This window comes from Corynebacterium sp. HMSC072G08, from assembly GCF_001809185.1.
GTDB classification, from domain to species: domain Bacteria; phylum Actinomycetota; class Actinomycetes; order Mycobacteriales; family Mycobacteriaceae; genus Corynebacterium; species Corynebacterium phoceense.
In genome coordinates, this window is sequence record NZ_KV796458.1 from 1 (window position 1) to 55,209 (window position 55,209).

The 55,209-nt window shown below is 62.8% G+C and carries 55 protein-coding genes, 4 tRNA genes and 2 pseudogenes (1 of these 61 only partly in view); 33 read left to right on the plus strand and 28 right to left on the minus strand.

Annotated features, from left to right (window positions below):
• Nucleotides 1–325 precede the first annotated feature (325 nt).
• The 3 genes from HMPREF2559_RS13520 to HMPREF2559_RS10290 all read right to left on the minus strand — a co-directional run bounded on the left by HMPREF2559_RS13520 (nt 326) and on the right by HMPREF2559_RS10290 (nt 1,494).
• A complete protein-coding gene (locus HMPREF2559_RS13520) occupies nt 326–550 on the minus strand; it encodes a type IIL restriction-modification enzyme MmeI (RefSeq protein WP_309473684.1) in 225 nt (74 codons plus the stop codon).
• Between the two features lie 6 nt (nt 551–556).
• Nucleotides 557–1,114, minus strand: coding sequence for a type IIL restriction-modification enzyme MmeI (locus HMPREF2559_RS13320; RefSeq protein ID WP_309473681.1), 558 nt, complete (start codon nt 1,112–1,114; stop codon nt 557–559).
• Nucleotides 1,115–1,409: 295 nt separating this feature from the next.
• Nucleotides 1,410–1,494: transfer RNA gene (locus HMPREF2559_RS10290), tRNA-Leu, on the minus strand.
• Between the two features lie 194 nt (nt 1,495–1,688).
• Here HMPREF2559_RS10290 and HMPREF2559_RS10295 point away from each other — a divergent pair.
• The 8 genes from HMPREF2559_RS10295 (at nt 1,689) to crgA (ending at nt 11,008) form a co-directional block, all read left to right on the plus strand.
• Nucleotides 1,689–2,519, plus strand: a complete 831-nt coding sequence (locus HMPREF2559_RS10295; protein WP_066511203.1) for a DUF3662 and FHA domain-containing protein — start codon at nt 1,689–1,691, stop codon at nt 2,517–2,519.
• Nucleotides 2,520–2,551: 32 nt separating this feature from the next.
• Nucleotides 2,552–3,001 (plus strand): FHA domain-containing protein FhaB/FipA, encoded by a 450-nt coding sequence (locus tag HMPREF2559_RS10300; RefSeq protein ID WP_066492831.1) that lies wholly within the window; start codon nt 2,552–2,554, stop codon nt 2,999–3,001.
• A complete protein-coding gene (locus HMPREF2559_RS10305) occupies nt 2,998–4,449 on the plus strand; it encodes a PP2C family protein-serine/threonine phosphatase (RefSeq protein WP_066492828.1) in 1,452 nt (483 codons plus the stop codon). Before HMPREF2559_RS10300 ends, HMPREF2559_RS10305 begins: the two co-directional genes overlap by 4 nt.
• Entirely contained in the window at nt 4,450–5,799 is a 1,350-nt protein-coding gene (locus tag HMPREF2559_RS10310; RefSeq protein ID WP_070540632.1) for an FtsW/RodA/SpoVE family cell cycle protein, read from the plus strand.
• Complete coding sequence (locus tag HMPREF2559_RS10315; RefSeq protein ID WP_070540634.1) at nt 5,796–7,232, plus strand: peptidoglycan D,D-transpeptidase FtsI family protein; 1,437 nt, start codon at nt 5,796–5,798, stop codon at nt 7,230–7,232. The genes HMPREF2559_RS10310 and HMPREF2559_RS10315 overlap by 4 nt, the downstream gene beginning before the upstream one ends.
• Nucleotides 7,233–7,238: 6 nt before the next feature.
• Entirely contained in the window at nt 7,239–8,669 is a 1,431-nt protein-coding gene (locus HMPREF2559_RS10320; RefSeq protein ID WP_066511188.1) for a serine/threonine-protein kinase, read from the plus strand.
• Between the two features lie 48 nt (nt 8,670–8,717).
• Nucleotides 8,718–10,661: a Stk1 family PASTA domain-containing Ser/Thr kinase gene (pknB, locus tag HMPREF2559_RS10325; RefSeq protein ID WP_066492814.1), complete on the plus strand. Its 1,944-nt coding sequence runs from the start codon at nt 8,718–8,720 to the stop codon at nt 10,659–10,661.
• Between the two features lie 77 nt (nt 10,662–10,738).
• On the plus strand, nt 10,739–11,008 hold the full coding sequence (crgA, locus tag HMPREF2559_RS10330; RefSeq protein WP_066492811.1) for a cell division protein CrgA: 270 nt from the start codon (nt 10,739–10,741) through the stop codon (nt 11,006–11,008).
• A gap of 230 nt (nt 11,009–11,238) precedes the next feature.
• Here the strand turns inward: crgA and HMPREF2559_RS12535 are convergent, their stop codons facing one another.
• Nucleotides 11,239–11,631: a hypothetical protein gene (locus HMPREF2559_RS12535; RefSeq protein WP_077210025.1), complete on the minus strand. Its 393-nt coding sequence runs from the start codon at nt 11,629–11,631 to the stop codon at nt 11,239–11,241.
• A gap of 3 nt (nt 11,632–11,634) precedes the next feature.
• Entirely contained in the window at nt 11,635–11,829 is a 195-nt protein-coding gene (locus HMPREF2559_RS10340) for a toxin HicA (RefSeq protein ID WP_066492808.1), read from the minus strand.
• 440 nt (nt 11,830–12,269) lie between these two features.
• Between HMPREF2559_RS10340 and HMPREF2559_RS13525 the strand changes: the two genes are divergently transcribed.
• Nucleotides 12,270–12,617 carry an integrase core domain-containing protein gene (locus HMPREF2559_RS13525; protein ID WP_070540637.1) on the plus strand — a complete coding sequence of 116 codons (348 nt, stop codon included), beginning with the start codon at nt 12,270–12,272 and terminating at the stop codon, nt 12,615–12,617.
• A 377-nt stretch (nt 12,618–12,994) separates the two neighbouring features.
• Here the strand turns inward: HMPREF2559_RS13525 and HMPREF2559_RS10350 are convergent, their stop codons facing one another.
• Together HMPREF2559_RS10350 and HMPREF2559_RS10355 are read right to left on the minus strand one after the other, a co-directional pair.
• Nucleotides 12,995–13,666, minus strand: coding sequence for a rhomboid family intramembrane serine protease (locus HMPREF2559_RS10350; protein ID WP_070540640.1), 672 nt, complete (start codon nt 13,664–13,666; stop codon nt 12,995–12,997).
• Between the two features lie 131 nt (nt 13,667–13,797).
• Nucleotides 13,798–14,328, minus strand: coding sequence for a peptidylprolyl isomerase (locus HMPREF2559_RS10355; protein ID WP_066492859.1), 531 nt, complete (start codon nt 14,326–14,328; stop codon nt 13,798–13,800).
• 80 nt (nt 14,329–14,408) lie between these two features.
• On the opposite strand from HMPREF2559_RS10355, the gene HMPREF2559_RS10360 reads away from it, so the two are divergent.
• On the plus strand, nt 14,409–15,050 hold the full coding sequence (locus tag HMPREF2559_RS10360) for an HAD family hydrolase (RefSeq protein WP_066492803.1): 642 nt from the start codon (nt 14,409–14,411) through the stop codon (nt 15,048–15,050).
• Between the two features lie 12 nt (nt 15,051–15,062).
• Here HMPREF2559_RS10360 and HMPREF2559_RS13530 read toward each other — a convergent pair.
• From HMPREF2559_RS13530 to HMPREF2559_RS10370, 3 genes and pseudogenes are all read right to left on the minus strand, one after another.
• A pseudogene (locus HMPREF2559_RS13530) lies at nt 15,063–15,161 on the minus strand (DUF4143 domain-containing protein); the annotation flags it as partial.
• 187 nt (nt 15,162–15,348) lie between these two features.
• On the minus strand, nt 15,349–17,655 hold the full coding sequence (metE, locus tag HMPREF2559_RS10365) for a 5-methyltetrahydropteroyltriglutamate--homocysteine S-methyltransferase (protein WP_070540642.1): 2,307 nt from the start codon (nt 17,653–17,655) through the stop codon (nt 15,349–15,351).
• Nucleotides 17,652–18,563 carry a methylenetetrahydrofolate reductase gene (locus HMPREF2559_RS10370; RefSeq protein WP_070540645.1) on the minus strand — a complete coding sequence of 304 codons (912 nt, stop codon included), beginning with the start codon at nt 18,561–18,563 and terminating at the stop codon, nt 17,652–17,654. The genes metE and HMPREF2559_RS10370 overlap by 4 nt, the downstream gene beginning before the upstream one ends.
• Before the next feature lie 237 nt (nt 18,564–18,800).
• Between HMPREF2559_RS10370 and HMPREF2559_RS10375 the strand changes: the two genes are divergently transcribed.
• From HMPREF2559_RS10375 to HMPREF2559_RS10405, 7 genes are all read left to right on the plus strand, one after another.
• Nucleotides 18,801–19,682: a hypothetical protein gene (locus HMPREF2559_RS10375; RefSeq protein ID WP_070540648.1), complete on the plus strand. Its 882-nt coding sequence runs from the start codon at nt 18,801–18,803 to the stop codon at nt 19,680–19,682.
• 162 nt (nt 19,683–19,844) lie between these two features.
• On the plus strand, nt 19,845–20,048 hold the full coding sequence (locus tag HMPREF2559_RS10380) for a hypothetical protein (protein ID WP_066492794.1): 204 nt from the start codon (nt 19,845–19,847) through the stop codon (nt 20,046–20,048).
• Between the two features lie 63 nt (nt 20,049–20,111).
• Complete coding sequence (locus tag HMPREF2559_RS13440; RefSeq protein WP_066492791.1) at nt 20,112–21,689, plus strand: ABC transporter transmembrane domain-containing protein; 1,578 nt, start codon at nt 20,112–20,114, stop codon at nt 21,687–21,689.
• On the plus strand, nt 21,686–23,491 hold the full coding sequence (locus tag HMPREF2559_RS10390; protein WP_066492789.1) for an ABC transporter ATP-binding protein: 1,806 nt from the start codon (nt 21,686–21,688) through the stop codon (nt 23,489–23,491). Before HMPREF2559_RS13440 ends, HMPREF2559_RS10390 begins: the two co-directional genes overlap by 4 nt.
• 16 nt (nt 23,492–23,507) lie before the next feature.
• Nucleotides 23,508–24,035, plus strand: a complete 528-nt coding sequence (locus tag HMPREF2559_RS10395; RefSeq protein WP_066492788.1) for a GNAT family N-acetyltransferase — start codon at nt 23,508–23,510, stop codon at nt 24,033–24,035.
• Nucleotides 24,036–24,422: 387 nt separating this feature from the next.
• Nucleotides 24,423–25,271, plus strand: a complete 849-nt coding sequence (locus HMPREF2559_RS10400) for a polysaccharide deacetylase family protein (protein ID WP_066492787.1) — start codon at nt 24,423–24,425, stop codon at nt 25,269–25,271.
• Nucleotides 25,272–25,274: 3 nt separating this feature from the next.
• Nucleotides 25,275–25,820 carry a DNA-3-methyladenine glycosylase gene (locus tag HMPREF2559_RS10405; RefSeq protein WP_066492782.1) on the plus strand — a complete coding sequence of 182 codons (546 nt, stop codon included), beginning with the start codon at nt 25,275–25,277 and terminating at the stop codon, nt 25,818–25,820.
• Here HMPREF2559_RS10405 and HMPREF2559_RS10410 read toward each other — a convergent pair.
• The gene (locus HMPREF2559_RS10410; protein ID WP_066492778.1) at nt 25,817–26,293 is read right to left on the minus strand and encodes a MarR family winged helix-turn-helix transcriptional regulator; all 477 of its coding nucleotides are present in this window, start codon (nt 26,291–26,293) and stop codon (nt 25,817–25,819) included. The genes HMPREF2559_RS10405 and HMPREF2559_RS10410 overlap by 4 nt on opposite strands.
• Before the next feature lie 116 nt (nt 26,294–26,409).
• Between HMPREF2559_RS10410 and HMPREF2559_RS10415 the strand changes: the two genes are divergently transcribed.
• The 3 genes from HMPREF2559_RS10415 to HMPREF2559_RS10425 all read left to right on the plus strand — a co-directional run bounded on the left by HMPREF2559_RS10415 (nt 26,410) and on the right by HMPREF2559_RS10425 (nt 29,306).
• On the plus strand, nt 26,410–27,282 hold the full coding sequence (locus HMPREF2559_RS10415; RefSeq protein ID WP_066492774.1) for a DODA-type extradiol aromatic ring-opening family dioxygenase: 873 nt from the start codon (nt 26,410–26,412) through the stop codon (nt 27,280–27,282).
• A 166-nt stretch (nt 27,283–27,448) separates the two neighbouring features.
• Nucleotides 27,449–28,249, plus strand: a complete 801-nt coding sequence (locus HMPREF2559_RS10420; RefSeq protein ID WP_066511161.1) for a hypothetical protein — start codon at nt 27,449–27,451, stop codon at nt 28,247–28,249.
• Between the two features lie 619 nt (nt 28,250–28,868).
• Complete coding sequence (locus tag HMPREF2559_RS10425; RefSeq protein ID WP_148138815.1) at nt 28,869–29,306, plus strand: hypothetical protein; 438 nt, start codon at nt 28,869–28,871, stop codon at nt 29,304–29,306.
• A 241-nt stretch (nt 29,307–29,547) separates the two neighbouring features.
• Here HMPREF2559_RS10425 and HMPREF2559_RS10430 read toward each other — a convergent pair.
• The 7 genes and pseudogenes from HMPREF2559_RS10430 to gyrA all read right to left on the minus strand — a co-directional run bounded on the left by HMPREF2559_RS10430 (nt 29,548) and on the right by gyrA (nt 34,596).
• A tRNA-Ala gene (locus HMPREF2559_RS10430) sits at nt 29,548–29,623 on the minus strand.
• Between the two features lie 57 nt (nt 29,624–29,680).
• Nucleotides 29,681–30,846: pseudogene (locus HMPREF2559_RS10435) on the minus strand (Fic family protein).
• A 64-nt stretch (nt 30,847–30,910) separates the two neighbouring features.
• Complete coding sequence (locus tag HMPREF2559_RS10440; RefSeq protein ID WP_070540651.1) at nt 30,911–31,360, minus strand: hypothetical protein; 450 nt, start codon at nt 31,358–31,360, stop codon at nt 30,911–30,913.
• A 34-nt stretch (nt 31,361–31,394) separates the two neighbouring features.
• Nucleotides 31,395–31,467 (minus strand) — tRNA-Ala (locus tag HMPREF2559_RS10445).
• Nucleotides 31,468–31,474: 7 nt separating this feature from the next.
• Nucleotides 31,475–31,551, minus strand: a tRNA-Ile gene (locus HMPREF2559_RS10450).
• A 108-nt stretch (nt 31,552–31,659) separates the two neighbouring features.
• A complete protein-coding gene (locus HMPREF2559_RS10455; RefSeq protein WP_066512601.1) occupies nt 31,660–31,998 on the minus strand; it encodes a DUF3566 domain-containing protein in 339 nt (112 codons plus the stop codon).
• Between the two features lie 3 nt (nt 31,999–32,001).
• Nucleotides 32,002–34,596 (minus strand): DNA gyrase subunit A, encoded by a 2,595-nt coding sequence (gyrA, locus tag HMPREF2559_RS10460; protein WP_070540654.1) that lies wholly within the window; start codon nt 34,594–34,596, stop codon nt 32,002–32,004.
• Between the two features lie 79 nt (nt 34,597–34,675).
• On the opposite strand from gyrA, the gene HMPREF2559_RS10465 reads away from it, so the two are divergent.
• From HMPREF2559_RS10465 to HMPREF2559_RS10485, 5 genes are read left to right on the plus strand one after another with little or no spacing between them, the layout of a single operon-like run.
• Nucleotides 34,676–34,888 carry a CopG family transcriptional regulator gene (locus HMPREF2559_RS10465; RefSeq protein WP_066492756.1) on the plus strand — a complete coding sequence of 71 codons (213 nt, stop codon included), beginning with the start codon at nt 34,676–34,678 and terminating at the stop codon, nt 34,886–34,888.
• The gene (locus HMPREF2559_RS10470; protein ID WP_066492754.1) at nt 34,885–35,145 is read left to right on the plus strand and encodes a cell filamentation protein Fic; all 261 of its coding nucleotides are present in this window, start codon (nt 34,885–34,887) and stop codon (nt 35,143–35,145) included. Before HMPREF2559_RS10465 ends, HMPREF2559_RS10470 begins: the two co-directional genes overlap by 4 nt.
• A gap of 11 nt (nt 35,146–35,156) precedes the next feature.
• Nucleotides 35,157–35,537, plus strand: a complete 381-nt coding sequence (locus HMPREF2559_RS10475) for a hypothetical protein (RefSeq protein WP_066492752.1) — start codon at nt 35,157–35,159, stop codon at nt 35,535–35,537.
• Between the two features lie 8 nt (nt 35,538–35,545).
• Nucleotides 35,546–35,983, plus strand: a complete 438-nt coding sequence (locus HMPREF2559_RS10480) for a DUF6918 family protein (protein ID WP_066492751.1) — start codon at nt 35,546–35,548, stop codon at nt 35,981–35,983.
• A 59-nt stretch (nt 35,984–36,042) separates the two neighbouring features.
• A complete protein-coding gene (locus HMPREF2559_RS10485; RefSeq protein ID WP_066492749.1) occupies nt 36,043–36,246 on the plus strand; it encodes a nitroreductase family protein in 204 nt (67 codons plus the stop codon).
• A 130-nt stretch (nt 36,247–36,376) separates the two neighbouring features.
• Here HMPREF2559_RS10485 and gyrB read toward each other — a convergent pair whose 3' ends face one another.
• The 5 genes from gyrB to dnaA form a co-directional block, all read right to left on the minus strand.
• The gene (gene gyrB / locus HMPREF2559_RS10490; RefSeq protein WP_066492747.1) at nt 36,377–38,413 is read right to left on the minus strand and encodes a DNA topoisomerase (ATP-hydrolyzing) subunit B; all 2,037 of its coding nucleotides are present in this window, start codon (nt 38,411–38,413) and stop codon (nt 36,377–36,379) included.
• A gap of 135 nt (nt 38,414–38,548) precedes the next feature.
• The gene (locus tag HMPREF2559_RS10495) at nt 38,549–39,100 is read right to left on the minus strand and encodes a DciA family protein (RefSeq protein WP_070540657.1); all 552 of its coding nucleotides are present in this window, start codon (nt 39,098–39,100) and stop codon (nt 38,549–38,551) included.
• Nucleotides 39,100–40,278, minus strand: coding sequence for a DNA replication/repair protein RecF (gene recF, locus HMPREF2559_RS10500; RefSeq protein ID WP_066492740.1), 1,179 nt, complete (start codon nt 40,276–40,278; stop codon nt 39,100–39,102). Before recF ends, HMPREF2559_RS10495 begins: the two co-directional genes overlap by 1 nt.
• Before the next feature lie 12 nt (nt 40,279–40,290).
• On the minus strand, nt 40,291–41,481 hold the full coding sequence (gene dnaN / locus HMPREF2559_RS10505) for a DNA polymerase III subunit beta (protein WP_066492738.1): 1,191 nt from the start codon (nt 41,479–41,481) through the stop codon (nt 40,291–40,293).
• 697 nt (nt 41,482–42,178) lie between these two features.
• Nucleotides 42,179–43,822 carry a chromosomal replication initiator protein DnaA gene (gene dnaA / locus HMPREF2559_RS10510; protein WP_066492734.1) on the minus strand — a complete coding sequence of 548 codons (1,644 nt, stop codon included), beginning with the start codon at nt 43,820–43,822 and terminating at the stop codon, nt 42,179–42,181.
• A gap of 671 nt (nt 43,823–44,493) precedes the next feature.
• Between dnaA and rpmH the strand changes: the two genes are divergently transcribed.
• From rpmH to HMPREF2559_RS10545, 8 genes are all read left to right on the plus strand, one after another.
• A complete protein-coding gene (rpmH, locus tag HMPREF2559_RS10515) occupies nt 44,494–44,637 on the plus strand; it encodes a 50S ribosomal protein L34 (RefSeq protein WP_003847033.1) in 144 nt (47 codons plus the stop codon).
• Nucleotides 44,638–44,639: 2 nt separating this feature from the next.
• A complete protein-coding gene (rnpA, locus tag HMPREF2559_RS10520) occupies nt 44,640–44,987 on the plus strand; it encodes a ribonuclease P protein component (RefSeq protein ID WP_066492732.1) in 348 nt (115 codons plus the stop codon).
• A complete protein-coding gene (gene yidD / locus HMPREF2559_RS12540; RefSeq protein ID WP_231725161.1) occupies nt 44,984–45,274 on the plus strand; it encodes a membrane protein insertion efficiency factor YidD in 291 nt (96 codons plus the stop codon). The genes rnpA and yidD overlap by 4 nt, the downstream gene beginning before the upstream one ends.
• Before the next feature lie 16 nt (nt 45,275–45,290).
• Complete coding sequence (gene yidC / locus HMPREF2559_RS10525) at nt 45,291–46,268, plus strand: membrane protein insertase YidC (RefSeq protein ID WP_066492730.1); 978 nt, start codon at nt 45,291–45,293, stop codon at nt 46,266–46,268.
• Nucleotides 46,269–46,359: 91 nt separating this feature from the next.
• Nucleotides 46,360–47,004: a 16S rRNA (guanine(527)-N(7))-methyltransferase RsmG gene (rsmG, locus tag HMPREF2559_RS10530; RefSeq protein ID WP_066492726.1), complete on the plus strand. Its 645-nt coding sequence runs from the start codon at nt 46,360–46,362 to the stop codon at nt 47,002–47,004.
• A gap of 10 nt (nt 47,005–47,014) precedes the next feature.
• The gene (locus HMPREF2559_RS10535) at nt 47,015–47,863 is read left to right on the plus strand and encodes a ParA family protein (RefSeq protein WP_066492724.1); all 849 of its coding nucleotides are present in this window, start codon (nt 47,015–47,017) and stop codon (nt 47,861–47,863) included.
• 3 nt (nt 47,864–47,866) lie between these two features.
• Nucleotides 47,867–48,934 carry a ParB/RepB/Spo0J family partition protein gene (locus HMPREF2559_RS10540; RefSeq protein WP_066492722.1) on the plus strand — a complete coding sequence of 356 codons (1,068 nt, stop codon included), beginning with the start codon at nt 47,867–47,869 and terminating at the stop codon, nt 48,932–48,934.
• Nucleotides 48,935–48,943: 9 nt separating this feature from the next.
• Nucleotides 48,944–49,519: a hypothetical protein gene (locus HMPREF2559_RS10545; RefSeq protein ID WP_066512582.1), complete on the plus strand. Its 576-nt coding sequence runs from the start codon at nt 48,944–48,946 to the stop codon at nt 49,517–49,519.
• Between the two features lie 114 nt (nt 49,520–49,633).
• Here HMPREF2559_RS10545 and HMPREF2559_RS10550 read toward each other — a convergent pair whose 3' ends face one another.
• The 5 genes from HMPREF2559_RS10550 to pepN form a co-directional block, all read right to left on the minus strand.
• Nucleotides 49,634–50,815 carry an N-acetylmuramoyl-L-alanine amidase gene (locus HMPREF2559_RS10550; protein ID WP_066492717.1) on the minus strand — a complete coding sequence of 394 codons (1,182 nt, stop codon included), beginning with the start codon at nt 50,813–50,815 and terminating at the stop codon, nt 49,634–49,636.
• Between the two features lie 52 nt (nt 50,816–50,867).
• Nucleotides 50,868–51,197 (minus strand): thioredoxin, encoded by a 330-nt coding sequence (trxA, locus tag HMPREF2559_RS10555; RefSeq protein ID WP_070540660.1) that lies wholly within the window; start codon nt 51,195–51,197, stop codon nt 50,868–50,870.
• A gap of 30 nt (nt 51,198–51,227) precedes the next feature.
• A complete protein-coding gene (gene trxB / locus HMPREF2559_RS10560; RefSeq protein ID WP_066512612.1) occupies nt 51,228–52,148 on the minus strand; it encodes a thioredoxin-disulfide reductase in 921 nt (306 codons plus the stop codon).
• Nucleotides 52,149–52,389: 241 nt separating this feature from the next.
• On the minus strand, nt 52,390–52,944 hold the full coding sequence (locus HMPREF2559_RS10565; RefSeq protein WP_070540662.1) for an RNA polymerase sigma factor: 555 nt from the start codon (nt 52,942–52,944) through the stop codon (nt 52,390–52,392).
• A 128-nt stretch (nt 52,945–53,072) separates the two neighbouring features.
• On the minus strand, nt 53,073–55,209 hold the 3' portion of the coding sequence (pepN, locus tag HMPREF2559_RS10570; RefSeq protein ID WP_070540664.1) for an aminopeptidase N. The gene runs 344 nt beyond the window's last position; 2,137 of the gene's 2,481 nt are visible here — the last part of the coding sequence; the start codon falls outside the window, past its right edge; it ends in the stop codon at nt 53,073–53,075.

The window sequence follows — 55,209 nt, forward strand, 5'->3', positions numbered from 1 at the left end:
TCTTCCTACTGCCCCAACTTTGCAACAGCACCCTACCGAGCTTCCGAACACCTGATCCAGTCATGCAACACAGGTTTATTCACCCACCCGACATGTACAAACCGATGTTCGAAAACACGCTCAGCGCCATACGGTTCCCTGTTCCTCTGAAGCGTCCTGGGTTTAGTTCCGCTTCTTCTACTACCCCGTATTGACGGGCTGGGTGCGATGGTACTCGATTTCTACTGAAGACAAGTGTAGAAGGACCTTCAATCACCGTATTGCCTATCGCTATCTATGTATAAACCCCCAAGCGTCTCATTTAAATCCCCGTCAAACTAGATAATTAACCTCTTATAAGCCGCGCATAGTTGGCGAACAGAATCTCTAGGCGTTGGCGCTCCGAAGTGAGCTTGCGAGGCGCTCCCATTGCTTTATCCACTTTCCGGTCGAGCACGTCATGCGCCTTCACCAGTTGTGGTGCCATGGCCAGCGGGTTATAGTGCTCAGCTAGCGAGCGCTCTGGATGTAATGCCCGCGCATCGAGGACTTTCTGCCCAGCCTTGATGATGCGCTTCTAAGTAGCTTCATCGAGTTCTGGGACAGGGAATGTATTCCACGTCAGGGTGCTGGAGAAACGATAATCCGATTTGATTCTTCCGCCTACAGTTCTTTGCCAAATGATGAACATCGATGAAGAAATGAAGCCGAATTGAAGCCCGTCTGGGTCAGATACCAGCATGTTGGCATCGCCGCAGATTACTGAGGGAGGGTTGATTTGAGCAGTCCAGTATTTGCGGGTTTCACTAACGTGGCGAGGAATAGCTACATAATCTGTGGCAGGTTGGCGTATCTCGCCGAACAAGTGTGGCGTATCAGCAAGCTTCTTTGCCGCTGCGCGAGTGCTCCTATTTCTATGCTGTTGGACTGCTGTGACGGCTTCTTTGAGGGTCACTGATTTGGATATGTCGGAAGGGGAAAAGTCGTCCCCCGCCATCCAAAAACACCAACGGTTTGCTTTCCGGATTAGCTCTTGAGCGCCTATAAAACGACGCACGTATTCCATAGCAATAGGATCATTGTCTGGGCGCGCTGTCCCTGCTTTGGGGACGAGATACCCCCCATCATTCGGCATGCTTCCAAAACAGCGGACGCGAGACTAGGTGACAATACCGCGTTTCGGGTTTCGACTAGGACATTTGCCCCGTCCACTAGATAAGCGTTAATCCCATGCTCCGCGGAAAACAACTCATGCTATGGCTTCCGCAACATCGACTACTCCATCAAACCCACGACAGTGGGATTCACACCCTAAATCCTCACACGTGCAATCCTCGGCCCTTAAAAACCGGAAAACGAAAGAAACCGGAGGTAACATACCCTTTCGAGTTTGTTACTTCCAGTGGTGCAGTTTGTTCAACTGCTCACTGTGCCCGGGGCGGGACTTGAACCCGCACGTCCTATAAGGACACTGGCACCTGAAGCCAGCGCGTCTGCCAATTCCGCCACCCGGGCAGGGTTTTGATATGTCTTGGCGACTAAATAAAGATAGCACGGGGGTCAGTGTTTTTAACAAATCCGCAGGCACAAACCCAAAAATCCCCAGCGTGTCCGCACGGTTCTTCGTTGGATCTGCCCATTGCCCCTATACTTAGGCACGTTATTTGATAATCCATTACAAGTCACAGTGGTAAAGGAGGTCCGCGCCAATGGGAATCATGGGCAGGCTCGCAAAGCTTGACTCCGCCATGCAGCGCGGACTCGACAACGGCATGGCGTTCGTCTTTGGCGGCCGCGTCGTTCCCGCAGAGATCGAGGAGCTCCTCAAGCAGGAAGCCCAGGACAATCTCACGCGCGGCGACGACGGGTTGCTCTACGGACCCAACGTGGTCACCGTCGCGGTGAGCTCCAAGGATATTGAGAACTTGTCGCGCGACGCTGACCTTCCCGAGCTCTTGGCGGACCAGCTGGGGCGCTTCATGCGCAACAAAGGCTGGGCGCTCGCCGGACCCGTCATCGTCCGCATCGCGGAGGAGTCGGGACTGCGCACGGGACAGCTGCGCGTGTCTTCTTTTATTGACCACGAGCCGGGCGAGGAAACCGGTTACGACGCCATTTTCCACGAGCCCACCCCGCAGGAGGGCGACTCTCAGGAGGACGAGATGACTGATCAGTACAACAATCCCGAAGCCGCAACCACGGCATTCCGTGCCGCGCGCATGCCGGACAATCCCGGCAGCGGCCCGAGCGTCAACCTGCTGCTGCAGGACGGCTCCTCGCGCACGTACCAAGTGCACGAGGGCTCGAATATTATCGGCCGCTCCACGGACGCGGACCTGCGCCTGCCCGATACCGGTGTCTCCCGTCAGCACGCGGAAATCACGTGGAACGGCCAGGACGCGGTGCTCGTCGATCTGCAGTCGACGAACGGCACGACCGTCAACGACACCCCCATTGAAAACTGGCTTCTCGCTGACGGCGATGTGATTACTATGGGGCATTCGCACATCGAGGTCCGTATCACGGGTCTCGATAACTAGATTTTCTTCAACTTCCAGGAAGGCGGCACCACGTGTCCTCCGTTGTATTGCTCGGACTGCGCATCGCAATCCTGGCGCTGCTATGGATTTTTATCCTGGTAGCCCTCAATGCCATGCGCCGTGACGCAAACAAGGCGGCGGCCGTGACGGCATCGGCAAGCCCGGCGCGCACGCCGCACCGCAAGGAGGCGGCGCACCAGATCTCCATCGTGGAGGGCCCGCTGCAGGGCTCCCACATGGCGCTAGGCACGCTCGAGGACCTGGTGCTGGGCCGCGCCAACGAGTGCGACTTCGTGACGGGCGATGATTACTCGTCCGCACGGCATTCGCGGCTTTTCCGCCGCGGCTCCGACTGGTTCGTGGAAGATTTGGAGTCCCGCAATGGCACGTTCGTCAACGGCGTGCGCATTGACCAGCCCGAACGCGTGGGCGTGGGCACGGATATCAAGATGGGTCGAACCACAGTAAGGCTGATGCCATGAAACTCAAAGTAACGGCCCTCTCCGACCGCGGCCTCGTCCGCGGCAATAACGAGGACTCCGCATACGGCGGCACGTGGCTGCTCGCACTCGCGGACGGCATGGGCGGCCACGCGGCCGGCGAGGTCGCCTCGCAGCTCATGATCACGCGCCTCGAGCGGATTGATAAGGACCCGGGCGACAACGACATGCTGTCGATCCTGGCCGCAAGCGCCCGCGATGCGAACGTGGACATCAAGCGCCACGTCGACGAGCACCCAGAGACCGAGGGCATGGGTACGACGCTCAGCGCGCTCATGTTCAACGGCTCCGAGTTCGGCGTCATCCACGTGGGTGACTCCCGTGGCTACCGTCTGCGTGACGGCAAGATCGAGCAGATTACGAAGGACGACACCTTCGTCCAGTCGCTCGTGGACCAGGGCAAGCTCGACCCGGCGGACGTCTCGTCGCACCCGCAAAAGTCCCTGATTTTGAAGGCGTATACCGGCCACGACGTCGAGCCCACGCTGTTTATGCTCGACGCCAAGGTCGGCGACCGCCTTCTCCTGTGCTCCGACGGCCTGTCGGATCCCGTCACGGCGACCACCATCGAGTCCGCCCTCAAGCAGGGCAGCGTGGAGGATGCCGCACAGATGCTCGTCGAGCTCGCGCTGCGTTCCGGCGGCCCGGACAACGTGACGGTCGTTATCGCCGAGGTCGTGGAGGGCTCCAGCGAAGCTTCGTCCCCGCACCTCGTGGGCGCTATCGCCGGCGAGCTGCCGGAGCCCACGCATCCGGATTCCGCAGCCTCGCGGGCGGCGAAGCTTAACCGCGCCGTCCCGTCGACCACCGCACAGACCATGGCGCATGTCGGCGATAAGGACGGTGAGGGGGGCTCCGAGGATTCGGAGCCTGCCCCACGGGGCAAACTCGGCTGGATCGTGGTCTCGTCCATCCTCGTCGTCCTCATCGCCGTCGTAGCCGCCGGCCTGTGGGCGAAGAACGCCATGACGGACCGCTACTACGTCGCCACGGACGGAGAGATCACCGTCCAGCAGGGCACGGACTTCGAGCTCTTCGGCCGCGCGCTGCACTCCACCTACCAGCACGCCTGCCTCAACGAGAAGGGTGAGCTGGGGCTCAGGACGGCGGACTGCACGGGCGATTTTTCCCCGTTCACGCTCGAGGCCCTTCCGGCCTCGGAGCGCAGCGCGGCGGCCAACCTCGGCGCCGGCTCCTATGACGAGGTACAGGGACAGCTCGTGCGCCTGGCGGAGAAGACCCTGCCGGTGTGCGAGGCGTCGACAAAGCCTGCCGATGCCCCCAAGCGCTCGGCCTCGGCCACCCCGTCGGCTACCACGTCTGCTGCGCCGTCCGCTGCTTCGTCTGCTCAGCCGTCGTCATCGGCGGCTCCGTCGCCCACATCCACAATCCAATCTGAACCGGGAGTTAACTGCCGGGAGGTGAAGTAAATGAAGGCCCGTTTTCGCGGGACCGAGCTGGGGCTGCTGCTCCTCGCCACGGTCGTATTCTCCTTTATTCTCGTCGCTCTCGAACTCTCTCAAGGCAATTCACTCACCACGGAACTGTTCTATCTCATTGGCGGCTTCGTGGGCGTCTTCGCCGTCGCACACATAGCGCTCAGCTTCCTCGCGCCGTGGGCGGACCAAATCATGCTGCCCATCGTCGCCGTGCTCAACGGCATGGGACTTATCATGCTTGCACGCCTCGACCTCGCCAATGGCTGGGGACTCGCGTCGCGCCAAATCATGTGGACCATCGCGGGCATCGTGCTCTTTGTCCTCGTCCTCGTGCTCCTCCGCGACCACAAATCGCTCACGCGATACTCCTACATCTTGGGTGCGCTCGGTCTTATCCTTCTCGCCCTGCCGCTCGTGTGGCCGCAGCCGCCGGATGCCGAAGCCCGCATCTGGCTGTGGCTGGGGCCCTTCTCCTTGCAGCCGGGCGAGCTGTCGAAGATCCTGCTCATCTTGTTCTTCGCTATGCTGCTCACGCAGAAGCGCTCCCTGTTTACCGTGGCGGGCTATAAGTTCCTCGGCGTCTCGCTCCCGCGCCTGCGCGATCTCGCGCCCATCCTCGTGGTGTGGGCCATCGCGATTGCCATCATGGGCATCTCCAACGACTTTGGTCCGGCCTTGCTCCTCTTCTCGACGGTGCTGGGCATGCTGTACATGGCCACCGGCCGCGTCTCGTGGCTGGCCATCGGTCTCTTCCTGGTCGCCATCGGCGCCTACGGCATCTACCAAATCTCGGACAAGATCCAGAACCGTTTCTCCAACTTCTTGGATCCTTTGGGCAATTATGATTCCGGCGGATACCAGCTCTCGCAGGCGCTGTTTGGCATGTCCTCCGGCGGCATCACCGGCACGGGTCTGGGCCAAGGTCACCCGGAAATCGTCCCCGTGGCGCACTCGGACTTCATCCTCGCGGGCATCGGCGAGGAGTTCGGTCTCATCGGTCTCGGCGCGGTGCTCATCCTCTTCGGCATACTGTGCTCCCGCGGCTTCCACACGGCGCTGCGCGTGCGCGACACGTACGGCAAGCTCGTCGCGGCGGGCCTCGCGCTCACCATCGCCATCCAGGTCTTCGTCGTCACCGGCGGCATCTCCGCACTCCTGCCCATGACGGGTCTCACGACCCCGTTCATGTCCGCGGGCGGCTCCTCTCTCATGGCTAACTACATCTTGCTGGGCATCCTGCTGCGCATCTCCAATTCCGCGCGCAGGCCCGCGGTCGAGCACACCGCAGCGCAGTCCAGCGATACGTCCATGTTCCCGGCCGTCCAGGAGGCACACCGATGAACAAGTCGATCCGGCTCGCTGCGATCTTTGCAATCCTGTTGACCGCCATCCTGCTCGTGCGGCTCACCGTCGTCCAGGCTTTCTCCGATGAGAAGTATGCGGATAACCCCAAGAACCTGCGTGGCTTCTACGAAATGCAGACCACCCCGCGCGGGCAGATCTACTCCGGCGGCACCGTGCTCGCCCAGTCCACTGCGGACGCGGAGGGAATTTATACCCGCAGCTACCCGGCGGCATCGGCAGCCTACTCGCCCGTCACGGGCTACCTGTCCTCGCAGTTCGGCGCCTCGGGACTCGAGTCCTCGTATAACAACGTCTTGAACGGTACGGACGACTCACTCATGGGCCAGAACTGGCTCGACCAGCTCTCCGGCAAGCAGCCGCTCGGCGCGAACGTCGAGGTCACCATCGACCCGCAGCTCCAGCAGTTCGCGTACGACCAGCTCACGAACGCTGGCTACAACGGTGCGGCCGTGGCCCTCCAGCCCTCGACCGGCAAGATCCTCGCGCTCGCGTCCTCGCCGAGCTATTCCGCCGCGGACGTCACCAACGAGGACACCGGCGCGGACACGTGGGCGCAGCTCCAGGAGCAACCTGGCAACCCGCTCATCAACCACGCGACGCAGGAGACACTGCCTCCCGGATCGATCTTTAAAATCATCACCTCGGCCGCGGGACTCAACAACGGCTTCACGCCGGACTCGACGCTCACGGGCCAAAATTCGATCACGCTACCCGACAACGTGACGACGCTGACCAACTACGGCAACCAGATGTGCGGCGGCTCCGCGCAGGTCACGCTGCGCACCGCCTTCTCCCTGTCGTGCAATACCGCGTTTGTGGAGATGAGCGAGTCCATCGGCGCGGGCGAACTGCGCAAGTACGCAGACGCTTTCGGCGTGGGCCAGGACTATGACTTGGGTGTCGACATGTCCTCCGGCACGCTGGGCGATCTCGCGGATGCCTCCGCCACCGCGCAGTCCGCCATCGGCCAGCGCGACGTCACCATGTCCGCGCTCCAAGCGGCAAGCATGGCCTCCACCATCGCCAACAAGGGTGTGCGCATGACGCCGTACCTCGTCAACAAGGTGACCAACGCCCAGATGGAAGACGTCACCGTCACCAAGCCCAAGGTCGCCGCCACCGCCATTTCCGAGGAGACCGCCGCAACCATCCAGGACCTCATGTTCGGCTCTGAGCAGGCCACCTACGGCTATGACGGCAACGGTTTTGCCTCGAAGACGGGCACGGCCGAGCACGGAGATGGACTTCCCCCGCACGTCTGGTACGTCGCCTACGACCCGGAGAAGGACATCGCCGTCGCCGTCGTCGTCAAGGACGGCGGCCACCTCGGCGAGGGCGCCACCGGCGGCCAAGTCTCGTCCCCCATCGGCCGCGCAATCCTGCGCGCTTACACCGGAACGGAGGGCTAGTCGCCCATGGAACAGGAACGCTTGCAAGAGCTCATCGGCTCCGATTACACCCTCCAGTGGGTCATCGGCCACGGCGGTATGTCCACCGTGTGGCTCGCGGATGACAACGTCCACCAGCGCGAGGTCGCCATCAAGGTGCTGCGCCCGGAATTCTCGGACAACAAAGAATTTCTCGGCCGCTTCCGCAACGAGGCACAGTCCGCCCAGCAGATCGACTCGGACAACGTCGTCGCCACCTACGACTACCGGGAGCTCAAGGACACGAACGGCGCCATGTTCTGCTTCATGGCGCTCGAATACGTCCGCGGCGAGTCCCTCGCGGACCTCCTTGCCCGCGAAGGCGCGCTGCCCGAGGCACTCGCCCTCGACGTCATGGAACAGGCCGCGCACGGTCTCTCCGTGATCCATCGCATGGGCATGGTCCACCGCGACATCAAGCCAGGCAACCTGCTCATCACGCAAAACGGCCAGGTGAAGGTCACCGACTTCGGCATCGCGAAGGCCGCGGCCGCTGTCCCGCTCACCCGCACCGGCATGGTCGTGGGCACCGCGCAGTACGTCTCCCCGGAGCAAGCCCAAGGCCACGCAGTGTCCCCGGCCTCGGACGTCTACTCGCTCGGCGTCGTCGGCTACGAGATGCTCTCTGGCAAGCGGCCCTTCTCGGGCGACTCGTCGGTGTCCGTCGCGCTCGCCCACATTTCCAAGGTCGCTGAGCCGCTGCCCACCACAATTTCCGCGCAGGCCCGCGAGCTCATCGGCATCGCGCTGCGCAAGGACGCCGCGCGCCGCTACGCGGATGGCAACGAGTTCGCGCTCGCCATCTCCCAGGTTCGTTTTGGCAAGCGTCCACCCGAGCCGGCCGGCGCTCCGGTTCCCGATATCGCCGAGCCGCCCTCACCCACCGCGTCGACGGAGATGCTCGCCAATGCGGCGCAGCCCACCACGACGCAACCGGCCGCAGTCGCGGTCTCAGAGAAAAAGCCCATCCTCCCCTGGATCCTCGGCGCCGCTGCCCTCCTCGGCGGCGGCATTTGGGCAGCGACGGCACTCACCGGCGGTGACGACGGCGAATCAACAGAGCCGACCTCCGCAGATCCCATCGTCGTCACGGAAACCGTTTCGTCGACGGAAGACGAGCAACCTGATCGCTCCACGGCTCCGGCAGCACCGACCAAGTCCCAACGCACGCCCACACACCGCACGCACGAGGCACCCACCGTGACGGAGACGAAGGCTCCGGCTGAGCCGCCTGCGGAGGAAGAGCAGAAGCCGCCCGCTCCCGTGGATGAAACGACGCAGGAGGAACAACCCGAGTTCACCACGCAAGCTCCCACAACCACGGAGGCTCCCAATACCGTGGAAACTGAGGTCAACCCATTAGACTCTTTAAGCGTTAACCCGACGCATTTCGCAACAAACCCCAGCGCGACTCTTTAATATGGCAAGTCACCGTTAAGGAACTTGTCAGGAAGGTATGCAGAAGTAATGCTCAATGACCGTTATTCGCTTGGCGAGGTCATCGGCTCCGGCGGCATGTCGGAGGTGTACGCCGCCGAGGACACGAGCCTCGGCCGCAGCGTAGCGGTAAAGATGCTGCGCCCCGAAATGGCACGGGACGTCAACTTCCGTGAGCGCTTCCGCCGAGAGGCCCAGAACTCCGGCAAGCTCAATCATCCCAATATCGTGCAGGTCTTCGACACCGGCGAGGACATGTCCTCCAATGTTGCCATCCCGTACATCGTGATGGAACGCGTCAACGGCCGCACGCTGCGCGACATCATCACCGAAGACGGCCCCATGACCCCGGAGGAGGCTGCGGAAATCCTCAAGCCGGTCGCGGACGCGCTCCAGGCCTCCCACGAGGCCGGCATTATCCACCGCGACGTCAAGCCGGCGAATATCATGCTCACCAACACCGGCCAGGTGAAGGTCATGGATTTCGGCATCGCTCGTGCCCTCGATGACTCGACGTCCGCCATGACGCAGACCTCCGCTGTCATCGGCACCGCGCAATACCTCTCGCCGGAGCAGGCCCGCGGCAAGACGGCGGACGCCCGCTCCGATGTCTACGCGCTCGGCTGCGTGCTCTACGAGTCCGTCACCGGCCGCACGCCCTTTGAAGGTGAGACCCCCTTCGCCGTCGCCTACCAGCACGTCCAGGAGGATCCGGTTCCGCCGTCCGAGTACATCGAGGAACTCTCCCCCACCCAGCGCGTCAATATCGACGCCGTCGTGCTCACCGCCATGGCCAAGCACCCGGCAGACCGTTACCAGTCCGCATGGGAGATGGCCGGCGATCTCGAGCGCCTCTCCCGCGGCGCCGTCACCCAAGCCGCGCGCACGCACATTTCCGCAGAAGACGACGCACCGACGACGATCACGCACGCGCCGGTCGCTTCGACGCGCCCCACGGGCACTGAGAAGTCTGGCTCCGGCCTCAAGTGGCTGGCTGCTCTGCTCGCCGCCGCGCTCATCGGAACCGTGGGCTACTTCGGCTGGGACTTTTACCAGAACTCCCGGGACCTCAAGCAGCAAGAAGCTGACCGCCGCGCCGAGGCCGCGCGCCAGGCAAACATGGTCATCATCCCCGAGGTCGAGAACCGCCCCCGCGCCGAGGTCGTCAAGGAACTCGAGGAGATGGGCCTGCTCGTCCAGGTAAACCAAGAGCCGAATGACGACGTCGCGCGCGACCGCGCCATCCGCATCAACCCTGCGGCAGGCTCGGAGTTGCAAAAGAACTCCACGGTCATCCTCACCGTGTCCTCCGGCAAGGAGATCACGGACGTTCCGGATATCACGGGCATGAACGTCGACGAGGCCACCCAAGCCCTCACGGACGCAGGCCTGGAGCTCGATGACACCGTCACCGAGGAATCCAATAAAGACATCCCTACGGGCCAGATCATCTCGCAGAACCCCGCGGGTGGATCCCAGCTGTCCAAGGGTTCCAAGGTCCGCATCACCGTGTCTACCGGCCCGGAGGATGTCTCCGTTCCGGATATAAAGGGCCTCAACGTCGAGGACGCCAAGTCCACCCTCGAGGGCCAGGATCTCAAGGTTCAGATCCAGATGGTAGACTCCACCAAGCCGGAAGGCACGGTGCTCTCCATGCCGGATACGTCGAACGCCAAGGCGGGCGACACCATCACCCTCCAAGTCTCCAACGGCATGCTCATTGCGGTGCCCGATCTCGTCCGCATGACGGAGTCCGATGCCAAGTCGGCCCTCAAGCAGTTGGGCTGGACCGGTTCGTTCACCAAGGGCGAGGTCGTCAACACGCCGGTGCCCACGGACGCTGGCCGCATCGCATGGTCCTCCGCCCAGTCTGGCCAAACCATCCGTAAGGACGCCGATATCCAAATCCGCGAATGGAAGTTCCTCAGCGATTTGGGCAACGCCTTCAACTCGGTTACGAATGGTGGCCGCTAAGCGTGAGCTAAAGCTGCTGGTACAGTAGTCGTATTCAAGGAAATAACTCCCACCGCACATCAAAGTGAAGGTACACCATGCCGAAGTCTAAGGTTTCGAAGAGCTCGACCCCTCAGGTCACGAGCACCTCAGCCAACCGCACCCCGGTCAAAATCAATAACGAGGGCACACCAAAGTGGTACATCGTCCTCATGCTGGGCCTCATGATCCTCGGCCTCGCCTGGATCATCGTCAACTACCTCGCCGGCGAGGATATCTCGTTCATGGCCGAGCTCGGCCCCTGGAACTATGGCATCGGCTTCGGCCTCGCCATCGTCGGCCTCCTCATGACGATGGGCTGGCGCTAACCGCCTCCCTGCCCTCTCACGGCGCCCTGGGAAACCCAGGGCGCCTTTTTGTGCTTTCCGATACCCCCTCTCTCCTCACCGTCCCAGTGGCTCATGGTGTGAGCTGAAGCGTCGCCACAAATACGAATCATCCACCCCAAACCGCAAAAATACACAAACCACCACCACTCTCCAGACGCGAAGCGGCCAAGCCACGGAGTACTCCTGCTGCTTGCAGCTGCCGCGCATACTTAGGCAGTGCTGGTTTTCGCTTTGAGTATTTGCCCCACCCTGCCGTAGGTGATGCCAAGAAGGTAGGCGATATCGCGGTAGTTGTACCCACCATCCGCTAGCCGCCGAGCATGTTGCGACATATTGGCAAGCTCATGAGCTTCACGCTCGCGGATGGCGGCAAGTTGGTCGCGGGTAGCTTGAGCTTGTTGCTCTACTTCACCAACAAGGTCAAGATGAACGATAGCTGTTTCGGGCGAATCGGTAAGCTCCGGGAAAAGGGCGAGAGCGTCACGGATTTCTTCTTGAATCTGGTCAAGACGACGCGCCTGAACGATAACGCCAGGGTCTTCGACTAGCTGGGCAACCCACCAGTTCTCGCCGCGCTCAACACAGGCAGTAAACGTATTCATGTCCTACTGTTCCATTCCGATTTGCTTGTAGATTTTACGAGCCATGAGATTGTCAATCTCCTTATGGCGCCCCACGGTGGTGTACTTCTCGCCAACCCAGATTCGAGTATGGTTACCGCCCTCTTTAATCGTGAGCGTTTGACCCGTTCTTTTTGCAAAGTCGGCGATGTTTTTAAGAATGTCTTTCCGCTTCGTCACAACGATAGTATAGCAAACTAAACACTGTCAAGTATAGTCCGATATACTTACTTCCGATTGGGCTGACCAACTTCGGCTACTGCCGGTGAAGACAAAACATAGCAATGCAAATAGCTAGTGACATAGCAATTCCTATAGCTATTTGTTTAGCGTCACAGGTTGATGTGCTACTTGCAGCTACTGCGCGCGCCGCCTACGACCGCTCGACCGGCCGCACACCAATGACCGTACCGGCTTCCCCCCTGGCAACCGTGATTCCCCTCGCCCTGCTGGGGGCCGCTGCGCTCGCGGCTGTGGTCGGCGTCCGTCGGCGACGTGCCTAGTTCGTCAAACAGCTTCGCGATTTCCGGGTTAGCAAGCAACTTTCCTCAATCGCATCAATCTTAGCCTTATCGGCCGAGTCTCGTCGTACCATAGTAGTCATTCTGGCTTGTCTGCTTATGCGGAATGGAACTCCACACACAAACCATCAGACGCCCTCCCGGCTCCGGCAGGACCAGCGTGTTGACCAGCTTATTCACCACAGTGACCGAGGGGTCCAATACTGCGACTCCTATGACAATGCCCTAGCAGGGGCCATAAACAGCCTCTACAAGGGAGAATGCATCCACAACGTCAGCATCCACCCCACAGGCTTCACCACACTCGACGAAACCGAGAAAGCCATCACCAACTGGGTCGGCTGGTACAACAACCACCGACTCCACTCAGCCCTGGGCCACACCAGCCCCGTCGACTACGAGACCGCCTACTGGAACGCACTCTCCACCACGAACATAGTCGCCTGACCTAACCCAAAACCAGAAAACTACCCTCTAGAAAACACGGGGCTTGACACGGTGCGTGCAACAGTCAAATTACAAGAATGTGTTTTTGTGGGACGGGGGCATTTTCACACTTTCCACACGGTGCAGGAAAAGTTATCCACAGGTTGGGGATAAAGGTGTGGATAGTAGAATTCAACAGGTTTCTCCACACCCTGTGGAATTCCCCAATCCCCCTTTTCACACTGTGGTTTTTTTCCCACACCCGGCTCTGCACCCTGCGCGATCAGGGAAAACTCCGTTCGGATGTTCGGTAAATTACAAAAATGTAGTTATCCACAATGTGGATAACTGATGTGGAAAGATTTCGCACACTTGTCCGCGTGGAAAACACGCGGAGGTTATCCCCAAACTGCTGCTCGCAGTCCAATCCCCGCAATCACAAGGATCCCCACAATAAAAACACCGAGCCAGCGCACCCACACCCGGCGCGCCCGGAGGAACGGCAACAACACCAGCCCCGTCACGAGCCCGCCCACGTGCCCCCACAGCGAGACGCCCGGTGTCATAGCGGTATAGACAACGTTGGCAGCGATAAGGAAGAGTGGCGCCCGCAGGTCGAGTCCCTTCGCCCGGTAGACCCCCACCATGAGCGCCATAAGCCCGTAAAGTGCACCGGATGCTCCCACTGTCGGCTGGTCGAAGGCATTCCACAAGATGGCCAAACTGCCGCCCAATCCCGCGCACACATAGGCCGCCGTATAGAGCGCGCTGCCCAGCCATCGCTCCACTTCCCTGCCAATGAGAACGAGGAAGATCATATTGACCGCGAGGTGGCCCAGATCCAGGTGCATAAACATGGACGTCACGGGACGCAACCAATCGGCGCCGCCCGCAAGAACCGCAGGCCCCCACAGCGTCCACTCTGTTGCCAACTCCGAGTCGTAGTAGGCACCCGAAATCGAACGCGCCTGGATGGCTGAGATAATCCATGCTGCCGTGCAGAAGAGCACGAGCACCGTCGACGCGGGCGCAACCTTGGCGTACGTCCGGGTCCATTCCTTGATGGTCATGGAGATGTCCTTATTTTCTTCTGGTCTTCTTCAGGCTTCTTCGCGTGGCTTCTGGTCGGCTAAAACCATCAAAGCCCGCGCTGCCAGTAGTGGCAGGCGCGGGCTTGCACGCTCGTGAAGCGCTAACTCACTTAAGCGATGTCGATAGACTCGATAACGACATCATCAACCGGGCGGTCAGCGTAGCCGGTGCGAACGCCGGCGATCTCAGCGACGACCTTCTTGGAGGCCTCATCGGTGACCTCACCGAAGATGGTGTGGTGGTTGTTGAGGTGCGGGGTCGGCGCCACGGTGATGAAGAACTGGGAGCCGTTGGTGCCCGGGCCAGCGTTGGCCATGGCGAAGAGGAACGGACGGTCGAACTGAAGCTCCGGGTGGAACTCATCCTGGAACTGGTAGCCCGGGCCGCCGGTACCGGTGCCGGTCGGGTCGCCGCCCTGGATCATGAAACCGTCGATGATGCGGTGGAAGATGGCGCCGTCGTAGAACGGGCCAGACTGCTCGCCCTTGGCGTTCTGGGTGGAGTAGTCCTTGGTGCCCTGTGCCAGGCCGATGAAGTTCTCAACGGTGACAGGGGCGTGGTTGCCATACAAGTCGATGACGATGTCACCGTGATTCGTGTGCATGGTTGCAGTTGCGGTCTTCTGAGTCATGTCCACCATCATAAAGAATTTCCCGACATGAGGGCGGATCGAAAGTAATGCCGAGAGCGATCACGGCTGCGCACCGTAGGATATGCACCATGTATAAGGCCATTCTCTTTGATCTGGACGACACTCTCCTCGACCATCAGGGGGCATTGCGTGACGGCGTCGACGAATGGTGCGTCTCGCTCGGGTTGCCCACCGGCCAGCACGCGCGCTTCCGCGAGCTGGAGAAGAAATGGTTTGCCGCCTACGAACGCGGCGAGGTGAGCCACCCCGGTCAGCGAGCTGGCCGATGCCGCGACTTCCTCAACCGCCCCGAGATGACCGAGGCCGAAGCGCTCGCTGCCTACGACGGTTACCTTGCGGCCTATGCCCGCAACTGGCGGGCGTTCCCGGATGCCCTACTGGTCCTCGAGCGGGCCCATGCCGCCGGTCTCAAGGTGGGCGTGCTCACCAATGGGGCGCGCGACATGCAGCAAGGCAAGCTCGCCGCGACCGGGCTGGACCTCGACTTCGTTGTACTCATCCCCACCGTCGAGCTCGGCACGCCCAAACCGCACCGCGAGGCCTACCTCGCAGCGTGTTCGATTATGGAATCCTCCCCCGCCGAGACCCTCATGGTCGGCGACTCGCTCGCCAATGACGTCGAAGGCGCCCGAGCTGCGGGCCTCGATGCGCTGTGGTTCGACCGCGCCGGTCGCGGTGATCTCGCCTCCCTCGACGAGCTCACTTTCTAAGCACTCAGTTTTCTACATCCCCAGCAGCGCGAGCGGCACAACGGCAATACCGTCGGGACGGCGGTAGGCCCTATCGCCCGTGGTAATGACCACCGCGTCCGCCATGGCATCGCCCCTGAGATATCACTGTTGCCCTCGAAAAGCTGTGCCATGCTCACGCTCGGTTCGAATCCAGCGCGAACGCATCATCCACGCTCCTACGGACAAAGTCCCAAGACTCGAGCATGCGCTGCCATTCGTCAATGAAGAAACCCCACCGCACGAGGAGTGAGATGCGATGGGGTACGAAGGCGGGACGCTAAACGGTGACGGACACTGTCGCACGAACCTCGTCGCGAGCGAGCACCATGTTGCGCAGTGCTGCTTCGGTCTCGGCATAGCCGCGGGTCTTGAGGCCGCAGTCCGGGTTAACCCACAGGCGCTCAAGCGGGAAGTGGCGCAGTGCCGCTCGGATGAGCTCGGCCATCTCGGCGACGGACGGCACGCGCGGCGAGTGGATGTCATAGATGCCCGGGCCGAGTGCGGAGTAGAAACGCTCGTCCACGTCGGCGAGAAGCTCCATGCGGGAGCGCGCGGCCTCGATAGAGGTGACGTCCGCATCGAGCGCGGCGACGGCCTCGATGATCTGGCCAAACTCGGAGTAGCACAGGTGCGTGTGAATCTGCGTCGTCGGCTTGGCGTCGAGCGCGGCGAGGCGGAAGGCGCGCACGGCCCAGGCGAGGTACTCCGGACGGCGTTCCTCGCGCAGCGGTAGCAGCTCGCGCAGGGCGGGCTCGTCGATCTGAATGATGTCGATGCCGGCCTGCTCCAGGTCGTGGACTTCGTCCGCGAGCGCGATGCCCAGCTGATCCGCGGAAACGGACAGCGGCACGTCGTCACGGTTGAACGACCACGCGAGGATGGTGACCGGGCCGGTGAGCATGCCCTTGACCGGCTTCGTGGACAGCGATTGCGCAAAGGCAGACCACTCGACGGTCATCGCGCGCGGGCGGGAGATATCGCCCACGACCAGCGGCGGACGTGTGCAGCGGGAGCCGTAGGACTGGACCCAGCCGTTGTCGGTGACCACGAAGCCGTCAAGCAGCTCCGCGAAGTACTGCACCATGTCGTTGCGCTCCGGCTCGCCGTGGACGAGGACGTCGAGGCCCAGACGCTCCTGCAGTTCGACGACCGCGCGGACTTCGTCCTTGAGCGCCTCCTCGTACTCGGCGGCCGTGATCTCCCCCGCCTTGTGGGCCGCACGCGTCTGGCGGATCTCCTGCGTCTGCGGGAAGGAACCAATAGTGGTGGTCGGCAGCAGCGGGATGTCCAGGGACTTCTGCGTCTCAGCACGCTCGGCATAGAGGGGCTGGCGCTGCACCTCGCCTGCCTGCAGGGCCGCAGTGCGAGCAGCGACGGCGGCATCATGCGTGCGCTCCGAGGCGGCGCGGGTGCGCACAGCGCGGTCCGCCTGGGCGTAGGCCTCCGGGGCATCGAGGGGTCCGGCGGCCAGCGCCACGACCTCGGCGACCTTCTCGTCCGCGAAGGAGAGCCAGGGCGCGACGTCGACGGGCAGGTGCGTTTCCGCCGCCACCGTGTGCGGAACGTGGAGCAGGCTCGTGGAAGTGGACACGGAGACCGCGTCCCCGAGCTGCTCGAGCGTGTTCCGCAGCGTGCGCAGATCCGCGGCCCACACGTTGCGGCCGTCGATGAGGCCGGCGACGAGGTGGATATCGCGGAGCGAGGCCACACGGTGCACGTAGTCCGGCTCCTGCGCGAGCGTGCCGACCGCGAGGTCGACATGGAGCGCCTCGGGGGCGGCATCGGCAAGCGCGGCGAGTCCGGCGCGGGCGGCGCCGTAAGGAGTGGAGACGAGAACCTGCGGGCGCTGCTCAGCGCCGAGGATCTGGGCGTAGGCTGCAGCGATGTGCTGTGCGAGGGTCGCGTCGTCGGCGACGGCGAGGTCCGCGACAACGGCGGGTTCGGTGAGCTCAACCCACTCGACGCCGGCGTCGGCGAGGGCGGCGAGGACTGTGCGGTAGGACTCAACGAGGGCATCGAGATGCTCAAGCGGCTGGGACGTGGCACCGTCCGCCTGCTTGGACAGGGCGAGCAGCGTGACGGGGCCGACGAGGGCAGGACGGATGGTGTGACCGGCGGCGCGGGCCTCCTCGACGAGACGAAGCGTGCGCTCGGGACGCGGGATAAAGACGGCGCCGTCGGCAATCTCCGGGACGAGGTAGTGGTAGTTCGTGTCGAACCACTTGGTCATCTCGAGCGCGGGCTGGGCATCATTGCCGCGCGCGAGGGTGAATTCCTCAGCGAGGGAAACCTCTTTGTGGGTGCCAAGGACGCCGACGGTGAGCGCGGTCTCGAGCACGTGGTCGTAGACGGCGCCGTCAGCGGGGATGGCGTAGTCCTCGTTCAGGCCGGCGTCGCGAAGGCGCGCATACGTATCTATACGGAGCGCACGGCTCGCGGCCAGGAAGTCCTCTTCGCTGGCGCGGCCAGACCACAGGGCCTCGAGCGCGAACTTGAGCTCGCGCTGGGCGCCGATGCGCGGGTAGCCCTGGATGGTGGCGGAGGGGAAAGGTGCAGTAAACGGGGTGGAGTGAGGAGTGCTCATGGGTGGATTCCAATTTCTGACAAGATAGTGGTGGTAAGTTCAGCGTCGTTGTGGGTGTACATGTGCAGGCCCGGGGCACCGCCGCGGAAGAGTTCGCCGGCGAGCTGGACCGTGAGTTCGAGGCCCGCGGTGGGGTCCCCGCGCAGGCGCCGCTCAAGGCGGTCTGGCACGGGCACGCCGGAAAGCTCAGACATTCGGTGGACCCGGGCCAGGCTGGTCATGGGCATGATGCCCGGGATAAGCGGAATGTGGACCCCGGCGAGCCGGGCGCGCTGCTGGAAGCGCAGGAAGTCCTCCGCGTCGAAGAAGAGCTGTGTGATGGCGAAGTCCGCGCCCAGGCGTTGCTTGGTGAGCAGGACATCGAGGTCCTCGTCGGGGCTGGCGGATTCCGCGTGGCCGCCCGGGTAGCACGCGACGCCCACGGCGAGCCTGCCGGCTGCAAAGCGTGCGAATTGCTCAGTCTCACGCTGGCGAATGAGGCGGACGAGGGCATCGGCATGCGGGAGATGGTCAGGCGGGAGCGCAGTTTCCCCCTCCGGCAGATCCCCGCGTAGGGCGAGGAGGCCGCGGACCCCGGAGTCGACGAGGCGGTCGATCCAGCCCTCGAGCTCGTGCGTGGGGCCGGCCGTGCAGGCCAGGTGCGCGAGCGGGCGCATATCCGTGGCGTAGCTGATGCGCTCGATAAAGGCGGCGGTGCCCTCAAGCCAGCCAGAGCGACGGGAGCTCGTCACCGCCACATAGTCCGGATCGAAGCGGGCGAGCGTATCGATGAGCCCGGCGATCTTGGCGTCATCCGCGTCGTGACGGGGCGGGATGACTTCGAAGGACAATGCGACGCGCTGGGCGGTGCGCGCGGGTCGCTGCTCCAAAAGGTCTAGCGGCGCGGAGGCCGAGAAGCGCGGAACCATAGATCATCCTTCCTGGTAGACGGGGTGTGTTGATGCAAAAACGTACCAAGCTGTTCACTTTTGGTGGAACCCTTATATTTTTAATATCACCAATGAATAGTGCACACGCTTGTTAATTAGGTGAAAAGTGCACGAATAAAAATCGGCCTGTAGTTCGGTCCAGATACGCCCCCACCCAGAGTCCGGAAGATAAGTACGCTGGGTGAGGTAGCGAATCAAGCAAAAAAGGAGACCACCATGAACCCGACCTACATCGGACCGGCCCTCAAGGCTGCACAGTCCGCATGGGCCAAGTTCGCCGAGTACCGCGAGGACAAACAACGCGAGGCCTACGACGCGCTCGCCACCGCCGCGGAGACCGCGTCGAGCTCCCTGGACGATAATTTCCCGCGTTCCCGCAAGGAGGCGGGCAGCGTCACCAAGGCGGCGCATGCTCGTCTGGAGCGCACGTTGGCGGAGCTCGCAGACCGCCGCGAAGAGGTCGCCGGGGAATTGGGCAACCGCGTCGCAGAAGCCAAGAAGGCTGGCCGCACCCAGGTCAAGGAGGCGCGCAAGGAGGCCAAGGCCGCAACCAAGCAAGCCCGCAAGGAATCCAAGCGCACCCAGAAGCAGCTGTTTAAGAAGAACAAGCAGGTCTCGAAGAAGATCGAAAAGGCCCGCGCCAAGGCACTGAAGAAGGCCCAGGCCCGCGCCGCGAAGAAGGAGAAAGGCTCGAAGTTCTGGCCCATCGCGGCCGTGCTGGCCGTGATCTCCGCTATCGCTGGCGGCGTGTACTACTGGCTGCGCAAGAACGACACCCCGGCCACCGAGCCGCCGCGCGTCGAGGAATTCGGCGCAGACAAGGTCCAGGGCTCCACGCTGGTCTACACGTCCACCTCGGCAGCCGATGATCTCGCCGATACCCCGGCTGACAAGGCTGCCGTCCACAGCGATCTCGCCGAGGAAGGCGTTGTCGAGCGCGATGAGAAGCTGCTGGGCGACATCGACGAGCAGATTGCCAAGCTGCGCGAGGAGGGCTCCACTACCACGGCCGACCGCATCGAGGCTGAGGCCGAGCGCAAGGGCGTGGACGAGAAATTCGACGGCGCCAAGCACCGTCTCGACGAGGATAATAAGTAGTCCTTTACCCCCGGATGGGCGCAAAATGTGTGCATTCGGGGCCCTGCGCGGGTTGCCTTGATCACTGCGAATTGCAAGTTATCGCACCCCAATGGTTGCATAGACCCCAATCTGAGATGTGATCTTCTCACCTGGTTCTTGGCAACACTGGAGGTACCGCGCATGGCTATCGAAGCTCTGACCGTCACTTTAAAAAACGGCGACGTCTTTTACTTTGACGCGGGCGCAGTGGTCGATGACCCTGTCGCCCGCGTTGATCTCCTCCGCGACGCCATCGACTCCGGTTCCCTGTTCCGTTCCGTCGATACCCACGGCACGCAGCGCGAATTCAACGGCACAGACGTCGCGAGCTACTTCCTGTCCTAGCACCCGTAATGAGTACTTCTAGGGAGTACTCGTGAGGACGAGGACACTTTAAGATTGGGAGCCATGAGCTCTCAGCCCCGTCTCTACCCGCGTCTGAAAACGTGGGCGTGGTACGTGCCGGATGATCCGCCGCACGATGACCCCTCCCTTATCTCCACGACGCCGTGGGACGATCCCACGCGCGCGACGCGCCGCCTGCTCGTGGCGCAGCCGCGCGGCGTCATTGGCATCCTCGTCACGATGGTCATCTCCGCGCCCATCGGCGCGCTCACCTCGCTGCTCATCGGCCAGGCCACCGAGCATGCCTTCACCGAGACCTCCTGGGGGACGCTCGGTTTTCCGGTTCTCGCCGTCATGGTGATCCTCTACGTGCAGTATCTCTCCGAGGCCTCCGCGGATGCTTTTACGGATATGTCGCAGACGCGCACCACGCACACGCTGCGCTTAGGTCTGCTCGACCGTCTTTTGGCCTCTCCCGCCGCGCTCAATCCGGGACGCCTACTCAACACGGTGGACGAAGACTCGGACTTTGTGGGCAAGCTCAAGCAGATCCTCAACTTCCCCATCATGATGGTGGGTTACCTCACCGGCGGCGTCATCGTCATCGCCCCCATCTCCTGGCAAGTGGCCATCGCCATGCCCGTGGGCGCCGTCTGCACCGCGCTGGCCTCGTGGGCGACAGCCGGCCCGCTTTCCCACGCGGCGGCGAAGCGCCGCTCCACGCAGGCCGCCTCGCTCGCCATCGCCACGGACGTGGCGCAAGGAAACCGCGTGGTCAAAGGCCTGGGTGCGGGGCCGGTGGCGCGGGAGCGCTACGGGGCATCGGCAGCAACGGCCCTAAATGCCATGCTCGCCGAGGTCCACCTCATGGCGGTCCTGCAATTCGCACGCCAACTCGTGCCCACCTCTTTTGCCATCGGCATCCTCGTGTGGGCGGGCTGGCAGACCTTCGAGGGCGCGATTAACCCCGGCGGAATGATGACGATCACCATGCTCGTTCCACCCGCGATGACCGCCTTGGGTCATTCGCTGGGCATGCTCACCGAGGTGTGGTCGCGTGGCAAGGCGTCTGCCGTGCGCGTGGGCGCGTTGCTGGACGAGCTCGGCGAGGGCGAAGAGCTCCCAGACGCGGATCCTGGCGAGGTCACCGGTCTCGTCGTGTGGAACCCGCAGACCCCGGCCGCGCGTGCGCAGGTCGCCGCATGGACGCGGCATCTTCAGCGCCATCGCGGCGCGCTGTGCCCGCCGCACCGCGTGAGCGTCCTCGAGGGCACACTGGAGGACAATATCGATCCGGAGGGCACCGCCACTGACGTCGAAGGCGCGCTCGAGGCCGCGGCGTGCTCCGATATTGTGCGCCGCCTGGGCGGCTTCGGCTCCCATGGCGAACTGCCCGCCGCTCCCATTGGCGAGGCGGGCTTGAACCTGTCTGGTGGTCAGCGCCAGCGCGTGGCCCTGGCCCGCGCGCTCGCGGCGAACCCGGATATCCTCGTGCTTGATGAGCCGACGACGGGCCTTGATTCTTTGACTCTCGCCGCCGTCGCGGAACGCACGAAGGAGTTCCGGGCCGGTCGCACGACCGTCGTCATTACCTCTGCGGCCACGTGGGCCGCCAACGCGGACAAGGTGGTGACGCTATGAGAAACCGCCACGTCGACGCCCTCGCCCCCGCCACCCCGCGCGAGTCGTGGCGCCTGCTCAAGTCCCTGCCGTCCGCGCCCTCGCGCGGCTGGCTGTGGCGCATTGCCCTCATCTTCGCCGCCACCATCGTCATGATGAACCTCGGCTCGCAGCTCCTCGGGCGCATCGTGGACCTCATCAATGGAATGTCGCTTCCCGTCCTCGGGTCCGGTCGTTCCGCCATGATTGCGGCTCTCGTGCTCATCGGTCTCGCGCTGCTCGCCGAGCAGCTCGGCCGCACCGTGGGCGGCTACCTCCTCCAGTCTCGCTCTCGGCGCCTGGCCACGGACCTGCGCACGGACGCGCTCGACTCCGTCCTGCGCGCCCCCGTCCCGCGCATCATGGAGCTGGGCACCGGCAACGTCATTACCCGCCTGTCCAAGGACATCGATAACGTGGTCATGGCCGTGTCCATGATGGGCGAGCGCCTCGCCATCACGCTGTTCATCCTGCCGATTACGGCGGTGACCATGCTCTTCATCCATCCGGCCTACGCCCTGCTCTTCCTCGTGGCTGCCGCCATCATGTACCCGTTTATCAAGGGCACCATCCGCGACATCCCTGCCGTGGCCAATTACGTCTCCTCCTCCGAGGCGACCCGCAATAACATCCTGCTCGACACCATCCGCGCGCTGCCCACCCTGCGCGAATACCACCTGGGTCCCTGGGCCACGCGCCGGATGGAGCGCCAGTCCTGGGATACCGTCCAGGCCTGGGCCGATAAGGTTCCGCTCGTCAACCGGATCATCGGCCAAGGCACGCTCACCTTCGGCATTCTCCTGCTCGGTTCCCTCGTGATGTCCGTGCCCATGGTCCACTGGGACTGGATTACCCAAGGCCAGGCCGCTGCCGCGGTCCTGCTCGTCACGCGCCTGGAGATTCACGTCTTCAACATCCTGTTCTTCGCGGGCGAAATCCAGTACGCCGTCACCTCGCTCGGCCGCGCGGTCTCCCTCGCCACCCTCGCGGGCAACGAGGGCACCTCCGAGGGCCCGGTTCTCACCGCGTCCCCGGCCGTCACCATCGAGGGCCTGTCCTACTCCTACCCCGGCGGCGAGCCCGTCCTCCGCCACGTCGATCTGGAACTCGCCGCGGGCACCACGACCGCCTTGGTCGGGACTTCGGGCGCGGGCAAGTCCACGCTCGCCGCGCTCGTCGCGGGCCTGCAGTATCCCAGCGCCGGCCGCATCCGCGTGGGCGGCATCGACACCGCCACGGTGCCCAACACCTGGGTCACCCAGCACGTCGCGCTCGTCACCCAAGACGTCCACCTCTTCTCCGGCACGCTCCGCGAGGATCTCCACATGGCAGGCCCCGAGCTTTCCGATGCCGCCCTCCTTTCAGCGTTGGCCGCCGTCGGGCTTACGCCCGACACGGCCGCCTGGGAGCGCGACCTGCCGCTGGGCCTCGACACTCCCATCGGAGCCGGCAACAACGAGGTGAGCGCCGAGGTCGCCCAGCAGATCTCGCTCGCCCGTATGGTCCTGCGCCAACCGCCGGTCCTCATCATGGACGAAGCGACCTCCGAGGCTGGTTCTGAGCACGCCGCCGTCCTCGAGTCCGCCGCCCGCACCGTCGCCGAGGGCCGCACGACCTTGGTCGTCGCCCACCGCCTCGACCAGGCCCGCGAGGCCGACCGGATCATCGTCATGGAGCAAGGAGAAATCGTCGAGGACGGCAACCACGCCTCGCTCATGGAACTGGGCGGCCGCTACGCCCGCGCCTACCGCCAGTGGGAAGGCTCCTCAACAGAAAGCTCCTAGACTGGGTGGCATGACTATGTCGACCGAACATTCTGACAATAATCCCGACGACCTCCCAGACAATCGTCTTGAGCTCCGCCCGACTACGGAAGCGGACCGCACCTACATCGCACGACTCAACTTCCTCACGGACACCTTCGGCGATGAGCACGGCACCGTGCCCGCCGAGTTCGATGAGGACTTCACCTTCTACGTTGATGACTGGCAGCCAGAGCGCGGCGGCTTCATCGCCTGGCGCGGCAACATTCCCGCCGGCGGCGTCTGGCTCAACTGGGGCACGGACGAGCGCCACGGCTATGGCCACGCCGAGCCCGGCATACCGGAGATCGCGCTCGCCGTCGAAGGCCGCTACAAGAGTCAGGGCATTGGCACCGCACTCCTCCATGCCGCTACGGAGCTCGCCCGTGAGCTCGGTGCCCCCGGCATCTCACTGTCCGTGAAAGACACGAACACCCGCGCTGCGCGTCTCTACCGCCACGTCGGCTTCACGGACATCCCCGCCTCAGACGCGCACGGCTATTCCATCCTTATCAAGCGTTTCTAGCTTGTAGAGGAACGCCTCCACGAGGATTCCTGCGCCCAGAACCACCGTGAGCCCCGACCGATTCGGTCGGGGCTCACGGTGACTCTTTCTCTCAAAGGTGTCCCATAAGCGGTGTCTCACGCCGCTACCCCGGGACCCGGGGCTCTCTCTATCTCTCTCAAGGTATGCGCCCTCTCACAAGCGCATGAACTCATTATGGAGGGCGTGGCTGACGAGAGCCGCACACACGGCTGCGTGGTTTCTGGGAGTTGCTGCCAGTTTTCCTGGCACAGGATCTTCGTCACTTCTGCCCCACTAGTTAACTCCTTTACCGTGTCGCTGCGGAAATGCGCCGATTTAAATGGCAGACTGTAGCTTTCCTACAGTCGTTTTCATAAAGGTGTTGCCGTGTCTCGTCGTCTTCCTGCTGTTCTTCTCGCGCTTGTTCTCGCTGCCGCGCCGTCTGCACAGGCGGATCCGCTACAGGACTTCGCGCAGATGAGTTCGCAGGCGCAAGGCTCATGGGACAAGGCAGTGCGCGACGCTGAGATTGCTGCCTATAACGCCCTGCCGAGTGAAGCACGTGCCTACGTGCCGGATCCACGACCGAAGGCTCCGGCAACGGACAAGGCCCAGAAGAAGCACAAGAGCGCTCGCCCCGCGTGCCCCAACTGTGTGGCACTCACCTTCGATGATGGCCCCGCGGCCAGCACAACCCAGTTGCTCGACATCCTGGACCGCCACGACGTCACTGCCAGCTTCTTCGTCCTTGCGCCCAACGCGAGTGCGCACCCGGAACTGCTGCGCCGCATGGAGGCCGCAGGCCACACAATCGGCAACCACACGGCGAGCCACAAGGAACTCAACAAGATGGATAAGGCCAGCGTGGACCGGGAAATCGCGGCGGGCAACGCCGCGATCAACGCCGCCGTCGGCCATGGCAGCCGCTGGGTGCGCCCGCCGTACGGCGCCACGAATGCCACCGTCGCGCAGTCCACGCGTGAAGCCGGCGCCGCCCAGGTCCTATGGAGCGTCGATACCCTCGACTGGAAGACGAAGAGCCCGCAGCAGACGTGCCAGACCGCAGTCAACGAGGCGCAGGCAGGCAGCATCGTTCTCATGCACGATATTCACCCGACCACGGTCGCGGCGGTCGACTGCGTCATCGACGGCCTCGAGGCCAAGGGGCTCACAGCGGTGAGCCTTGACGAGATGATTCCCAACCCACAGCCGGGCCGGACGTATACTCAGCGCTAAACCATGATTGATTTCAGCCAGCCCGCAGACGTCGTCGCACCGCAGCTCCTCGGCGCGGTGGTGCACTTTCATGATGTCGCGGTGCGGCTCACAGAGGTCGAGGCCTACCTCGGCGAACACGACGAGGCAGCCCACACCTTCAATGGGATGACCCCGCGCAACGCCACAATGTTTGGCCCGCCCGGGCGGCTCTACGTCTATACGTCCTACGGCATCCATCGCAATGGCAACCTCGTGTGTGCGCCCGAAGGCACTGGCCAGGGCGTCTTGCTGCGGGGCGGCGAGATTATTGGGGGCATCGAGATCGCCCACGCCCGGCGCGGAGAGACCCCGGACGTCAATCTGGCGCGCGGCCCGGGAAACCTAGGAAAGGCGCTGGGGCTCACGCTCGAAGATAACGGCGCGCAGCCGGTTATCGAGGAGCCGCAAGAGCCCGTCGAGTGGGTGCGTGGCCCGCGCATTGGCATCTCGAAAAACGCGGACGCCCCGCTGCGTTTTTGGATTCCGTTCGATAAAACGGTCTCACGCAAGCGGGGACTGCCCAGCTAGCAGCAGTCTTCTTCCTCGATGCCGATGGCGATGCGGTGCATGGCCTGCCCAAGCTGGCGCACCTGTGCGCGCGTGAGACGATCAATGACAATGCGGCGCGCGGCCTCGACGTGGCCCGGCGCAGTGGCAACGACGGTATCCCAGCCAGCCTCGGTGAGGATGGCAACGGTAAAGCGGCCGTCGGAGGGATCGGGCTCGCGGCGAACCCAGCCGTTCTTCTCCAGGCGGGTAACGACCTGGCTCAGACGCGAGAGCGAACCGCCCGTGATGTGCCCCAACGCGCTCATGCGCATGGTGTGCTCCGGTGCCTCAGACAGGCGCGACATGACGGTGTAGTCATAAAAGCTCATGCCTGCGTCCTTGCGCAGCTGACGGTCGAGCTTGTTAATGAGCTGGAGGTTTACATACATTAACGAGGAAAAAGCATCGAGCTCTTCCTCGTCCAACCAGCGGGGTTCCGACGGTTCATTCATGGACTCAGATTAACACACCCTAAACCTCATTCTTGCATGACAAGGGGTTGGAATAACTTTAACCTTGAAGCGTTGCATGATACGTTAAAGCTTGAAGTTAAACGAAGGAGAACGGCATGACCACCATCGCCGAAGCAATGAACCCTGCCCGCCCCGCTGGCGGCCTCTACGATCTGCGCGAGCGCACTATCCCCCTGGCGGGCCTGCGCCGCGAATGGGAGCTTTCCGATGGCCCCCTCCCCTCCCTGTTCATCAGCCACGGCGCTCCGCCGGCGCTGGGCGACCATGAGTGGATGAATGCGCTCTACGACTGGGCGCAGACCTTCCCCAAGCCGCGCGCCATCGTTGTGGTCTCCGCACACTGGGAAAATGCTCCGGCCGCGCTGAGCGCCTCTGCTGCTGGCACTCCGCTCTACTACGACTTCTCCGGCTTCGACCCGGAGTACTACACGCTCAAGTACGAGACCCCGGACGCGACGGATCTCGCCCACCGCATCGCAGGCATGCTCGGCTACCAACCGGTCTATCAGTTTTCGAACCGCGGTCTCGACCACGGCGCGTTCATCCCGGTCATGGCCATGTACCCGGCTGGCGACGTCCCGGTGCTCCAGGTTTCCATGCCGAGCCTCAACCCGGGCGATCTTCTCGATCTGGGCGAGAAGCTCCGCCAGCTGCGCCACGAGGGTGTCCTCGTCATCGGCTCCGGCTACATGACGCACTCCTTCGAGGTCTTCCGCAACCCAAACCGCGTTATGGGCTACCTCGATGCCTTCGACGAATGGGCCGCCGAGCACATCCACGCCGGCGATGTCGATGCCCTCATGGACTACATGAATAAGGCCCCGGCCGCCCGCATCGCGCACCCGACCGCGGACCACTACGTCCCACTGCTGCTCGCCATGGGCGCCGCCGATGACCCCCGTACCGCGCGCACCGTCTTCGAGCGCCTCGGCCTGGGCAACCACATCCGTTCGGTAGAGATACGCTAGGGCCCTCCTCCGGAATTTTTCGCCGACGAAGCCTTCAGATCTGCATGGATCTGGAGGCTTCGTCGGCAAAACGCCCGTGCGCTCCACCTCCTTGCCGTCGGACCAGCCCGGTGGTAAAAACGGCAGAAGCCGACAGCACCGTCGGCGTTGCCCCGGGGAGAACACCATGGACTTCATCACGCACGGCCCACGTGCCACCTTCACTATGGACTGCGACGGCTACGTCACCGCTCAGCACACGACGCAGATCGCAGCGCTGCACGACATCTGCGCACACTATCTGCCTGAGCTCTTCATGGACTCACCCGCCTGGAAGGAAATCCGCAGCTTCCTGAGCCAACCGCTCGAGGGCTGGTGGTACGTCTTCGGCCACAGCGTCGTCGTGCCCGTCGCCACCGAGGACGAGCGAACGACATTCTGGGTACCGGGCTCCGAGAACACGGTCTCCGCGGCCTCAGACCTTCTCCGCGGGCCGCTGCCCGCTGAGCCGGCGTGGTCCGGCGAGCGGCTCTTCGAGTCGCCGCTCGAGCTGCCTGCAGCCCCTGACCTCGACGCCCTGCTCGCGGCAGCGTACGGCTACCCCATCGTCTTGCGCCCCGGGCACTGGTACACCGACGGCACGCGCCCGCTATGCTACATCGACAACGCGGCCGGCTTCTGGTCGCCCACCACCAAGGAGCCGCTGGTCGCTGCTGGTATCGCCTCCCTCGCTCCGCTCGACGTTCCGCCGGTGCGTGAGCCCGACGACTTCCTTGAGGGGCTCTCCGCTGATCCCGCCGACCACATCCCCGGCTCATGGTGCATCGCGGAGGGCGTCGCTGACGCGAACTTCGTCTTCCTCCATCGCGCCGATGATTCCGGCATCACTGTCGTCGACATCCGCCCGCACGCTGCGGGACCACGCGTCCACACCCTCAACGCTGGACGCGTGACGGTGAGCACGACGGACCGCGTCGATATTCCGTAGAGGCCGTCGTTGCGCACATACGCAAAATCCTCTCCGCGGCACGATACGGAGAGGATTTTCCAGTTGTGGAGCATAGGGAGAACCACAAGCAAACATGCGAAAGCGCAGGTCAAGATAATATTATGACGAGACGGCCAAAACTTATTCTCTCTATTTTCTCTTGGGACACCTAATTTCCCCCAGGGCAACAAGCCGATCAACCGTGAACAGCTGAGAAATTACATCGCAAACTTCTATCACCCCAATATCCCCTGCAGCCAAGCACACAAGCGTGTTGTCCCCACTCAACAAGCCACGAAACACACTACCCGCCAACGTCGCTAACAGCCGTTCTTTGCGGACTCGCAAACGTAACCTGGCACTGTTGAAACATCACGCCACCGAAGCATGTGCAGGGCAGACAACCCAAGGAGGGGCCTAGAGTTGAAGTCCGACGCTGGTCACCTTCAGATAATAGCACAAGGTTTCGCCCTGATTCTAAGCTTCAGATTCAAGGAAACACCCCCTCTACAGCGTAGGTTCAGCGCTGTTAGCAGTGAACCTGAACAGGGACGCACAAGCGTTCAGCTACTTTGCGTTTCCCCAGTCTGCTGCCATGCGATTTGGTTTAATGAGATCCATGCACAAGTATTCAGCTCTCATAGCAGTTGCTTCTCTCTTTGCTCTCTCCGGCTGCAGTAATGGTGTAGACAACGTCAAGTCTGCCGTGGGCCCTTCTGTTGAATCACTTGACGAAATCTCCGAGATTTTCGAAGATACTCAAGATCTTTCATGCATGGAGCTCGACGAAATGATCCAGGACATGGCCGCCAACATAGACGACCCAGATGTAAATATCACTGGAGCTACCAGCTGCTTTGACTTACTCGATTCAGACACAAGCGCAATGATATTCAAGTTTGAGGGCCCAATTAAAGACATGGTCGAAGCTACGGAGGGTGGCCCCTTTGCAGGCGCGACTATTGCCTACGGACGAAACTGGGTTGTCGCCTGCGAAGGAATGGCGGATTGCGGAGCAATCACCGATGCAATCGGTGGCTCATTGAAAACTACCTAGCAAGAGCAGGAATCTAGGAACAACTCTTTCCGGGGAGGAAAATGGTAGTTGGCGTGGGCATCCCTCGAAAGCTCACCCGTCGGGCACCACAAACGGTCCTCAACCAGACGCCCCAAGGACCACTCTGCACTCACCCAGAACGTAGAAAACCCCCTCGGGTTACGCGCCTGACTAGGCAGAAAGCGCACCCCCGAGGGGTTCTTGACGCACTCAAATCTTTGTATCCAAAGTTGAGTACAAATGGTGGAGCATAGGGGAATCGAACCCCTGACCTTTGCATTGCGAACGCAACGCTCTACCAACTGAGCTAATGCCCCAGTACCTGAAAACGGTACTCCTGCTCACTTGGATTTCAAAACTGCGACAACAGGGCGTTAGTCGCGGGTCAGAACCGCCAAGGCCCGATGATTGATGAAAACTTTCCCTCGGCCAACCCGGTTTTCCTCAAGGATCCCCAGTTCCACTAGGTGATGCAACCACGAAGCGGCCGTTTGTCTTTTTACTAGTCCGGTATCCATCACATCTTGGATGCGCAGATAAGGCTTGATGAGCATCAATTCCACCATCTCCTTTGCCGGAGCGATGACACCAGCGGTACGAATTTCCTGCGCCGTCGTCTCCTGCAACGCGCGTAGATCCGTAATCATGTCTGAAGCGTCAACCGCTGCGGCTCGGACGCCATTGATCATAAAAAGCAACCACTCTTCCCACCGCCCCACAGCCGTAACTGCGTTCAGACGCTTGTAGTATTCGGCCTTGTGCTCGACGATAAAGCCAGATAGGTACAACACGGGTAGCTCGAGCAGCTACTCTTGGAGCAGATAGAGAACATTGAGAATTCGCCCTGTGCGGCCATTTCCATCGTAAAAGGGATGGATCGCCTCGAACTGATAGTGCAGAAGCGCCATCTTTACGAGGGAGTCGACGTCATGTTCCGAATAGATGTAGTTTTCCCACGCTGCAAGATGCTTCTCAATGACTTCCTTGCCTTCTGGAGGGGTGTAGATCCGTGTTTGAGTAAGCGGATTTCCAATGCACGTTCCGGGCAATGACCGGACATCGGCTTCCGTATCAAGAAGGCGACTGCAAACAACTCGCGCCGTCTTTTCACTCAAGGGCCGTTCATCAAGTGACTTCACACCAGCTCCCAACGCGAAGCTTTACCGCAAGGCCTCTTTTGTAGCCGGGGTAGGCTCAGCATCAACCTGCCATGCAGCACGAAACAGTTCGTCGTTTGTTGTCACGATATTCTCGATTGCGGACGAAGCACGTGCCTCTCGCAGCGGAATCGTTGACGTAATGATGTCCGGGTTAGGAATCAGCTGGCATGCTGTACGCAACTCTGCGAGTTTTTCTTTCGCATCGATGATGGCCTTCAGAACCGGGACAGTCTCAACGACGTCCGCAGGCGGCACGGGACAGTCTCAACGACGTCCGCAGGCGGCAACGGCGGAAGTTCATTGAAGGGCTGTTGCGGGTCAAAATGTGGGAAGCCTGGCGCTATCGACATGTCGATAGAATAAACAGGTCCGACGGACATGTCGATTTTTCACGAAAAAATCGACATGTCGCGCGAACGTGTCGATTTCATCGACATGTGGTGGCTAGAGGTCCTCGCGCCACATGCGCTCGGGCTCAGCACCATCGGAGAGATCGGCGTCTCCGGGCTGGGTCTGCTGCATGTAGAGGAAGGCCAGGTGACGCTCGTACACGTCGAAGCCCAGCGAGCCGGTGAGGTCGTAGACCTCGAGGCGATAGTAGAGGTCGGACGAGGGGGCATCGGAAGCCTCGTCGAAGTCGGGGCGCTCAGCGGCGACGGGGAAGAACTGGTAGCGGAAGTTGCGCTCGTGCTCGAGGTCGACCTGGAGGCGGAGCTGGGGCAGGCCGAACTCAGGAAGCTCGCTGGTGAGCAAAAGGACCTGGTAGCCGCGGGCGCGCATCTGCATGGCAACCTTGTGGAGGGCCACGGTGGCGGTTCCGCGCAGGTAGGTGTCCATCTCCGCCGTCGTGGGGAAGGCGTTGACGCGGTCGAGGCGGCGCCCCGCACACCACAAAGACCCGGCACCTTGCGGTGCCGGGTCTTATCTGTGGAGCATAGGAGAATCGAACTCCTGACCTTCTGCTTGCAAAGCAGATGCTCTACCAATTGAGCTAATGCCCCGTGTTCCTGGTGGGCCTAGCAAGAATCGAACTTGCGACCTCATCGTTATCAGCGATGCGCTCTAACCGACTGAGCTATAGGCCCTCATTGCGGAACGAGATGTAACTTTACATAGTAACCACGCAATTACACAAATCGCCTGGTTAAGACATAAAAAGCGCCGGCCCAAAAGGCCGGCGCACATGCAACGGATTAGTAGTCCGTCAGCCGCAGAACGAAGCCGCCAAAGAGGTCGACGACCGCGTTGTACATCACGGCCAGCAACGGCGCGAGGATGGTCATGAGCACCGCCATGATCGCCCCGAAGAGCGCGCCGATGGACAGGACCATGCCAAAGGTGATGGTGATGCCACCACCCACGTCGCCGATGAGGCTATTGAGTGAGTCCCACACGCCAGCCATGTCCATGCCGAACCACACGAGGCACAGCGCGAGCAGCCAGGCCACCAGCCCGATGAGCGAGAAGGCCAGGCCAACGCGGAACGCAGAGAGCGGTGCGATGCGCTTGAGCGTTACGTCTCGTCGTGCCATGAATTACTCCTCGGTATTGGTGTCAGCGTCGGAATCAGCGTCGGCGCCAGAGTCCGCAGCCGGGGCACCCGGGAGGTGCTCCTGCTGGACGTCCTCGACGGTCTTCTCACCCTTGGCGACGGCCTCCGCGTTTTCCTCGCCATCATCCTCAACGTTGCGGTCGATGGCAAGCAGCTCGACGCCCTCGGCGAGGTCGACGAGGCGCACTCCCATGGTCGCGCGCGAGGACGGGCGAATCTGGCCGACCTCGGTGCGCACGACGCCGCCGGCAGAAGTGATGGCGAAGATCTCGTCATCTTCCTCGACGGCGATGGCGGAGATGAGCTTGCCACGCTTCGGGGTGTACTTGAAGGTCATGACACCAAGGCCGCCGCGGCCTTGCTGCGTGTATTCCTCGATGGCGGTGCGCTTGCCGTAGCCGCCGGAGGTAGCCACGAGCAGGAACTGGCCGTCGTTGACGACGGACATGCTCAGCAGCTGGTCGTCGCCGCGGAAGCGCATGCCCTTCACACCGGCGGTCGCGCGGCCCATCGGGCGGAGCTGATCATCATCTGCGGTGAAGCGAATGGCCTGGCCCTGTTCAGAAGTGAGCAGGATGTCGTCGCCCTCGGAGACGAGGGAGGCACCGATGAGCGCGTCGCCCTCGTTCAAGTTGATGGCGATGAGGCCAGCGGAGCGCGCGGACTCGTAGTCGGTGAGGCGCGACTTCTTCACGCGGCCCTGCTGCGTAGCGAGGACCAGGTAAGGAGCGTCCTCGTAGGACTGAATCTGGATGACCTGGGCGATCTTCTCTTCCGGCTGGAACTCCAGCAGGTTAGCCACGTGCTGGCCGCGGGCGGCGCGACCTGCCTCGGGCAGCTCATAGGCTTTGAGGCGGTAAACGCGGCCGAAGTTGGTGAAGAAGAGAATCCAGTCGTGCGTGGAGCAGACGAAGAAGTTCTTCACGATGTCGTCCTGCTTGAGCTCCGCGCCGCGCACGCCCTTGCCGCCGCGCTTCTGCGACTTGTACGAGTCGACCTTCGTGCGCTTGGCGTAGCCGGTAGACGTGATGGTGACAACGACGTTCTCGCGGGCGATGAGATCCTCGTCCGTGACGTCGCCGGTGGCGGCCACGATGCGGGTGCGGCGCTCGTCGCCGTACTTCTCGACGATCTCGACGAGCTCGTCGTGGACGATCTGACGCTGTCGCTCCTCGCGGGCCAGGATATCCTTCAGATCCGCGATCTCGCGCTCGATCTCCGCCAACTCGTCGATGATCTTCTGGCGCTCCAGGGCGGCCAGGCGGCGCAGCTGCATGGCGAGGATGGCGTCTGCCTGGACGTCGTCGACGTCGAGGAGCTGCATCAAGCCGGTACGCGCCTCGTCCACGGTGGGCGAACGGCGAATAAGGGCGATGACCTCGTCGAGCATGTCGAGGGCCTTGACCAGACCACGCAGGATGTGGGCGCGCTTCTCGGCCTCATCCAGGCGGAACTGGGTACGGCGCACGATGACCTCGATCTGGTGCGCCACGTAGTAGCGCAGCATCTGGTCGAGACGCAGGGTGCGCGGCACGCCGTCCACGATGGAGAGCATGTTCGCGCCGAAGGAGGTCTGCAGCTGCGAGTGCTTGTACAGGTTGTTGAGCACCACGCGGGCCACGGCGTCGCGCTTCAAGGTGACAACAATGCGCATGCCCACGCGGTCCGAGGATTCGTCTTCAATCTTGGAGATGCCCGCGATCTTGCCATTAGCCACGGACTCCGCGATATTGGCCACCATGTTGTCCGGGTTGACCTGGAACGGCAGCTCGGTAATGACGATGGTCTGGCGGTTGCCCGCCTCCTCAATGGAGGTCACGCCGCGCATGCGGATGGAACCACGGCCGGTCGTGTACGCATCCTTGATGCCCTGGTCGCCCACGATGAGGCCGGCCGTCGGGAAGTCCGGGCCCTTCACGCGCTCCATGCACGCTGCGAGCGCTTCTTCCTCGGACGCATTCGGGTTGTCAAGCAGCCAGTAGATAGCCTCGGCCAGTTCGTTCAGGTTGTGCGGCGGGATGTTCGTCGCCATACCCACGGCGATGCCGTTCGAACCGTTCATGAGCAGGTTCGGCACGCGGGACGGCAGGATGTCCGGCTCCTGGGTCTTGCCGTCGTAGTTCGGGGAGAAGTCCACGGTGTTTTCGCGAATATCGCGAACCATCTCCATGGCCAGCGGCGTCATGCGGCACTCGGTGTAACGCATAGCAGCCGGGCCGTCGTTACCGCGGGAACCGAAGTTTCCCTGGCCGTCGACCAGCGGGTAGCGCATGTTCCACGACTGCGCCAGGCGGACCAGCGTGTCGTAGATGGCGGAGTCGCCGTGCGGGTGGAACTGACCCATGGTGTCCGAAACCGGGCGTGCGGACTTCACGTAGCCGCGCTCCGGGCGGTAGCCGGAGTCGTACATCGCGTAGAGAATGCGGCGGTGCACCGGCTTCAGGCCGTCGCGCACCTCAGGCAACGCGCGGCCGACGATGACGGACATGGCGTAGTCGATGTAGCTCGACTCCATCTCCTCGTTGATATCAATGGGGTGAATGCGATCAAAAAGATCGCCGTTGTTGTCATCACTCATAACCGCTGATTCTACCCTCTACAGCCCGCAGAAGCCTCGAACCGCACCCGAACGGTATCACGGTGATACCATCTCCATCATGGCCATGACCCTTCGCCTCACCCCCGACCAAGACCACGCGCTCACCCTGCTCGCCTCCGCGCAGGGCACGAGCAAGCACGAGGCCGCCGTGCGTGCCATCGTCACCGCCGCGGCCCGCACGCTTTCCGATGCCGCCGTCCAAGCCACCGCCCGCGAGCTCCTGCCCGGACGCGCCGCCCTGGAGGCCGAAATCCGCAGGTCACGCGCATGAGTCCCGAGCAAATCCTCCTCATCGCACGGGAGTTCTGCGCGCGTTACGGCACAACGGTGACGGACTTTGCGGCGCTGGTGGCGGGGGCATCGGCAAGCGCGGCGAAGGTAGAAGGAATCCCCGTCCACGCCGACGCGCGGCAGGCGGCCGCGGCCCTGCGGCGCGTGCTCATCGCGGTCCCGGCACTGGGGGCCTACAACAAAGAATTCGCCGATTATTGCGCCCAGGTATTCCTCCGTGTCGCCGCAACCAGGTAAGTTAGACGTTTATGAAGTTCAAGAATCTCGCTGCTGCCGCGCTCACCGTCACCGTACTGGGCGCTGCCGTCCCTGCTGCCTCCGCTGACACCGCCCAAGACCTCATCAACAACAACCAGGGCAAAGGCTTCCAGCCGGGCAAGGACGGCGACTCGTTCACCGGTTCCTCGCTCACGGACGTCGCTTCCATTGCCGTGCCGTCCTTCCTCGGAGTCAAGCTCATCGCGGACAACACGCCGCTCAAGGATCCGATCAACGCATTCGCACAGCAGGTGGGCCTGGGCGGTTCCTCCACGGGCATTTCCTTCGACCTCGAGCAGCTCGCTCGCAACGCTGGCCAGCCGCAGATCGCCGACCAGATTGCCGCTTTCAAGGCCGGCTCGTCCCGCTAGGAGTACGCATGTCTCACCTTTCCCAGCTTCTCGACGGCGCGACGCGTCAGGCCGTCATCAACGACGTCGCCCAGCTCATCGACACCGTCGTCGCTGAGCAGTCCGGTATCACCGGCATGGCAATCAAGGGCGCGGTCTCCGCAGCAAAGAAGACGGATGCCAACGTCCTGTCCAAGGTCGTCGCGCAGGTCCTCCCGGATGTCCTCGGCGAGCTCGAGCCCACGTGGCAGGAGTTCGAGGCCTCCGGTCAGTCTGACTTCGCTGCGTTTGTGGAGCCGCGCTCCGAGCAGATCGCGGGCTCGATCATGAACATCGCGGACAACAAGTCCCAGCAGGTCAACAACGGCGCGTTCCTCAAGGCGTACAACGCGCTGCGCGGCAAGGCCGTGAAGATTGTGACCCCGCACGTGCCGGCGCTCGCCCGCACGCTCGCAGCGCACATGTAACTTCACTGCGTTGTCTGCCCCGTCTTCGGACGGGGCTTTTCGCGTGTAAGGTAGCGCGCATGCTTTCTGAAGAAAACAATTCCTTCTCCGGTGTCGGTTCCTTTTCCGGGTTCGTGCGTGCCCGCCACTCCCCGCGCTCCTACCTGCCAGACGTCGTCCCCACCGAGGTCATCCGCGAGGTCCTCCTCGACGCACAATCGGCACCGTCGAACTCCAATACACAGCCGTGGAACGTCCACGGCATCGAGGGCCTCGAGCTCTAACGCTCCTCCGCCGGATTTCAGAACGACGAAGCTCGCAGATCCGCGAGTTTTTCGCCGCTGTGTGTTCTGAAATCCGCGCCCACAACGACGAAAGCCTCCGGACCACATCCGGAGGCTTTGTCATGCGTGCTTAGACGTCGAGGAAGCGAACGTCCTTCGCGCGGCGGGTAATGAAGGAACGGCGAGCCGAGACATCGTCACCCATGAGGATGGAGAAGAGCTCGTCGGCGCGCTGCGCGTCTTCAAGGTCGACGCGGCGCAGGATACGGGTGGACGGGTCGAGCGTGGTCTCCCACAGCTCGGACGCATTCATCTCGCCCAGACCCTTGTAGCGCTGGATGCCGTCGTCCTTGTTGATCTTGCGGTTGTTCTCCAAGCCCTCGGCGAGCAGCTTGTCGCGCTCGTCGTCAGAGAAGGCGTAGCCGGGCTCGCCCTTGCCCCACTTGAGCTTGTACAGCGGCGGATTCGCCAGGTAGACGTGGCCGTCCTCGACGAGCTGCGGCATGAAGCGGAAGAGCAGCGTGAGCAGCAGGGTCGCGATGTGCTGGCCGTCGACATCGGCATCGGCCATGAGCACGATCTTGTCGTAGCGCAGCTTGGAGATGTCGAACTCCTCGTGGATACCGGTGCCCAGAGCCGTGATGATGGCCTGAACCTCGGCGTTCTTGAGGACCTTGTCCATGCGGGCCTTCTCCACGTTGAGGATCTTGCCGCGCAGCGGCAGGATGGCCTGGAACATAGAGTCGCGGCCGGCCTTGGCGGAACCGCCTGCGGAGTCGCCCTCCACGATGTAGAGCTCGGAAATCTTCGGGTCCTTGGAGCGGCAATCCGCGAGCTTGCCGGGCAGGCCGCCCAGGTCGCCGGCGGACTTGCGGCGCACGAGTTCGCGCGCCTTGCGAGCCGCAGCGCGAGCGTGTGCGGAGGACACAGCCTTGTTGATAATGACCTTGGCCTCGGCCGGGTTGGCGTCGAACCAGTCATTGAGGTGCTCGTTGACGGAGCGCTGGACAAAGCCCTTGATCTCAGAGTTGCCGAGCTTGGTCTTGGTCTGCCCCTCGAACTGGGGGTCACCGACCTTGACGGAAATGACGGCGGCAAGGCCCTCGCGGCAGTCATCGCCCGAGAGGTTGCCATCCTTTTCCTTGATGAGCTTGTGCTCCTTCGCGTAGCGGTTCATCAGGGAGGTGAGCGCCGCGCGGAAGCCCTCTTCGTGCGTGCCGCCCTCGTGCGTATTGATGGTGTTGGCGAAGGTGTGGACGGACTCCTTGAAGCCCTGGTTCCACTGGAGAGCGACCTCGACCTCGTGGTCCTCGCCCTTCACGTCGAAGGCGACGATGGTCGGGTGAATGGCCGTCTTGTTCTTGTTCAGGAACTCGACGTAGTTGAGGAGGCCCTGCGGGTAGTGGTAGGTGACTTCCTTATTCTTCTTCGCCTTCGACTCTTCCTCAGCGGTGGCCGACTCTTCCGCGTCGAGAGCATCGAGGCTCACGGGGGCATCACCAGCGTCGGCGATGGCCTCGAGCTCGGCCTGCTCGGCCGACATGGTGCGGTGGTCGCGCAGGACGATGGTGAGGCCCTTGTTGAGGAAGGCCATCTCCTGGAGACGGCGAGCGATGGTGTCCCAGTTGAACTCCGTGGTCTCGAAGATTTCGGCGTCCGGCCAGAAACGGATGGTGGTACCGGTGCCACGGGCGTTGCCGCCCTCTTCGAGTGGTGCAGGGATGGCATTCTCGAACTTCTGGTACCAGTGCTTGCCGTCGCGTTTGATCTCGGCTTCGACGCGGGTGGACAGGGCGTTGACGACAGAAATACCGACGCCGTGGAGGCCGCCGGAAACGGCGTAGGACTCAGAGTCGAACTTGCCACCGGCGTGCAGCTGGGTCATAACAACCTGGACGGTCGGAGCGCCGGAGGCGTGCATCTCGACCGGGATGCCGCGGCCGTCATCGATGACCTCGACTCCGCCGTCATCGAGCAGGGTGACGGTGACCTTGGTGGCGTAGCCTGCCATGGCCTCGTCAACGGAGTTGTCGACGACCTCCCAGATGAGGTGGTGCAGGCCGCGTACACCAGTGGAGCCGATGTACATGCCGGGGCGCTTACGGACGGCCTCGAGGCCCTCAAGGATCGTAATTGACCCGGCGTCATATGCGTGTTCTTCAGCCACGGAAACGTGTACTCCTTTTGGCTAGCAATAAATTTTAGACCCTGACTATCTTACACCGTGTCCCCCTACTGAGAGGCACCCGAAACCCGTCAGACACCCAAATTTGGCGCTTTTTGAGGGTGTGACAGAAGTGAACTATCCGTAGGTGTCATCAGAGCCTTGGCGCTTGACCCACTGCGGACCCTGATAGTTACGGTGTTGCTTGGGCCCGGTAATGCGCAGCTCAGCGATGATGTCGGGGCCGATTTCAGAAGCAATCTTTTGTAGGATCTGGCGTTGCATCATGCGCAGGTTGGTCGCCCACGTCGAGGAATCACACGAGACGGTAAGGACCTTCTCTTCAATCTTCTCGGGCCGGCAGTGCGCGGCGTTGAGTTCGCCCACGACATGGTCCCAGTGGCCGAATATCCAACCGTGCCCCAGTTCATCCTCCCAGCCCTGGTCACGCACGGTGCGGCGCAGGACGTCCCCGAGCTGCGGCACGCCGATGCCCCGTCGCTTCGCGTAGCCGTCCGCGCCAGTCTCCCGGCCGAGATGTTTCACGGCGCGGCGCGCAGCGCGCTCGTCAAGGGTGCTCGCGGGCTTGGGCTCGGTAAGCCGCAGACGCGCGACCGGCTTATTGAGCCGGGGTGGATTCTTCGAGGCGGCGCGGGCGGCGTCGACGGCATCCTGGATAAAATCGCCCATCAGTCGCCTACCTTCGCGATATGCGAGATGCGGCCGGCGCCCTCCGGCAGGTCTTCGACCGTGACCTCGTAGCGCACGATGGGCTCGAGGTTGCCCGGCAGGTCTTCATCGACGGCGGCGGTAATGAGCACCTGTTCAGCCTCGGCGGCGAGGTGGACGAGCTTTTCACGACGCTTCGCGTCGAGCTCCGCAAAGACGTCGTCGAGAACAAGGATGGGATCCGAGGCGCCCGAGCCATCCGCCGCGCGCAGGATGCGGAACTCGGCGAGGCGCAGGGAAATCGCATAGGACCAGGTCTCACCGTGGGAGGCGAAACCCTTCGCTGGCTGCGTGCCGAGGTGTAGCAGGAGGTCATCACGATGCGGGCCCACGAGCGTCATGCCGCGCTCAATCTCGCGCTGGCGCATGGAGGCGAGCTCCGTGAGCAGCAAGGCCTCGAGCACGCTGCGGTCCGAGCAGTCGATGGAGGACTTGTACTCCACGTGCGCGGGGCGCGACTCGGGCGCGAGTCCGGCGTAGGAGTCTGCGATCTGCGGCGCGAGGGCATCGAGAAGCTCGAGGCGTGCGGTCATGACCTGGGCACCGAGGGTGGCCAGCTGCCCGTCCCAGACGTCGAGTGTGGACAGCGCCGCGGCGCCGTCATCGTCGCGGTAGCCGCGGCGCAAGGCCTGGGAGGCGTTCTTGAGCAGGGCGTTGCGCTGCTTGAGCACCTTGTCGTAATCCGCCTTGACGCCAGCTAGGCGTGGGCTACGCGAGGCAATGATGTTGTCGAGGTAGGCGCGGCGCGTGGCTGGCTCGCCGCGCACGAGCCCCAAGTCCTCGGGCGAGAAGAGCACGGTCTTCACCACGCCGAGCAGCTCGCGCGGGGTGGACAGGCGCGTGCGATTAATTTGCGCCTGGTTGGCCGCATGCGGCTTGATAAGCAGATGCGTAGTGAGCTCGCGGCCGTGGTTGACGACGGTGAGCGAGACGCGGGCGTTCTCCGCGCCTTCGCGCACGAGCGGGGCGTCGTGGTTGACCCGGTGCGAGCCTAGGTGTGCGGTATACCCAATGGCCTCGACGATATTGGTCTTGCCAAAGCCGTTGCGGCCGACAAAGAGCGTGATTCCCGGGGTAAGCGCGAGCTTGAGCTCGGGCCACGACCGGAAGTCGCGCACGTTGACGTCGCTGACGTACATAAAACCTTCTGTTTAGCCCGGCAGGCGGACCGGCATGAGCAGGTACGTGAAGTTCGTCTCCGGCGTGGGGAAGTTGCCGTCTGCGTCCGCTTCCGGAAGCGACTCCGGCTCAGGGATCATGATCGCCGGGCGGGAGGGCTCGGTGAAGCCAAAGACCACGCGGTCGCTGTGCATGACCGCGAGGCCGTCCTTGAGGTAGCCCGGGTTGAAGGCGATGATGAGCTCGTCCGGACCGGCGAAGGCACACTGCAAGGTTTCCTGCGCCTGGCCGGAATCCGAGCCTCCGGCCTGGAGGACGACCTGGCCCTCGGAGAAGTGCATGCGGATCTGGGCGTTGCGCTCCGTAAGCAACGAGACGCGGCGGATGGCGTCCTGAAGGGCGGAGACTTCCACGTTGGCGATGGCGGTGTGCGTCTTAGGCAGCAGCGGCGCGACATTCGGGAAGTCTGCGTCAAGCATGCGCGTGGTGGTCTCGCGGGCCTCGGTATGGAGGCCAAAGAGGCCATCGGCCGCGATGTTCTCGCTCGTACCCACGGCGATTTCCACCGGAGTGTTGAGGTGGGTGTCGAGGGAGCGCGCGCTGTCCTGCAGGGTCTTCGCTGGGACGAGGAGATCAGCCTCGACGGACTCGGAGACCGGCTCCCACTCGACGGTGCGCATGGCGAGGCGGAAGCGGTCCGTGGCGGTGAGCTCGATGGAGGGGCCCTTCACCGACAGGTGGATGCCGGTGAGCATGGGCAGCGTGTCATCGCGACCCGCGGCAGCGGCGACCTGGCTCACGGCTTCGACGAAGAGCTGCGGGTTCATGCGGCCAGTGAGCTCCGGCAGCTGCGGCAGCTGCGGGTAATCCTCGAGCGGGATGATGGGCAGCTCGAAGCGGGAGGAGCCACACGACACGAGGACCTTGGTGTTGTCATCCGCCTGGATGTCGACCGGCTTATTGGGCAGAGAGGAAACAATGTCCGCGAGCAGCTTGCCGGCGACGGCCGTAGTGCCCGGGGTCTCGATCTCAGCAGGGATACGCACGCGCGTGGAGACCTCGTAGTCAAAACCCGTGAGTTCCAGACCGGACTCGTCAGCCGTGATGAGCATGGCACGCAGAACCGGCTGAGTGACCTTGGACGGCAGGCTGCGTGCTACCCATGCGACGGCGTTCGCCAGATCATCCTTGGCCACACGGAACGACACGGGAGTGGTGTCCATCGTTGCGCATCTCCTCAATTGTTGTAACGCGCTGCTGGGCGGGCGCCGCAGGCACGTAAATACTAGTAATTCGGTATTCCAACTTACCGCATGGGGAGTGCGCGGGTGGGCCTAAGGATAGGGGCGAAATAAAGCTGCGCGCCTTATTGAAAATCCCCTCGATCCCTTAATGAAAATAGACCAGGCACAAAGGCGAATGGCCATTCGTACGCCCCGCCGGGCGAACGAGGCCCGATTTCACACACCCCATTTCTCGCGAAATCCTTCTTGAGAAAAAGGTAGTAGTAGTAATAGGCGGTGTGGAATCTGTGGATAACCCTCGATCGGCGCTCGTCACCGGCGCTTTTCGGGGTGTCAACAGTGGTGTGAGATCGCTGTGATCAACGCCAAACTTCTGTGATCAACTTTTTTGCATATGAAGTTATCCACAGATAAGCCCGGGTTGATCAATCGTTATGCACGTGACTGATCACAGCGGCGCGGGCGCCGAGGCTTGCTTGTGGAATCGCTCAAAGTGAGCGACAACACCTAATTACAATAGTGGAATTACACAGTTGTCACAAGCCCTGTGGAATTTAGTCCGCGCAGGTGGACGCCCCATTCCCCGGCGTGCCTGTGGATAACTTTGTCTACAGGCGGCCCTAAAACGCCGAAAACCGCCTCCCCGGAGGGGGAAGGCGGCATCGGAAAGCGAGGTTTAATGCCCGCCGGACTGGACGCGGGAGGTGAGCTCCTGGATTTCGTTGTAGGTCTGGCGGTTCTCGTTCATCTCCTTGGAGATCTTGCGCACCGCGTACATGACCGTCGTGTGGTCCTTGCCGCCGAACTCGTCTCCAATCTTGGGCAGGGAGAGCTCGGTGAGCTCGCGGCAGAGATACATCGCGAGCTGACGCGCGTGGGCGATGGCGCGGCGCTTGCCGGCACCGCGGAGATCGTCCGGGTCAATGGAGAAATACTCGGCGGTGGCCTCGATGATCGCCGCGGCCGTAATCTGGCGGCCAGCGTTATCCGGGACGAGGTCGCGCAGCGCGATCTCCGCCATCTCCATATTGATCGGCTCATTAACAAGAGAGGAATACGCAGAGACACGGATGAGCGCGCCCTCGAGCTCGCGGATGGAATTCTCGAAGCGTGAGGCGATGAGCTCCAAGACCTCGCGGTCGATCTGCGTGCCATCCGCTGCGGCCTTCTTCATGAGAATGGCGATGCGCGTCTCCAGGTCTGGCGGCTGAATATCCGTAATGAGACCGCCCTCGAAGCGGGTGCGCAGGCGGTCTTCCAGCGTGGTGAGCTGTTTGGGTGGACGGTCCGAGGACAAAATGATCTGCTTGTTGGCCTGGTGCAACGCGTTGAAGGTGTGGAAGAACTCCTCCTGCGTGGACTCCTTGCCTTCCAGGAACTGGATGTCGTCGACCATGAGGATATCGAGGTTGCGGTAGCGCCGCTTGAAGGACTCCTGGCGGTCATCACGCATGGAGTTAATGAAGTCGTTGGTGAATTCCTCCGAGGATACGTACTTCACGCGCAGGCCCGGGTGCAGGAGTTTTGCGTAATTACCAGCCGCGTGGAGCAAGTGCGTCTTGCCCAGGCCGGAGCCGCCCCAAATAAACAGTGGGTTGTAGGCCTTCGCCGGGGACTCCGCGACGGCGACGGCCGCGCCGTTGGCGAAACGGTTGGAGGAACCGATGACGAAGTTCTCAAAGGTGTGCTTCGGGTTGAGCGAGGTCTCGCGGTTGGGATCGTGCGCGGGAACCTCACGCTTGATGCGTCCCGCCTGCTCAGCGGCGGTTTGCTGGGGTCCCTGCTGCACGCCGGCCGAAGACCCCTGCGCCATCTGGTGCGCGATCTCCCGGGCGGAGCGCTGCGCGGCCTGCTGCGTGTTATAGGCATCGGCCAGTTCGTCTAGGCTCGCCGGGCCTGTGGGCTGCTGGGTGGCATACGTGTCATTCCAGCTGGTCGCCGAGGTCTGTGCTGGGCGCGACGCGAGCTGCGAGGCATCCATCTGCTGCGGGCGGTGCGGGGGCTCCGGTTCCGGCTCGGGTTCGGGCTCTGGCGCCGGGGCCGCGACGGACACGGCCAGGGAGAACGGCCGGCCGAAGTAGCGCTGCAGGGCGTCTTTGATATGTGAGCCCAATTCGACCTCGAGGATCCGCTTGGCCTTGTCATCCACCGTGGCGAGGAAGGCGTAGCCGTTATCAATCATGAGCGGCTGTGCGAGCTGGAGGTAGATGCGCTGGTTGTGAGTGAGCGTGGGCACGGAGGAATCCGGACGCTCCGATCTTTCGATGAGATCGGCAACGACGGCATGCCACGTCTCGCTGGTGTTGGTGGGCTGTGTCATGACGCGGCCTAGGCTCCTGGGGTGAAATATAAGAGAACGGACATTTTATGCAGCGAACAGCGGCGCGATTTTCACCGCGCCGCCGCCGGGTTTTCACCGGGCCATTCACAGGGCGGAAGTGCAGGCCACGGGGGTTATCCCATACTGTTATGCACAGTTGTGGAAAACTTTGTTATCCACAGGGTAGCAGATGCTTGTGGATAACTTTATATTGGGCCAACGGGTTTATGAGCTGCGGTTTTGGCATTTCCTTCAAGTTGTACTTGAAGGTTATCCACAATTGTCCACAGGGTTTCACGGGCTGTTGACCTTGGTTAGATACCGTTTTACCGCGCCTAGACCACAGGTGTCTAACGGTCTGTCCACAGCTTATGAATGGGCTCAGACATCATCCGCGGGTTGCGCGCCGATGCTGCTGGCAGCCGCCCCGATTTGCCCCGTGAGCTGGGAGAAAAAACAATCTTGTAATTTCGGGTGTACCCGTGTGTCGATTTGGATCGGCGCCTACCTATCACGTAATCTGTCATGGTCTATCGCAGCTAACGCTGTGCGTGAGAGCTCGACTCCCATCTCACCCTTTGGGGGTCGCATTTTTATCTCGCGAATATCAACCAACGCGCAGGGCGTGCCGTACTGGTGTGCCCCTGCTTACAACTTCAAGGAGAATTACCGTGGCAAAGGGCAAGCGGACGTTCCAGCCGAACAACCGTCGTCGTGCTCGTAAGCATGGCTTCCGTACCCGTATGAGCACCCGTGCAGGCCGCGCCATCGTGGCCGCACGCCGCAAGAAGGGCCGCGCAAAGCTGACTGCATAGTCATGCTTCCCGCGCATTTAAAACTCACCTCGCCGACGCAATTTCGTCGGACGATTAAAGGCGGGCAGCGCGCGGGCTCACGCACCCTCGTCGTTCACGTGAACGACACCCCAGCCGAAGTGGCGGCCACCGGCCCCCGCTTCGGCTTGGTCGTATCCAAGGCCGTCGGGAACGCCGTGGTCCGCCACCGCACCGCCCGGCGGCTTCGCCATGTGTGCATGAGCCTTGTGCCCGAGCTTCCCGCCACCCTGGACGTCGTTATCCGGGCCCTGCCCAAGGCTGCCGATGCCCCCTCGGAGCTGCTAGCCCGCGACCTGCGGCGAGCACTCCACAAGGCCGGCGTCCTGTGACGTACTACAACTCCCGGGGTGAGGAGATTCCGCAGGCGCGCGGGGTCGCCACACCGCTGGTGGCCGCGGTGCGCTTCTACCAAAACCACCTGTCTGCCCTTAAGATGGGTTCCACGTGTCGATTCGAGCCCACGTGCAGCGCATATGCGCTCGAGGCTTTGAGCGTCCATGGGGCGTTTAAAGGCCTAGGGCTGGCTCTGGTCAGGATCTGCAAATGTGGGCCCTGGCACCCGGGCGGCTTCGATCCGGTCATCGCAACGCGCCGATCACGCCAACGCGCAAGATAACGAGGAAAGATAATTCGTGCTTAATTTCATCTACTGGCCGATTTCGGCCGTCCTGTGGGCATGGCACTGGCTGCTCAGCCTGGTCATGAACCCTGACTGGGGCATCACGTGGATTCTGTCCATCGTGCTGCTCACGTGGACGATTAAGGCCCTGCTGGTCAAGCCGACCATCAACCAGATTCGGTCCACGCGTCGCATGCAGGAGATTCAGCCCAAGATCCAGGAGCTGAGGACTAAGTATCCCAATGACCAGCAGAAGCAGGCCATGGAGATGCAGAAGATCTACAAGGAGTCCGGCGTGCGCCCCGTCGCCGGCTGTCTGCCCATGCTGGCGCAGATCCCGGTCTTCATTGGTCTGTTCCACGTCCTGCGTTCCTTCGACCGCACGGTGAGCGTAGGCGGTTCCTTTGGCCATGTGGACGAGCCGATGTCAGTGGAGCAGAACGCCAACACGGCGAACTACCTCTTCTCCCCGGAGCTCGTTCAGTCCTTCCTTGATGCGAAGCTCTTTGGCATCCCACTTGTGGCGAACCTGCGCGTCAACTCCCCCATCCTTCAGGACGTCACGACCGCCCAGGTCGCCGTCCTCATCGTGCCGCTCATCGCTATCATTGCGGTGTTCACGCACTTGAACGCCCGCTATACGCTCAACCGTCAGGCCCGCCGCAAGGCGGAGGGCAAGGTCGCAGCCCCCACCGGCCAGAATGCCGAGATGATGGAGATGCAGACCAAGATGATGAACAACATGATGTTGTGGTTCATGCCGGCTACGCTCATTATCTCCGGCGCCATCTGGCCTATCGGCCTGCTGTTCTACATGCTGTCCAACACCGTGTGGACCTTCGGCCAGACCCACCTCGTCTACGCGAAGATGGATGAGGAAGAAGAGGCCGAGCTCCGCGCCAAGGCTGAGGCCAAGCGCACCTCCGCTCCGAAGCCGGGCGCCCGTAAGACGGACAAGCGCACGAAGAAGCAGCGCAAGAACAACAACTAAAATCCTCGCACTCGCGGCACCGCCGGGCTCTCCGCCCCGCGGTGCCGCCTTTGTCTTTCCCCCACCCGCACCGACCTATAGGATCACAGTCATGGACTCCAGCCCTGCTTCCGATGCCCCTCTGAACCCCGCCGCCCTCGATCGTTCCGCCATCTTTGGCGAGCGCCTCCCGCTCGCGGAGAAATACCACGAATCCCTCGCCACGGACGGTCATGTTCGCGGCTTTATGGGTCCGCGCGAAATCCCGCGCCTCTGGGACCGCCATATTCTTAACTGCGCCGTCATTGGCGACGTCATGCCTGAAGGTGCCACCGTCGTCGACGTGGGCTCTGGCGCCGGCCTTCCGGGCATCCCGCTCGCCATCGCGCGCCCGGATCTGAAGATCACGCTCATCGAGCCGTTGCTCAAGCGCTCGACGTACCTCGGCGAAGTCGTCGAGCTCCTCGGCCTCGACAACGTGACAGTCATCCGTGGCCGCGCTGAGGAAGGCCCCATCAAGCGCACCGTCTCCGGCGCCGACATCGTGACCTCGCGCGCCGTAGCACCCCTGGGCAAGCTCGCGAAGTGGTCGCTGCCACTTGTGCGTAAGGGCGGCGAGATGATCGCTATGAAGGGTGATAGCGTGCGCGAGGAGCTCGAGCGCGACGCCGCCGATATTAAGAAGGCAGGCGGTGGAAAAGCCACGGTGGAAAAGGTCCGTGGCACCACCATTATTCGTGTCCCGAGGGTGAAGTAATCTAGTGGGCATGAGTTCTGCACGTTTGATCACGATCGCTAACCAGAAGGGCGGTGTGGGTAAGACCACCTCCGCCGTGAACCTGGCAGCCGCGCTGGCGGCTGACGGGCACAAGGTCTTGGTCATCGATCTGGACCCGCAGGGCAACGCGTCCACGGCGGTGGGCGCCGCGCACGCCTCCGGCACGGATTCTTCCTATGAGGTGCTGCTCGGCGACTGCACGGCGGATGACGCCATGCAGGTGAGCCCCGAGGACTCCAATCTCTTCTGCATCCCGGCCACCATTGACCTGGCCGGCGCGGAGATCGAGATGGTCTCCCTCGTGCGTCGCGAGTTCCGTCTCTACGACGCGCTGGCCAAAGGCTTCCTCGACGAGCACGGCTTTGAATACGTCTTTATCGACTGCCCGCCGTCGTTGGGCTTGCTCACCATCAACGCGATGACGTGCTCGGACGAGGTCATCATCCCCATCCAGTGCGAGTACTACGCGCTGGAAGGCGTGGGCCAGCTACTGGGCAATATCTCGATGATTCGCGAGCACCTTAACCCGGAGCTCCACATCTCAGGCATCCTGCTCACCATGTTCGACGCGCGCACTAAGCTCGCCGAGCAGGTCGCCAACGAGGTCCGCGAGCAGTTCGGTGCCGTCGTCCTGGGCAACGTCATCCCGCGCTCTGTGCGCGTTTCCGAGGCCCCGGGCTTTGGCAAGACCGTCGTACACTATGACCCATCGTCTACGGGCGCGATGGCCTATATCGCAGCCGCACGCGAGCTGCACAAGCGCGGGGATTACCCGCCGCACCCCACCACCGGCGCCATTGGCGTGAGCCCTGAGATTTACGCGGAATTGGAAGGATAAGACATGGAAGAAAAACGTCAAGCTGGGCGTCAGGGCGGACTCGGTAAGGGTCTCGCCGCCCTCATCCCTTCTGGTCCCGGCGCCCCCTCACGCCGCCCGCACCTGGGCGATAGCGCGGCCGACGTCATCCTCGGCGGCCGTCCCCTGGCTTCCGATGCCCCGTCAACTGCCGTTGACGAGGGAAATGGGAAGCGAGTCAAGGGCGCGCCCACTATCGCTCAGTCCGCGAAGGCGGGCGCGGGTGCACGCCGCCGTCAGCCCAAGCCGGCGGCGATCGGAGCGACGTACCGCGAGATTCCCATCGGGGACATCGTTCCCAACCCCAAGCAGCCGCGCACGGTCTTCGAGGAAGGCGAGCTCGAGGAGCTCATCCACTCCATCAAGGAGTTCGGCTTGCTCCAGCCCATTGTCGTCCGTCCCTCGCAGGACGGTGGCTTTGAGCTCATCATGGGTGAGCGCCGCTGGCGCGCGTCCTCCAAGGCGGGCCTGTCCACCATCCCGGCCATCGTCCGTGACACGGAAGACGGCTCCATGCTGCGTGACGCGCTGCTGGAGAACATCCACCGTGTGCAGCTCAACCCGCTGGAAGAGGCGCACGCCTATGCGCAGCTGCTCGAGGAATTCGGTGTCACGCAGAACGAGCTCGCAGACCGTATCGGTCGTTCGCGCCCGCAGGTGACGAACACGCTGCGCTTGCTCAAGCTCCCGGTCGACGTCCAGAAGCGCGTCGCCGCTGGCGTCCTGTCCCATGGCCATGCGCGTGCGCTGCTCGGCCTCGACGACCCAGAAGCCATGAATGAGCTCGCCGCCCGCGTCGTTTCCGAGGGCCTGTCCGTCCGCGCGACGGAGGAAGCTGTCACCCTGTACAAGCGCGACGGCAAGCCGGCTCCTAAGAAGTCCGCGCCTACGCCCACCCCGCAGTTCTTCACCGACTCAGCGGAGCGCCTCGCTGACCGCTTCGACACCAAGGTCACGGTGACCATGGGTAAGCGCAAGGGCAAAATGGTCGTGGAATTCGGCGACCAGGAGGATTTCGAGCGCATCCTCGCCATCCTCGAGGGCGGCAAGTAGGACGCCTCCATGCTCGTCGAGTCAGTGACCGAGGCCCGTACCTTGCACGCGCTCGCAGCACGCAGCGTGTTCTGGGAGTGCGCGGAGCCCGTCGCTGATCCGGCCTTTGAGAAGGAAGCATGGATCACCACCACGTCGCTGAGCTTCGGGGACTGCGGTTTTACCGTCGGCGATGAAGCCACGGTCTTCTTCTGCCCGCCGGATCTCGCTCCTGGCGCCGCGCAGCTGCCCACCGCGCCCGTCTCCCCCGATGCAGCGCTCGTGAGTTCCCTGTTCATCAAGCAGTCTCGTGCCTTAAGCGAGCTCTCGGCTGTCCTCCTCGACGCCTCGATCATGAACCTCACGTCCCGCGAGTTCCCCGCGGTCGAGGTCTTCGGCTATCGTGACCACCGCGCGGCGCAGGAACTGCTCGGCCGCAAGCCTGGGCGCATCGGTTTAGTCCCTATCGAAGTCCTTGAGTCCGCCGGCTTCAAAGTCACAGAAGACCACCCCGCCATCCCGCGTCTGCGCCTCGAGCTGCCGCCCGCCTTCGACCTTCTCACGGCCGCGGCGGTCGACGATATGCTTGCTCGCGCCCTCGCATAGTGCCCGCGCGCCGTAGGTGGCCATACCGAAAAGGCCATAGCCCCAGTTCGCGCTCGCAGAGCGAAAATACGCGACCTGGGACTATGGCCAGTTGGCTATGACCAACTACGGGAGCTAGGACCGCTCCGCGCGGAGCAGCTCAGAGAACTGGTACGTGCCGGTGACGGCGGTATCATCCTCGAGCATGTAGAGGCGCTTGACGGCGACCACGATGGCCTCGGCGATCTCATCGCGGCGGTGGGGGTCGGTCAGCACCTTCACGTCGCCGGGGTTGGAAAGGTAGCCCAGAACAATCTGGACCACGGGCATCTGCGTGAGCCGCAGGATTTCCCACGTGCGGCCGTGGTTGGACAGGTTGGTCAGCGGCGTGCGCGCGGTGATTTCGCGCTGGATGTAGCTCGACAGCGTCTCGCCGATAAGGGAGGAGTTGCCGGACTCGGAGCCGAAGTAAAAGCTTGCTACGCCGTTGGCTTTCTCGTTGGGGTACGAGTCGCAGGCCAGCGAGATAATGAGGTCTGCACCGAAGGCGTTGGCCATCGCGGAACGAGACTTCACCGTGGGGTCGTCGAGACGCGGGCGGGAGATAATAGTCTCCATGCCGGCGGCAATCATGCGGCCCTCGAGGCGCTGCGCCAGGTCCCAGAGGAGCTCTTCTTCGGTGATCTCGCCAAAGCGGCCCTTGACGGTCTGGCCTTTGTTGGCGCCGCCGAGCGCGGGGTCGATGACCACGCGCTTGCCGGCGAGCTTGGGGCCGGCGTTGCGGACGCGTTCGCGTTCCTGAACGTTGTGGGCTGAGCCCGTGGTAATGCGGCGGCCCAGGAGGCTCAGCGCGCGGATGGTGGCAGGACCACACACGCCGTCGTTCTGAAGGCCAGCGTTGAGTTGGTACTCGACGAGGGCGGCGTGGGTGTTACGGCCAAAGAGTCCGTCAATGCGGTTGCGGTAAAAACCGAGCTCTTGGAGCTGCTGCTGCAGCTGGGAGACGTCGTCGCCCATGAGCTCGTTGCCGGGCTGGAAGCTCAAGACACGGGCACCGAGGCTGTACGACGCCTGGCGCAGCTCGCGCAGCGTAGGTTCATCGATGGTGCCCGAGGGCACGATGCCGCGGGACTGCTGGAAGGCCTTGAGGGCCTCGGAAAGCCCGTCGTCGAAGAACTTATCCTGCTCGGAGAACTTCTGCTTCTTCCAGTCGGCGACGTCGCCGCTGTAACCAGAGTTCAATCCCAGCCGGGCCAGGGTGGCGCGGGCCTCGGCGACGCGCGCACTCCGGTCGCCCACGTGATAGACGCGGTCCAACTTCCAAACCCCTTTCTTTTACTCAAACCTCAACAGTTCACAACAGTATCAGTTAGACGGCCTTCTGAATCTTTGCCACGATGGCGTTCTTCGGCTGAAGTCCAACGAATTCGTCGACCTTTTCGCCGTTGCGGAAAATGAGCACGGACGGGATGGACATGATCTGGAACATGCCGCCCAGGGTGCGCTCCTCATCGACGTTGACCTTGACGATCTCGGCCTCGTCACCCAGCTCACCAGCGATTTCGTCGAGCAACGGGGACAGCTTCTTGCACGGGCCACACCACTCGGCCCAGAAGTCAACGACAACGGGCTTGTTGGCGGATGCCTCGACGACGTCGGTGCGGAAGGATTGCGTGGTGACGTTCCTCACGGTGGACATGGGTGCTCTCCTTAGGAAAATGGAAGGTGATTAGGCCCGATCAGCCAGGTAATGTTCAGCGTCGATGGCGGCGCGGCAGCCGGAACCAGCGGCGGTGATGGCCTGCTGGTAGTGGTCGTCGACCAAGTCGCCGCAGGCGAAGACGCCCGGGATACTGGTCGCGGTGCCCGGCTGGTTGACGACAACGTAGCCCTCAGGGTTGAGTTCCACCTGGCCGTCGAGGAATGCGGAGCGCGGGTCGTGGCCGATGGCAACGAACATGGCGGTGACGTCGAGCTGTGAGGTCTCACCGGTGATGGTGTCCTTGAGCTCGAGGCCAGCAACCTTGCCGTCGCCTTCGAGGACGCGTTCCACTGTCTTATTCGTTGCCCACTTGATCTGCGGATTGGCCCTCGCGCGCTCGAGCATGATCTTCGAGGCGCGGAACTCCTCGCGGCGGTGAATAATAGTCACGGTCTCGGCGAACTTGGTGAGGAAGGTGGCTTCCTCCATGGCGGAGTCGCCGCCGCCCACGACTGCGATGTTGTGGCCCTTGAAGAAGAAGCCGTCGCAGGTCGCGCAGGCGGAGACACCACGGCCGGAGAGCTCGGCCTCGCCCGGAATGCCCAGGTAACGCGGTGCGGCGCCAGTGGCGAGGATGACGGTGCGGGCCTGGAAGACATCGTCGCCCACGTGGACGCGCTTGATATCGCCCTCGAGCTCGACGGAGTCGACGAGGTCCATGCGCAGGTCAGCACCAAAACGGATGGCTTGGGCGCGCATCTCTTCCATGAGCTCAGGGCCCATGATGCCCTTCTGGAAGCCGGGGTAGTTCTCCACCTCGGTGGTGTTCATGAGCTCGCCGCCGTACTCGTAACCCTCGAAGACGATGGGCTTGAGCTCGGCGCGGGCTGCGTAGAGAGCTGCGGTGTAGCCGGCAGGGCCGGAGCCGACGACGATGACGTCGTGGATGGCGTCTGCAGACGGGGTCTCGGTCGCTTCCGGCTCGGCGGTCGTATCGCCGAGGTTGATGAGGCCGGGGTTGTTCGCACCGGGGATGGTCACTGCACGTCTCCTTTATAAGTTATGTCGTTGCATGACTCTTAACGCCATGATCCTACTCGGAGATTCCCGTACCCAGGAAACCCAGCACGTACGTGTTGACGTGCTGTTGTTGAACTGTGACCAACCTAGAAGGACCAACCGGGACGAATCAGTCCGCCATGACGGATCGCAGTGTCTCCTTGGCGCGCGCCCGGCGGGACTTGATGGTCCCGGTGCGCACTCCCTGCGCCGCGGCGGCATCGGCAAGCGAGAGCCCTTCGATTTCCGTGAGATAGAGTGCCACGCGCTGCGCCTCCCCTAGCCGAGCGAGCGCCTCGCGGACCATGAGCTGGGTGTCGAGCGCATGCTCGTAGGCGAGCGCCGGATTGCGGTCCGGATCGAAGCCCCCGGTATCGAGAGAGGGATTCTCGCGGTTAGCGCGATGGTTGAGGAAATCGAAGCCAGCATTCATGACAAGACGGTGCAACCAGGTGCCCAGTTGCGCGTCCCCGCGGTAGCGCTCGAGCGCAGTGGAGGCCTTGAGGAACGCCTCCTGGACAATGTCCTGGGCGTCCGTGTCATTGTGCGTGTACTTCCGCGCGACGTACGTGAGCCGCTGGCGGTGCCGGTGAAAGATGTGCCCGAAGGCCTTGTCATCGCCCTCGAGGAAGGCCTCGATGAGCTGGTCGTCTGATAGTTCTGGCGTGGATTCTTGGTGCGACATGAAGTCAACCCCCCGATTGAAACTGGATGTGTAATCCATTCCAACCGAGGGGTTGTGACGGCGCCACCGGGAGACTGCACACTATATGTGGCACCCAAAAGATACTGTCTCTATGCAGGAATTATGCCTTACTGGGCGTGAGAATTTTTCACGCGGAGCGTCCTTGCAAGGCCATCTTGGCACTCGAGGAGCACGCGGCGCAGCGCGCCCGGGATGTCGCCGGCGAGCACCTTATCGGTGCGCTCGAGCGTCTCCGGTGTCTCCGGGTAGAGCCCGCGGACCAGGCGGTTGCCGATCTCGATGGGGTGCTCGGCCCACAGCGCATCGAGTACCTCGAAGAACTCACCCGCGAACGCGTCGCGGTCCCCGTGCGGGGCGTGGAAAGCGTCGATGAGCGCGTCGACCTGCGCATTCGAGTGCTTGCCGGGCTCGCGCACGAGGTCGAAAGCCGCACGCTTGCGCTCGGGGAACGCGTGACGCGCGCCGAGGTGCGCCGCAACGCCCGTGAGCGTGTTGTCGCGCTCAAGCTCGGCGTCGAGCTCCGCATCCGTCGTGGCGTCGCGCGCGGCGAGCGCCGCGAAGACCGCCCAGCGCACGTCCGGGTCGAGCCGGAGCTTGCCGATGCCCCCATTGAGCACCGTGCGCAGGCGTTCCGCGCCGGAGGCGTCCGGGGTGGCACCGAGCGCCGTGATGGCCGCGCGGGCGAGGATGAGCTGGGCATCGGAGCCCGGCTCGGCGGCCTGGAGCAGATCCCACAGGGCGTCCGCAAAGTGCGCGCGGTCTGCGTCCGTGTCGAGGTAGTGTGCGACCGCGTACTGCGCGTTGGCGAAAGCGGTGGTCATGAGCCCCGGGTCGGTCTCGGCCGCGGCGTGGTCGAGAACCGTACCCACGTATTCGCGGGCTGGCCACTCACCGTCGCGCGTAGCCTGCCACAGGGCAGTCCACACGACGGCGCGCGTGAGCTCGTCCTCGATCTTCGACAGCTGCTTTCGCAGGATACCGAGTGACTGTTCATCGAAGCGGACCTTGGCATACGTGTGGTCGCCGTCGTTGAGCACCACGAGCGGGCCCGCCGCCGTGCCGACCTCCGTGCGCGGTTCGCCTGTCAGGTCTACGTCGCGGGACTCCACCAGCTCGAGTCCTGCCGAGTAGAAGGAGACGGTGAGACGGTGCGGGCGGAGGGTATCGGCAGCCTCCGCGTCGATGTAGAGCGTGCCGTCCTCGATGACCGGGGTGAGCGTGTCCGGACCGGAGGTGCGCAGCCATGCGTCCGCCCAGGCGTCGAGGTCGCGGTCCGTGTGCTTCTTCAATGCCTCGAGCAAGTCCTCGAAGGTCGCGGCGCTAAACGCGTGCTTCTGGAAGTAGTCGCGCGCGCCGGCGTAGAAGTTCTCGCGGCCGATGTAGTGGACGAGCTGCTTGAGGACTGCCGCACCCTTGGCATAGGTGATGCCGTCAAAGCTCTGGCGCGCGGCGTCGACGTCCGGGATCTCGGCCTTGATGGGGTGCGTTGTGGGCAGCTGGTCTTGCGTGTACGCCCAGTTCTTACGCGTGCCGGCGAATGCCGTCCACGCCTCCTGGTACTCCGTGGCGTGGATCGAGGCGTCGGCGCCCATGAACTCCGCGAAGGATTCCTTGAGCCACAGATCGTCCCACCAGCGCGGCGTGACCAGATCGCCGAACCACATGTGGCTCATCTCGTGGAGGATGGTGTTTGCGCGGCCCGTGCGCTGCGGACGCGTGGCGTGGGAGCGGAAGAGGTAGCGTTCCGTGAAGGTCACCAGGCCCGGGTTCTCCATCGCGCCGAGGTTGTATTCCGGAACGAAGATGGAGTCGTACTTGCCCCACGGGTACGGGTAGCCGTAGTTCTCGTGGAAGAAGTCCATGCCCTGCGCGGTGAGCTCGAGGATTTCGTCGTCGAGGTACTCCGCCATGGACGCGCGTGCCCAGGCGCCGAGCTCCGAGGTCACCGCGCCGTCCTGGGACGTCCACGTCTTGTGCTTCGATACGTACGGACCTGCGGCAAACGATGTGAGGTACGTCGACAGCTTGGGCGTGGGCGCGAAGTCGACGGTGACCGCGCCATCATGCTCAGCGCGGGTCATCTCCGGCTGATTGGAGAGCATGGCCCAGCCGGCCGGCGCCACCATCGTCGTGTGGAAGACGGCCTTGAGGTCCGGTTGATCAATGCACGGGAAGATACGCCGGGCATCGGAAGGCTCGAGGTGGGAGTAGAGGTAGACGTTGCCGTCCGCGGTGTCCTCCATG

Bases quoted from the DNA above. Each gene is read 5' to 3' on its own strand.
- HMPREF2559_RS13320 (WP_309473681.1), bottom strand. From the start codon at position 1,114: ATGCCGAATGATGGGGGGTATCTCGTCCCCAAAGCAGGGACAGCGCGC.
- HMPREF2559_RS10360 (WP_066492803.1), top strand. From the start codon at position 14,409: ATGTATAAGGCCATTCTCTTTGATCTGGACGACACTCTCCTCGACCAT.
- dnaN (WP_066492738.1), bottom strand. From the start codon at position 41,481: ATGGACACCACTCCCGTGTCGTTCCGTGTGGCCAAGGATGATCTGGCG.
- gyrA (WP_070540654.1), bottom strand. From the start codon at position 34,596: ATGAGTGATGACAACAACGGCGATCTTTTTGATCGCATTCACCCCATT.
- HMPREF2559_RS10315 (WP_070540634.1), top strand. From the start codon at position 5,796: ATGAACAAGTCGATCCGGCTCGCTGCGATCTTTGCAATCCTGTTGACC.
- crgA (WP_066492811.1), top strand. From the start codon at position 10,739: ATGCCGAAGTCTAAGGTTTCGAAGAGCTCGACCCCTCAGGTCACGAGC.
- HMPREF2559_RS10410 (WP_066492778.1), bottom strand. From the start codon at position 26,293: ATGAATGAACCGTCGGAACCCCGCTGGTTGGACGAGGAAGAGCTCGAT.
- HMPREF2559_RS10395 (WP_066492788.1), top strand. From the start codon at position 23,508: ATGTCGACCGAACATTCTGACAATAATCCCGACGACCTCCCAGACAAT.
- HMPREF2559_RS10480 (WP_066492751.1), top strand. From the start codon at position 35,546: ATGTCTCACCTTTCCCAGCTTCTCGACGGCGCGACGCGTCAGGCCGTC.
- HMPREF2559_RS10565 (WP_070540662.1), bottom strand. From the start codon at position 52,944: ATGTCGCACCAAGAATCCACGCCAGAACTATCAGACGACCAGCTCATC.
- HMPREF2559_RS10455 (WP_066512601.1), bottom strand. From the start codon at position 31,998: ATGGCACGACGAGACGTAACGCTCAAGCGCATCGCACCGCTCTCTGCG.
- pknB (WP_066492814.1), top strand. From the start codon at position 8,718: ATGCTCAATGACCGTTATTCGCTTGGCGAGGTCATCGGCTCCGGCGGC.
- HMPREF2559_RS10305 (WP_066492828.1), top strand. From the start codon at position 2,998: ATGAAACTCAAAGTAACGGCCCTCTCCGACCGCGGCCTCGTCCGCGGC.
- HMPREF2559_RS10380 (WP_066492794.1), top strand. From the start codon at position 19,845: ATGGCTATCGAAGCTCTGACCGTCACTTTAAAAAACGGCGACGTCTTT.
- HMPREF2559_RS10540 (WP_066492722.1), top strand. From the start codon at position 47,867: ATGGAAGAAAAACGTCAAGCTGGGCGTCAGGGCGGACTCGGTAAGGGT.
- HMPREF2559_RS10310 (WP_070540632.1), top strand. From the start codon at position 4,450: ATGAAGGCCCGTTTTCGCGGGACCGAGCTGGGGCTGCTGCTCCTCGCC.
- dnaA (WP_066492734.1), bottom strand. From the start codon at position 43,822: ATGACACAGCCCACCAACACCAGCGAGACGTGGCATGCCGTCGTTGCC.
- HMPREF2559_RS12535 (WP_077210025.1), bottom strand. From the start codon at position 11,631: ATGAATACGTTTACTGCCTGTGTTGAGCGCGGCGAGAACTGGTGGGTT.
- HMPREF2559_RS10425 (WP_148138815.1), top strand. From the start codon at position 28,869: ATGCACAAGTATTCAGCTCTCATAGCAGTTGCTTCTCTCTTTGCTCTC.
- HMPREF2559_RS10485 (WP_066492749.1), top strand. From the start codon at position 36,043: ATGCTTTCTGAAGAAAACAATTCCTTCTCCGGTGTCGGTTCCTTTTCC.
- HMPREF2559_RS10415 (WP_066492774.1), top strand. From the start codon at position 26,410: ATGACCACCATCGCCGAAGCAATGAACCCTGCCCGCCCCGCTGGCGGC.
- HMPREF2559_RS10405 (WP_066492782.1), top strand. From the start codon at position 25,275: ATGATTGATTTCAGCCAGCCCGCAGACGTCGTCGCACCGCAGCTCCTC.
- trxA (WP_070540660.1), bottom strand. From the start codon at position 51,197: ATGTCCACCGTGAGGAACGTCACCACGCAATCCTTCCGCACCGACGTC.
- HMPREF2559_RS10535 (WP_066492724.1), top strand. From the start codon at position 47,015: ATGAGTTCTGCACGTTTGATCACGATCGCTAACCAGAAGGGCGGTGTG.
- rnpA (WP_066492732.1), top strand. From the start codon at position 44,640: ATGCTTCCCGCGCATTTAAAACTCACCTCGCCGACGCAATTTCGTCGG.
- recF (WP_066492740.1), bottom strand. From the start codon at position 40,278: ATGTACGTCAGCGACGTCAACGTGCGCGACTTCCGGTCGTGGCCCGAG.
- HMPREF2559_RS10320 (WP_066511188.1), top strand. From the start codon at position 7,239: ATGGAACAGGAACGCTTGCAAGAGCTCATCGGCTCCGATTACACCCTC.
- rsmG (WP_066492726.1), top strand. From the start codon at position 46,360: ATGGACTCCAGCCCTGCTTCCGATGCCCCTCTGAACCCCGCCGCCCTC.
- HMPREF2559_RS10545 (WP_066512582.1), top strand. From the start codon at position 48,944: ATGCTCGTCGAGTCAGTGACCGAGGCCCGTACCTTGCACGCGCTCGCA.
- HMPREF2559_RS10465 (WP_066492756.1), top strand. From the start codon at position 34,676: ATGGCCATGACCCTTCGCCTCACCCCCGACCAAGACCACGCGCTCACC.
- HMPREF2559_RS10420 (WP_066511161.1), top strand. From the start codon at position 27,449: ATGGACTTCATCACGCACGGCCCACGTGCCACCTTCACTATGGACTGC.
- HMPREF2559_RS10370 (WP_070540645.1), bottom strand. From the start codon at position 18,563: ATGGTTCCGCGCTTCTCGGCCTCCGCGCCGCTAGACCTTTTGGAGCAG.
- metE (WP_070540642.1), bottom strand. From the start codon at position 17,655: ATGAGCACTCCTCACTCCACCCCGTTTACTGCACCTTTCCCCTCCGCC.
- HMPREF2559_RS10355 (WP_066492859.1), bottom strand. From the start codon at position 14,328: ATGGTGGACATGACTCAGAAGACCGCAACTGCAACCATGCACACGAAT.
- HMPREF2559_RS10390 (WP_066492789.1), top strand. From the start codon at position 21,686: ATGAGAAACCGCCACGTCGACGCCCTCGCCCCCGCCACCCCGCGCGAG.
- HMPREF2559_RS10350 (WP_070540640.1), bottom strand. From the start codon at position 13,666: ATGACCATCAAGGAATGGACCCGGACGTACGCCAAGGTTGCGCCCGCG.
- HMPREF2559_RS13440 (WP_066492791.1), top strand. From the start codon at position 20,112: ATGAGCTCTCAGCCCCGTCTCTACCCGCGTCTGAAAACGTGGGCGTGG.
- HMPREF2559_RS13525 (WP_070540637.1), top strand. From the start codon at position 12,270: ATGCGGAATGGAACTCCACACACAAACCATCAGACGCCCTCCCGGCTC.
- HMPREF2559_RS10375 (WP_070540648.1), top strand. From the start codon at position 18,801: ATGAACCCGACCTACATCGGACCGGCCCTCAAGGCTGCACAGTCCGCA.
- HMPREF2559_RS10475 (WP_066492752.1), top strand. From the start codon at position 35,157: ATGAAGTTCAAGAATCTCGCTGCTGCCGCGCTCACCGTCACCGTACTG.
- HMPREF2559_RS10495 (WP_070540657.1), bottom strand. From the start codon at position 39,100: ATGGGCGATTTTATCCAGGATGCCGTCGACGCCGCCCGCGCCGCCTCG.
- HMPREF2559_RS10295 (WP_066511203.1), top strand. From the start codon at position 1,689: ATGGGAATCATGGGCAGGCTCGCAAAGCTTGACTCCGCCATGCAGCGC.
- HMPREF2559_RS10470 (WP_066492754.1), top strand. From the start codon at position 34,885: ATGAGTCCCGAGCAAATCCTCCTCATCGCACGGGAGTTCTGCGCGCGT.